Source organism: Sphingomonas sp. S-NIH.Pt3_0716 (assembly GCF_003950715.1).
In the GTDB taxonomy this organism is placed as follows: domain Bacteria; phylum Pseudomonadota; class Alphaproteobacteria; order Sphingomonadales; family Sphingomonadaceae; genus Sphingobium; species Sphingobium yanoikuyae_A.
On the sequence record NZ_QLJK01000018.1, the window covers coordinates 1 to 54777 of the forward strand.

Annotated in this window: 58 protein-coding genes and 1 pseudogene (1 of these 59 only partly in view); 25 read left to right on the forward strand and 34 right to left on the reverse strand. The window is 65.5% G+C overall.

Going from position 1 to position 54777, the window contains the following annotated elements; translation table 11 throughout:
• The 4 genes from BRX37_RS15180 to BRX37_RS15195 all read right to left on the reverse strand — a co-directional run.
• Window positions 1–834, reverse strand: an 834-nt coding sequence (locus BRX37_RS15180; RefSeq protein ID WP_125987993.1) for a metalloendopeptidase, incomplete at its 3' end; no start/stop codon positions are given.
• A 57-nt stretch (window positions 835–891) separates the two neighbouring features.
• On the reverse strand, window positions 892–1314 hold the full coding sequence (locus tag BRX37_RS15185) for a 23S rRNA (pseudouridine(1915)-N(3))-methyltransferase RlmH (protein WP_004209840.1): 423 nt from the start codon (window positions 1312–1314) through the stop codon (window positions 892–894).
• Window positions 1315–1461: 147 nt separating this feature from the next.
• A complete protein-coding gene (gene rsfS / locus BRX37_RS15190) occupies window positions 1462–1851 on the reverse strand; it encodes a ribosome silencing factor (protein ID WP_004209841.1) in 390 nt (129 codons plus the stop codon).
• 12 nt (window positions 1852–1863) lie between these two features.
• A complete protein-coding gene (locus BRX37_RS15195) occupies window positions 1864–2493 on the reverse strand; it encodes a nicotinate-nucleotide adenylyltransferase (RefSeq protein WP_037507245.1) in 630 nt (209 codons plus the stop codon).
• Window positions 2494–2567: 74 nt separating this feature from the next.
• Here BRX37_RS15195 and BRX37_RS15200 point away from each other — a divergent pair, with 74 nt between their 5' ends.
• Window positions 2568–3545 (forward strand): acyltransferase family protein, encoded by a 978-nt coding sequence (locus BRX37_RS15200; protein WP_164522471.1) that lies wholly within the window; start codon window positions 2568–2570, stop codon window positions 3543–3545.
• 12 nt (window positions 3546–3557) lie between these two features.
• On the opposite strand, the gene BRX37_RS15205 is transcribed toward BRX37_RS15200, so the two are convergent.
• On the reverse strand, window positions 3558–5039 hold the full coding sequence (locus tag BRX37_RS15205; protein ID WP_125987997.1) for a DNA recombination protein RmuC: 1482 nt from the start codon (window positions 5037–5039) through the stop codon (window positions 3558–3560).
• A gap of 77 nt (window positions 5040–5116) precedes the next feature.
• Window positions 5117–6100: a GlxA family transcriptional regulator gene (locus BRX37_RS15210; protein ID WP_125987999.1), complete on the reverse strand. Its 984-nt coding sequence runs from the start codon at window positions 6098–6100 to the stop codon at window positions 5117–5119.
• Between the two features lie 131 nt (window positions 6101–6231).
• Here BRX37_RS15210 and BRX37_RS15215 point away from each other — a divergent pair, with 131 nt between their 5' ends.
• From BRX37_RS15215 to BRX37_RS15225, 3 genes are all read left to right on the forward strand, one after another.
• Window positions 6232–7062, forward strand: a complete 831-nt coding sequence (locus BRX37_RS15215; protein ID WP_125988001.1) for an alpha/beta fold hydrolase — start codon at window positions 6232–6234, stop codon at window positions 7060–7062.
• Between the two features lie 133 nt (window positions 7063–7195).
• Entirely contained in the window at window positions 7196–7981 is a 786-nt protein-coding gene (locus BRX37_RS15220; protein WP_125988003.1) for an SDR family NAD(P)-dependent oxidoreductase, read from the forward strand.
• A 120-nt stretch (window positions 7982–8101) separates the two neighbouring features.
• Window positions 8102–8614: a hypothetical protein gene (locus BRX37_RS15225; RefSeq protein ID WP_125988005.1), complete on the forward strand. Its 513-nt coding sequence runs from the start codon at window positions 8102–8104 to the stop codon at window positions 8612–8614.
• Here the strand turns inward: BRX37_RS15225 and BRX37_RS15230 are convergent.
• Window positions 8569–9753, reverse strand: a complete 1185-nt coding sequence (locus tag BRX37_RS15230) for an aminotransferase (protein WP_125988007.1) — start codon at window positions 9751–9753, stop codon at window positions 8569–8571. The genes BRX37_RS15225 and BRX37_RS15230 overlap by 46 nt on opposite strands.
• A gap of 96 nt (window positions 9754–9849) precedes the next feature.
• Here BRX37_RS15230 and BRX37_RS15235 point away from each other — a divergent pair, with 96 nt between their 5' ends.
• Window positions 9850–10626, forward strand: a complete 777-nt coding sequence (locus BRX37_RS15235; RefSeq protein ID WP_125988009.1) for a carbonic anhydrase — start codon at window positions 9850–9852, stop codon at window positions 10624–10626.
• A gap of 4 nt (window positions 10627–10630) precedes the next feature.
• On the opposite strand, the gene BRX37_RS15240 is transcribed toward BRX37_RS15235, so the two are convergent.
• Window positions 10631–12091, reverse strand: coding sequence for an amidohydrolase family protein (locus tag BRX37_RS15240; protein ID WP_125988011.1), 1461 nt, complete (start codon window positions 12089–12091; stop codon window positions 10631–10633).
• A 102-nt stretch (window positions 12092–12193) separates the two neighbouring features.
• On the opposite strand from BRX37_RS15240, the gene BRX37_RS15245 reads away from it, so the two are divergent.
• Complete coding sequence (locus BRX37_RS15245) at window positions 12194–13030, forward strand: LysR family transcriptional regulator (RefSeq protein ID WP_037507255.1); 837 nt, start codon at window positions 12194–12196, stop codon at window positions 13028–13030.
• 111 nt (window positions 13031–13141) lie between these two features.
• Here BRX37_RS15245 and guaA read toward each other — a convergent pair whose 3' ends face one another.
• Both guaA and BRX37_RS15255 read right to left on the reverse strand, forming a co-directional pair.
• On the reverse strand, window positions 13142–14713 hold the full coding sequence (guaA, locus tag BRX37_RS15250) for a glutamine-hydrolyzing GMP synthase (protein WP_010336491.1): 1572 nt from the start codon (window positions 14711–14713) through the stop codon (window positions 13142–13144).
• A 182-nt stretch (window positions 14714–14895) separates the two neighbouring features.
• The gene (locus BRX37_RS15255) at window positions 14896–16131 is read right to left on the reverse strand and encodes a TCR/Tet family MFS transporter (protein WP_125988013.1); all 1236 of its coding nucleotides are present in this window, start codon (window positions 16129–16131) and stop codon (window positions 14896–14898) included.
• A gap of 485 nt (window positions 16132–16616) precedes the next feature.
• On the opposite strand from BRX37_RS15255, the gene BRX37_RS15260 reads away from it, so the two are divergent.
• Window positions 16617–17528 (forward strand): dienelactone hydrolase family protein, encoded by a 912-nt coding sequence (locus BRX37_RS15260; RefSeq protein ID WP_125988015.1) that lies wholly within the window; start codon window positions 16617–16619, stop codon window positions 17526–17528.
• 26 nt (window positions 17529–17554) lie between these two features.
• Here the strand turns inward: BRX37_RS15260 and BRX37_RS15265 are convergent, their stop codons facing one another.
• Together BRX37_RS15265 and BRX37_RS15270 are read right to left on the reverse strand one after the other, a co-directional pair.
• Window positions 17555–18088: a peroxiredoxin gene (locus tag BRX37_RS15265; protein ID WP_004209859.1), complete on the reverse strand. Its 534-nt coding sequence runs from the start codon at window positions 18086–18088 to the stop codon at window positions 17555–17557.
• A gap of 21 nt (window positions 18089–18109) precedes the next feature.
• A complete protein-coding gene (locus BRX37_RS15270; protein ID WP_037507261.1) occupies window positions 18110–18502 on the reverse strand; it encodes a VOC family protein in 393 nt (130 codons plus the stop codon).
• Window positions 18503–18603: 101 nt separating this feature from the next.
• On the opposite strand from BRX37_RS15270, the gene BRX37_RS15275 reads away from it, so the two are divergent.
• The 4 genes from BRX37_RS15275 to BRX37_RS15290 all read left to right on the forward strand — a co-directional run bounded on the left by BRX37_RS15275 (window position 18604) and on the right by BRX37_RS15290 (window position 21701).
• Entirely contained in the window at window positions 18604–19110 is a 507-nt protein-coding gene (locus BRX37_RS15275) for a hypothetical protein (RefSeq protein WP_318276704.1), read from the forward strand.
• Between the two features lie 40 nt (window positions 19111–19150).
• Window positions 19151–20224 (forward strand): DNA replication/repair protein RecF, encoded by a 1074-nt coding sequence (gene recF / locus BRX37_RS15280; RefSeq protein WP_125988017.1) that lies wholly within the window; start codon window positions 19151–19153, stop codon window positions 20222–20224.
• A gap of 107 nt (window positions 20225–20331) precedes the next feature.
• Window positions 20332–20865 (forward strand): CHAP domain-containing protein, encoded by a 534-nt coding sequence (locus BRX37_RS15285; protein WP_004209865.1) that lies wholly within the window; start codon window positions 20332–20334, stop codon window positions 20863–20865.
• 80 nt (window positions 20866–20945) lie between these two features.
• Window positions 20946–21701: a CHAP domain-containing protein gene (locus BRX37_RS15290; protein ID WP_069337448.1), complete on the forward strand. Its 756-nt coding sequence runs from the start codon at window positions 20946–20948 to the stop codon at window positions 21699–21701.
• Window positions 21702–21739: 38 nt separating this feature from the next.
• Here the strand turns inward: BRX37_RS15290 and BRX37_RS15295 are convergent, their stop codons facing one another.
• From BRX37_RS15295 to BRX37_RS15325, 7 genes are all read right to left on the reverse strand, one after another.
• Window positions 21740–22018, reverse strand: a complete 279-nt coding sequence (locus BRX37_RS15295) for a DUF3297 family protein (protein WP_017499161.1) — start codon at window positions 22016–22018, stop codon at window positions 21740–21742.
• A gap of 56 nt (window positions 22019–22074) precedes the next feature.
• The gene (locus tag BRX37_RS15300) at window positions 22075–22905 is read right to left on the reverse strand and encodes a S1 family peptidase (protein ID WP_004209868.1); all 831 of its coding nucleotides are present in this window, start codon (window positions 22903–22905) and stop codon (window positions 22075–22077) included.
• Between the two features lie 4 nt (window positions 22906–22909).
• Window positions 22910–23332, reverse strand: a complete 423-nt coding sequence (locus tag BRX37_RS15305; RefSeq protein WP_004209870.1) for a DUF350 domain-containing protein — start codon at window positions 23330–23332, stop codon at window positions 22910–22912.
• Window positions 23333–23405: 73 nt separating this feature from the next.
• The gene (locus BRX37_RS15310) at window positions 23406–23714 is read right to left on the reverse strand and encodes a hypothetical protein (protein WP_125988019.1); all 309 of its coding nucleotides are present in this window, start codon (window positions 23712–23714) and stop codon (window positions 23406–23408) included.
• A 163-nt stretch (window positions 23715–23877) separates the two neighbouring features.
• Window positions 23878–25119 (reverse strand): SAM-dependent methyltransferase, encoded by a 1242-nt coding sequence (locus tag BRX37_RS15315; protein ID WP_004209872.1) that lies wholly within the window; start codon window positions 25117–25119, stop codon window positions 23878–23880.
• A gap of 32 nt (window positions 25120–25151) precedes the next feature.
• Window positions 25152–25898, reverse strand: coding sequence for a molybdopterin-binding protein (locus BRX37_RS15320; RefSeq protein ID WP_125988021.1), 747 nt, complete (start codon window positions 25896–25898; stop codon window positions 25152–25154).
• On the reverse strand, window positions 25895–26584 hold the full coding sequence (locus BRX37_RS15325; protein WP_318276705.1) for a cytochrome b/b6 domain-containing protein: 690 nt from the start codon (window positions 26582–26584) through the stop codon (window positions 25895–25897). Before BRX37_RS15325 ends, BRX37_RS15320 begins: the two co-directional genes overlap by 4 nt.
• Window positions 26585–26874: 290 nt before the next feature.
• Between BRX37_RS15325 and BRX37_RS15330 the strand changes: the two genes are divergently transcribed.
• Entirely contained in the window at window positions 26875–27435 is a 561-nt protein-coding gene (locus tag BRX37_RS15330; protein ID WP_037507272.1) for an outer membrane protein, read from the forward strand.
• A 326-nt stretch (window positions 27436–27761) separates the two neighbouring features.
• Window positions 27762–28271, forward strand: coding sequence for an outer membrane protein (locus tag BRX37_RS15335; RefSeq protein ID WP_004209879.1), 510 nt, complete (start codon window positions 27762–27764; stop codon window positions 28269–28271).
• Between the two features lie 52 nt (window positions 28272–28323).
• Here the strand turns inward: BRX37_RS15335 and BRX37_RS15340 are convergent, their stop codons facing one another.
• From BRX37_RS15340 to BRX37_RS15350, 3 genes are all read right to left on the reverse strand, one after another.
• Window positions 28324–28746, reverse strand: a complete 423-nt coding sequence (locus BRX37_RS15340; protein ID WP_125988025.1) for a hypothetical protein — start codon at window positions 28744–28746, stop codon at window positions 28324–28326.
• Between the two features lie 83 nt (window positions 28747–28829).
• The gene (gene rlmN, locus BRX37_RS15345; RefSeq protein WP_004209881.1) at window positions 28830–30089 is read right to left on the reverse strand and encodes a dual-specificity RNA methyltransferase RlmN; all 1260 of its coding nucleotides are present in this window, start codon (window positions 30087–30089) and stop codon (window positions 28830–28832) included.
• A gap of 48 nt (window positions 30090–30137) precedes the next feature.
• Window positions 30138–30641 carry a hypothetical protein gene (locus tag BRX37_RS15350; protein ID WP_170978346.1) on the reverse strand — a complete coding sequence of 168 codons (504 nt, stop codon included), beginning with the start codon at window positions 30639–30641 and terminating at the stop codon, window positions 30138–30140.
• Between the two features lie 171 nt (window positions 30642–30812).
• Between BRX37_RS15350 and dnaN the strand changes: the two genes are divergently transcribed.
• Together dnaN and BRX37_RS15360 are read left to right on the forward strand one after the other, a co-directional pair.
• Window positions 30813–31925: a DNA polymerase III subunit beta gene (gene dnaN / locus BRX37_RS15355; RefSeq protein WP_004209883.1), complete on the forward strand. Its 1113-nt coding sequence runs from the start codon at window positions 30813–30815 to the stop codon at window positions 31923–31925.
• A gap of 90 nt (window positions 31926–32015) precedes the next feature.
• Window positions 32016–34613: an EAL domain-containing protein gene (locus BRX37_RS15360; protein ID WP_125988027.1), complete on the forward strand. Its 2598-nt coding sequence runs from the start codon at window positions 32016–32018 to the stop codon at window positions 34611–34613.
• A 43-nt stretch (window positions 34614–34656) separates the two neighbouring features.
• Here BRX37_RS15360 and BRX37_RS15365 read toward each other — a convergent pair whose 3' ends face one another.
• Window positions 34657–37530 carry a TonB-dependent receptor gene (locus tag BRX37_RS15365; protein ID WP_125988029.1) on the reverse strand — a complete coding sequence of 958 codons (2874 nt, stop codon included), beginning with the start codon at window positions 37528–37530 and terminating at the stop codon, window positions 34657–34659.
• Between the two features lie 223 nt (window positions 37531–37753).
• On the opposite strand from BRX37_RS15365, the gene BRX37_RS15370 reads away from it, so the two are divergent.
• Complete coding sequence (locus tag BRX37_RS15370; RefSeq protein WP_125988031.1) at window positions 37754–39358, forward strand: M20/M25/M40 family metallo-hydrolase; 1605 nt, start codon at window positions 37754–37756, stop codon at window positions 39356–39358.
• A 35-nt stretch (window positions 39359–39393) separates the two neighbouring features.
• Here BRX37_RS15370 and BRX37_RS15375 read toward each other — a convergent pair whose 3' ends face one another.
• Both BRX37_RS15375 and BRX37_RS15380 read right to left on the reverse strand, forming a co-directional pair.
• Entirely contained in the window at window positions 39394–40101 is a 708-nt protein-coding gene (locus tag BRX37_RS15375; protein WP_125988033.1) for a 2OG-Fe(II) oxygenase, read from the reverse strand.
• A gap of 28 nt (window positions 40102–40129) precedes the next feature.
• Window positions 40130–40885 carry a class I SAM-dependent methyltransferase gene (locus BRX37_RS15380; RefSeq protein ID WP_125988035.1) on the reverse strand — a complete coding sequence of 252 codons (756 nt, stop codon included), beginning with the start codon at window positions 40883–40885 and terminating at the stop codon, window positions 40130–40132.
• 255 nt (window positions 40886–41140) lie between these two features.
• Here BRX37_RS15380 and BRX37_RS15385 point away from each other — a divergent pair, with 255 nt between their 5' ends.
• The 3 genes and pseudogenes from BRX37_RS15385 (at window position 41141) to BRX37_RS27335 (ending at window position 42602) form a co-directional block, all read left to right on the forward strand.
• Window positions 41141–41407 (forward strand): hypothetical protein, encoded by a 267-nt coding sequence (locus BRX37_RS15385; RefSeq protein ID WP_010336512.1) that lies wholly within the window; start codon window positions 41141–41143, stop codon window positions 41405–41407.
• Between the two features lie 116 nt (window positions 41408–41523).
• Window positions 41524–42198 carry a hypothetical protein gene (locus BRX37_RS15390; RefSeq protein ID WP_125988037.1) on the forward strand — a complete coding sequence of 225 codons (675 nt, stop codon included), beginning with the start codon at window positions 41524–41526 and terminating at the stop codon, window positions 42196–42198.
• A 16-nt stretch (window positions 42199–42214) separates the two neighbouring features.
• Window positions 42215–42602, forward strand: a pseudogene (locus BRX37_RS27335) (Rap1a/Tai family immunity protein).
• Between the two features lie 3 nt (window positions 42603–42605).
• On the opposite strand, the gene BRX37_RS15400 reads toward BRX37_RS27335, so the two are convergent.
• Complete coding sequence (locus BRX37_RS15400; RefSeq protein ID WP_251007540.1) at window positions 42606–43733, reverse strand: nucleoside hydrolase; 1128 nt, start codon at window positions 43731–43733, stop codon at window positions 42606–42608.
• Between the two features lie 59 nt (window positions 43734–43792).
• Between BRX37_RS15400 and pip the strand changes: the two genes are divergently transcribed.
• Together pip and BRX37_RS15410 are read left to right on the forward strand one after the other, a co-directional pair.
• A complete protein-coding gene (pip, locus tag BRX37_RS15405) occupies window positions 43793–44734 on the forward strand; it encodes a prolyl aminopeptidase (protein ID WP_125988041.1) in 942 nt (313 codons plus the stop codon).
• 23 nt (window positions 44735–44757) lie between these two features.
• Window positions 44758–45072 (forward strand): hypothetical protein, encoded by a 315-nt coding sequence (locus tag BRX37_RS15410; protein WP_037490849.1) that lies wholly within the window; start codon window positions 44758–44760, stop codon window positions 45070–45072.
• 12 nt (window positions 45073–45084) lie between these two features.
• On the opposite strand, the gene BRX37_RS15415 is transcribed toward BRX37_RS15410, so the two are convergent.
• From BRX37_RS15415 to BRX37_RS15435, 5 genes are all read right to left on the reverse strand, one after another.
• Window positions 45085–45405 carry a HigA family addiction module antitoxin gene (locus BRX37_RS15415; RefSeq protein ID WP_206434164.1) on the reverse strand — a complete coding sequence of 107 codons (321 nt, stop codon included), beginning with the start codon at window positions 45403–45405 and terminating at the stop codon, window positions 45085–45087.
• Complete coding sequence (locus BRX37_RS15420; RefSeq protein ID WP_125988043.1) at window positions 45377–45661, reverse strand: type II toxin-antitoxin system RelE/ParE family toxin; 285 nt, start codon at window positions 45659–45661, stop codon at window positions 45377–45379. Before BRX37_RS15420 ends, BRX37_RS15415 begins: the two co-directional genes overlap by 29 nt.
• Window positions 45662–45778: 117 nt before the next feature.
• Complete coding sequence (gene uvrB, locus BRX37_RS15425) at window positions 45779–47962, reverse strand: excinuclease ABC subunit UvrB (RefSeq protein WP_125988045.1); 2184 nt, start codon at window positions 47960–47962, stop codon at window positions 45779–45781.
• A 50-nt stretch (window positions 47963–48012) separates the two neighbouring features.
• Window positions 48013–48441 carry a hypothetical protein gene (locus BRX37_RS15430; RefSeq protein ID WP_010336523.1) on the reverse strand — a complete coding sequence of 143 codons (429 nt, stop codon included), beginning with the start codon at window positions 48439–48441 and terminating at the stop codon, window positions 48013–48015.
• Window positions 48428–49441: a LysM peptidoglycan-binding domain-containing protein gene (locus BRX37_RS15435; RefSeq protein WP_125988110.1), complete on the reverse strand. Its 1014-nt coding sequence runs from the start codon at window positions 49439–49441 to the stop codon at window positions 48428–48430. The genes BRX37_RS15430 and BRX37_RS15435 overlap by 14 nt, the downstream gene beginning before the upstream one ends.
• Window positions 49442–49654: 213 nt before the next feature.
• Between BRX37_RS15435 and BRX37_RS15440 the strand changes: the two genes are divergently transcribed.
• The 4 genes from BRX37_RS15440 (at window position 49655) to BRX37_RS15455 (ending at window position 52021) form a co-directional block, all read left to right on the forward strand.
• Window positions 49655–50221 carry a DUF3617 domain-containing protein gene (locus tag BRX37_RS15440; protein WP_125988047.1) on the forward strand — a complete coding sequence of 189 codons (567 nt, stop codon included), beginning with the start codon at window positions 49655–49657 and terminating at the stop codon, window positions 50219–50221.
• Window positions 50218–51153 carry a hypothetical protein gene (locus BRX37_RS15445; protein WP_125988049.1) on the forward strand — a complete coding sequence of 312 codons (936 nt, stop codon included), beginning with the start codon at window positions 50218–50220 and terminating at the stop codon, window positions 51151–51153. Before BRX37_RS15440 ends, BRX37_RS15445 begins: the two co-directional genes overlap by 4 nt.
• Complete coding sequence (locus BRX37_RS15450; protein WP_318276711.1) at window positions 51150–51434, forward strand: HNH endonuclease; 285 nt, start codon at window positions 51150–51152, stop codon at window positions 51432–51434. Before BRX37_RS15445 ends, BRX37_RS15450 begins: the two co-directional genes overlap by 4 nt.
• A gap of 80 nt (window positions 51435–51514) precedes the next feature.
• The gene (locus BRX37_RS15455) at window positions 51515–52021 is read left to right on the forward strand and encodes a DUF3617 domain-containing protein (RefSeq protein ID WP_004209910.1); all 507 of its coding nucleotides are present in this window, start codon (window positions 51515–51517) and stop codon (window positions 52019–52021) included.
• 25 nt (window positions 52022–52046) lie between these two features.
• On the opposite strand, the gene BRX37_RS15460 is transcribed toward BRX37_RS15455, so the two are convergent.
• From BRX37_RS15460 to BRX37_RS15470, 3 genes are all read right to left on the reverse strand, one after another.
• Window positions 52047–52727 carry an HPP family protein gene (locus BRX37_RS15460; RefSeq protein ID WP_125988051.1) on the reverse strand — a complete coding sequence of 227 codons (681 nt, stop codon included), beginning with the start codon at window positions 52725–52727 and terminating at the stop codon, window positions 52047–52049.
• Window positions 52728–52812: 85 nt separating this feature from the next.
• Window positions 52813–54066 (reverse strand): glycosyltransferase family 39 protein, encoded by a 1254-nt coding sequence (locus BRX37_RS15465; protein WP_125988053.1) that lies wholly within the window; start codon window positions 54064–54066, stop codon window positions 52813–52815.
• Window positions 54067–54120: 54 nt separating this feature from the next.
• A protein-coding gene (locus tag BRX37_RS15470) for an MBL fold metallo-hydrolase (RefSeq protein WP_125988112.1) crosses the window boundary here: on the reverse strand, window positions 54121–54777 show its 3' portion. The gene runs 561 nt beyond the window's last position; the window shows 657 of its 1218 coding nt (coding positions 562–1218); its start codon lies beyond the right edge, outside the window; the stop codon is at window positions 54121–54123.

Consider the following 54777-nt stretch of genomic DNA (forward strand, 5'->3'; position numbering starts at 1 on the left):
GTCGGGGCGGGCGGGGCGCAGCACCGGACCGGACAGTTGCGCCAGGCGATCGCGCAGGTCGCTTGCCACCTCCAGCTGGTCCATCAGGTCGACAATGTCACGCGCCTTCTCGCCCAGCGCCAGCGCGCGTTCGCTCTCCAGCCCGGCATTGGCGCGATAGTCGCGGGCGGCGACGCGCTTTTGCGTTTCGAGCTGGCGCAGGGCGGCCTGGCGATCGGTGAGGTCGCGGCGGCTCTTTGTCAGGGCGTCGGCGGCCTGCTGCGCGGTGGCGCGGATCGCGCGGCTGCGGTCCAGTTCGGCGCGCAGGCCCGCTGTGCGCTGCTCGATCACCGGCAGCACCTGTCCCAGCACCGCGCGCATATGGACGGCGTCGCTGATCGATCCGGGCTGGACGAGGGCAAGGACGAGCGGGCGGCGGCTCATCATCTGCAGCGCAGCGGTCAGGCGCACCACCGGTTCCTGCCTGGCGGCGAGGCGCGCGGCCTGGGCGCGCTGCATGCGGGCGATGATGGCGATGCGGGCCTGGGCGGCCTGCACATCGGCCTCGGCCTGCTGGATGCGGGCGGCCATGGCGGCGGCGCGGCGGCCGGCCTGTTCGGCCTCGTCACGGGCCATGCCGGCCTGGCGCTCCAGCCGGACAGATCGGTCGGCGGCCTCCACCGACTGGCGGCGGGCGTCGCGCAGCGCCTTCTGTTCCTGTGCTAGCGTGGTGCCGGCGGTGCCAGGCAGGATGATCGCGGCATCGTCCGCGGCGGGCAGGCGCGTGGCGACAAGGGCCAGGATGCCGGCCAGTGCGATGCCCGTGATGCTGTTGCTGATGATGCTGCGCTTCAACCGCTTGTCCCGCCCGATAGGGCTTTGACTAGGCGCAAGCCGCGGGCATGTCGAGCCTCAGCCTTCGCGGTGATAGGGGTGGTTGGCGAGGATCGAGCAGGCGCGCCACAGCTGTTCGGCCAGCATGGCGCGGGCGATCATGTGCGGCCAGGTCATAGCGCCGAAGGCGATCAGCAGGTCGGCATTGGTCCGTTCGGCATCGTCGAAGCCGTCGGCCGCGCCGATCAGGAAGCGGATCTCGCGCGTGCCGGTGTCACGCCAGCCCTCGATCCGCCGGGCAAAGTCCATCGAGGAAAGCTGCTTGCCCTTCTCGTCGAGCATGACCGTCACCGTGCCGGGGCCGACGGGCGGCAGCTTGCCGCCCCGGTCGGGCATTTCGGTGATCTTGTGCGGCATGGTCAGCCGCTTGACATAGCGGTCGACCAGATCGGCTTCGGGCGAGCGCCCGATCTTGCCGCGCGCGATGATGTGGAGGAGCATCTACAAATTCCGTTCGCTTCGAGCGCAGGTTCGAGCTTGTCGAGAACCGAAGTCGAGAAGGGTTCTCGACGGGCGCATCTCGACCCTTCGACAGTGCTCAGGACAGGCTTTGCTCGATGCTGCTCGAACTGAACGGTCAGTGGGCTGTCAGGCGTTACCCGCGACCGGTGCGTCGACGAAGCCCCACATCCGTTCCAGATTGTAGAAGCTGCGCACTTCCGGCTTGAACAGATGGACGATCACGTCGCCGGCATCGATCAGCACCCAGTCGGCGACCGGCAGGCCTTCGACCCGCGCGGAGCGGCCGGTGGCCTTCTTGATCCGTTCGGCCAGATGCTGGGCGATCGCCGCGACCTGACGCGACGAACGGCCGCTCGCGATCACCATATGATCGGCGATGCTGCTCTTGCCTTCGAGGGGGATGGAGATGGTTTCCTGCGCCTGGTCGTCGTCGAGCGACTGCATGACAAGGGCGTGCAGGGCGGCCACGCTATCGGCGGCAGGCGCCGTATCGTTGGCAGGGGCGAGGTTAGTCAATTAAACTCCAATCTAGACGATCATCCGGCGCGTGAGCGGATCGCGCACACACGTTGCTTCATATTCGCGATGCCAGAGGGGGTCCGCCTGCCGTAGCAGGGTTGCCGATCTTGGATCAGGGCGAAAGCGCAATAGCACGAGCGCCGGTGGTCTCCAATTCGTCCAGTCTGCACTCTGGCGCGCGGACCGGACGAAGCGCCGCAGCCAGCTCATGGCCGTAGAGCCACGGGCAGCGTCATCATAGCCCGGACGGGCGATGACGGCAATGGGCATCTGTCGCGCTATGCCGCGCCAGTCGCGCCATTGGCCAAATTGCGCCAGATTGTCGGCGCCCATCAGCCAGACGAAGCGGTTGCGGGGGTAGCGCTGGCGGAGCGCGCGCAGCGAGTCGACGGTGTAGCGGGTGCCCAATTGCCGCTCGATCGCACTGGCGCGAATCGGCGCGCGGCGGGCGATTTTCTGCGCATGGGCAAGGCGGACCGGCAGCGGCGCCATGCCCCTGGCGGGCTTCAACGGATTGCCGGGCGACACCAGCCACCAGATTTCGTCGAGACCCAGGGCGTCCCTGGCGAACAGCGAGATGGCGCGATGCCCGCCATGCGCCGGATTGAAGGAGCCGCCAAGCAGGCCGATCTTTTTCATGGGGGCAGCCATGCCAGCGCCGGGGCGGGGCGGCAATGGGCAGATTCTTAAGGCTTGCCCACTATAGCCGCGCCATGCAGGGGCGGCTGATCGGATTCGATGGATTGCGCGGGATCGCCGCGCTCAGCGTCCTGCTGTTCCATGCGCTGACCTGGACCACGGGCGACGCGCGGGGCAACGGCTATCTGGCGGTCGACTTCTTCTTCATGCTGAGCGGCTATGTGATGGCGCGCACTTATGAAGCGCGATTGGGGCAGGGGCTGTCGACCATCTACTTTGTTCGTGCGCGATATCGACGCTTCCTGCCAGTGATGGCCATAGCCGGGCTGATCGCGCTGCCCGGCTTCCTCCTCACCAATGAGATGTCGCTCTGGCCGGTGGCCCTTGCCAATCTGCTGCTGATTCCCAGCCTCTTCACCGGGCGTCTCTATCCGTTGAACGGGCCGGCCTGGTCGATCCTCCTGGAACTGATCGCCAACATGGCCCACGGCCTTGTCCTGCGCCGCTTGTCGACCAGGATATTGGTGCATGTCGTGCTGCTGAGCGCGACCCTGTTCGCGGTTGTCGCCAGTCGTGTGGGGATGGACGTGGGGGCGCAGCCTGCCAGCTTCTTCTTCGGCCTGCCGCGGGTGATGTGCGCCTATGGCATGGGGGTCATATTGTGGCGCTGGTGGCGCGACAGGCCGACCATTGCCGTTCCGCCGCTGGCGGCCCTGGTCGCGATGCCGCTCTATTTCGGCATCGGCACGGTGATCGACGCGGATGGCTGGATCAGTGGCATGGTCTTCATCCTGCTGGTCTGTCCGCTGATGCTGGCGGGCGGGCTGCGCTGGCAGCGACAATCGCGGTGGATGACGGCGGCGGGGGCACTTTCCTTTCCGCTTTATGCCGTTCATGCCCCGGTCTGCATGACGGGGCTGATGCTGGGCGTGCCCGTGGCCGGCGGCGTTGCCGCCAGCCTGGCGGTTGCGGGGCTGATTGCCTGGATGCAGGCGCGGCCGCGTCGTCCGGGATCCGCGACGCTTCCGTCCGCGCCTTTGGCGGCAAGCTAGCCCGAGACGATCCTATTCCGCCGCTGGCAGCGCGCGCGCCTCTTCGGCCTGGGCGTCGCGGGCGAGGACGTCGAGCGGTTCCATCGCCTCGATCTCCTTGCCGCCGGTCTCGATGTCGAGATCGCGGAACTTGCGGCCGGTGGAGAGGACACGCGTCTCGAAGCTGCCGATGAAGCTGTTATAGTTGGAGACCGCACTGTTGAGGCCGGAGCCGAGGCGCTTGAGGTGGGTCGCGGCGACGGACAGGCGCTCATAGAGTTCCTTGCCAAGCTGGCCGACTTGCTGCGCCTGCTCCTGCATCTTGGCCTGGCGCCAATGGCCCGCCAGCGTGCGGGCGAGCGGCAGGAAGGTGGCCGGGCCGCAGATGATGACGCGATTCTTGGCGGCGCGCTCCCAAAGCTCCATGTCCGCCTCCAGCGCGGCGGTGACGAAATTGTCGCCCGGCACATACATGATGACGAAGTCGGGGGCCTTGTCGAACTGTTCCCAATAGGCCTTGCGCCCCAGCGCGTCGGCATGGGTGCGCATCGCGCGGGCATGGTCGAGCATATGGGCGTCGCGCAGCGCCGGATCGACCTGATCGACCGCGTTCAGATAGGCGACCAGCGAGCATTTGACGTCGACCACCATCTGCTGGTCGCCGGGCAGGTTGATGACGAAGTCCGGGCGCAGGCGGCCGTCCTCGACTGCGACCGACACTTCCTCCTTGAAGTCGACGAAGGGAGAAAGGCCGGCGGTTTCGATGAGATTCTTGAACTGCTGTTCGCCCCAGCGGCCGCGCGTCTTGGGTGCGGCGCGCAGGGCATTGACCAGCTTGGCGGTTTCCTCGCGCACCTGGCCCTGGCCCAGATGAACCTGCTGCACCGCTTCGCGCAGTTCGGCATAGCTGCCGACCCGATCCTTCTCGACGCGGGCGAGGCCTTCCTCATAGCGCTTGAGCGTGGTTTCGACCGGGTTGAGCAGCGTCTTCAACTGCGCCTCGCTCTTCTCGCTCGCCTGGGCAAAGCGCTGGTCGGCGCGGGTCAGGAACTGGGTCTGGGCGGATTCGAGCAATTTGCCGCCGATTTCGCTGAACTGGGCAGAGAGCTGTTCCTTGGCGTCCTTGAGCGCCGCAATCTGCTGCTCGAACGCCTGGGTGCGGGCATGGATGTCGGACTGGAGCGCGGCGAGGTCACGCAGCGCGGCTTCGCGCTCGGTCTGGATCGCTTCGATGCGCTGGCTGGCGGCGGCCTGCAGCGCCTCGATTCGCTGTTCGGACGCGGCCTGCGCGGATTCGAGCCGGGCGAGCTGACTCATGCTCTGCGCGACCCGCTCCTTCTCCACCGCCAATTCGGCGATCGCGCCGTTGCGCTGGGCAGCGGCGATGTCGAGCTTGCCGGCCAGATCGGCCTTTTCGGCGGTCAGCGGCGCCAGCGCCTTGCCCTTGAGCAGCCAGCCGACGGCGATGCCGATCAGCAGCGCGACGGGAATGAGAAGGGCGGCGAGGCTGTCCATAACTATCCTTTTTGGGAACGAAACGGGAACTTAGCGGGCCGCGTCGAAGGTCGCAAGAACCTTCCTTGTTTGTGCCGTCATGCCGCCTGTGCGCTGGGCGCGGCAAAGCGGGCGCGATAGTCGCCCGGCGACAGGCCGACCAGGCGATGGAACAGCTTGCGGAAGGCGGCGGCATCCTCATAGCCGACGCTCCAGGCAATCTGGTCGATCGTGCGCCGGGTAAATTCCAGATGCTCGCGCGCCCGCGCCACGCGCAGATGCTGGACATATTCGATCGGGGTCATGGCGGTCGCCGCCTTGAACCGGCGCTGGAAGGTGCGTTCCTCCAGCGCGGCCTGCGCCGCCATCTCGGTGACGCTGACAGCCTTCGCTTCCCGCGCGGCGAGCCAGTGCTGCACCTTCAGGATCGGCTCGTCGCCATGGGTCAGGCGCGGCAGGAAGCGGGCGAAATGCTTCTGCTCGCGCCCGGCCGTGTCGATCAGCAGGAATTTGGCGGTGTCGAGCATCACCGTCGGGCCGAGCAGCCGGTCGACCAGGCGCATGCCAAGGTCGGTCCAGGCCATCAGCCCGCCGGCGGTGATGATGTCGCCATCGTCGATGACGATGCGGTCGCAATCGAGCTTCACGGCGGGGAAGCGGGCGCGGAAGGCGTCGGCGAACCACCAGTGGGTGGTGGCCGGGCGGCCGTCGAGCAGGCCGGTCGCCGCCAGCAGGAAGGCGCCGCCGCAATTGGAGGCAAGGGTGGCGCCGGCGGCATGGCGATCGAGCAGCCAGCGGGCATAGGGCGCGGCTTCCTCCGCCTCGGGCACGCCGGTCAGGCGGCCGGGGACCAGCCAGATGTCGGGCGTGCCGCTCAATCCTTCATGCGTGTCATGGCTGCGGGCAAAGCAGCCGTCATCGCCCATCCGCCAATGGCTGACGCGCACTACCGGGCCGCCATGCTGGACCGAAAACTGCCCGGCAATGTCGATCAGGTCGGTCATGCCATGGACCATCGCCTGCTGACAGCCCGGATAGAGCAATATGCCTACTTCGGCGCGCGGAAGGCTGGTGTCGGCCATATGCTGGTCCTTTGTCGGAATTGGCCCGCTTAATGTCGGAACCGCCAATCCCGATCCTCCGCCATTGCCAGTAATTCTGCAAGCACAGGGCGTGAAGGACGCCCTTCTGGAACAGAAGAAGGGAATTTCACATGAGCAACTATGTCACCACCAAGGACGGCACCCGCATCTTCTACAAGGATTGGGGACCGCGCGACGGCCAGCCGATCCTCTTCTCCCATGGCTGGCCGCTCAGCGCCGACGCCTGGGACGCGCAGATGGTCTATTTCGCCAATCAGGGCTTCCGCACCATCGCCCATGACCGCCGCAGCCATGGCCGGTCGGACCAGGTGTGGGACAATAATAATATGGACCAATATGCCGACGATCTGGCCGATCTGATCGCGGCGCTGGACCTGTCTGACATCATCCTGGTCGGTCATTCGACCGGCGGCGGCGAAGTCACCCGCTACATCGGCCGCCATGGCACCAGCCGGGTTGCCAAGCTGGCGCTGATCGGCGCGGTCCCGCCGCTGATGCTGAAGACCGAAGCCAATCCCGGCGGTCTGCCGATCGACGTGTTCGACGGCATCCGCAAGGGCACGTTCGACAATCGCAGCCAGTTCTTCAGGGATCTGACCATCTCCTTCTACGGCTATAACCGGGACGGCGCGGTCATCTCCGAAGGCATTGTGCAAGAATTCTGGCGGCAGGGGATGATGGGCGGCCTGAAGGGGCAACTCGACTCGATCCGCGCCTTTTCCGAAAGCGATTTCCATGCCGACCTGGCGAAGGTCGATGTGCCTACCCTGGTCCTGCATGGCGATGACGACCAGATCGTGCCGATCGGTGCAGCCGCCCTATCGACGGTGAAGATCGTTACGGATGCGGTGCTGATCGTGTATGAAGGCGCCGACCATGGGCTGACGCAGACTCACCAGGACCGGTTCAACGCCGACCTGCTCGATTTCATCAACGGCTGACACAAATACCGTTCGCCCTGAGCGAAGTCGAAGGGGTCCACCGAGCGGAGCGAGGTGCCTTCGCTTCGCTCAGGCAAGGGCTTCGACTTCGCTCAGCCCGAACGGGAAAATAGTCTTTCCAAGGAGACATCCCATGACCAAAGACACCATCCTCATCACCGGCGCGTCGGACGGTATCGGCGCCGTCTATGCCGATCGCTTTGCCAGGCGCGGCGCCAATCTGATCCTGGTCGCCCGTCGCGCCGAGAAGCTGGAGGCGCTGGCCGTCCGTCTGCGCGCCGACAGTGGCATCAGCGTGGAAGTGATCGCCGCCGATCTGGCCAAGGCTGACGATCTGGCACGGGTCGAGGCGCGGCTGCGCGACGATGACGCGATCACCGGCCTCGTCAACAATGCCGGCATCGCCGGGGAGCAGGCTTTTGTCGAGACCGACCCGGCCTATCTCACCGGCCTCATCGACCTCAACATCCTGGCGGTGACGCGGCTGTCCCGCGCCATTGCGCCGCGGCTGGCCGCGAAGGGCGCAGGCACGCTGATCAACATCACGTCGGTCACCGCGCTGATGCCGGACGGCTTCACTGCCGTCTATCCCGCGACCAAGGCCTATGTGCTGGCCTTCACCGAAGCGTTGCAGGTCGAACTGGGCGGCAAGGGCGTGAAGGTGCAGGCGGTGCTGCCCGGCATCACCCGCACCGCCATCTGGACGGCGGAACAGATTGCCGGCCTGCCGCCGCACATGGTGATGGATGTCGAGGTGATGGTCGACGCGGCGCTGGCCGGGCTCGACATGGGCGAGGCGATCACCATTCCGGCCCTGCCGGACAATGCCGATCTCGACGCCTATCTCGCCGCGCGGGCCGCGCTTCGGCCCAACCTGTCGCTCAAGGATGCGGCGCCCCGTTATCGGGTGACCGCCTGACCTCTTTCGTCATTCCCGCGAAGGCGGGAATCCATCTCCTGACCTTGCGTCTGGATGCATCGTTGGGAGATGGACCCCCGCTTTCGCGGGGGTGACGGGAATTTTCCAGGGAGAAAAATCATGATCCTCGGTCTTTCCATTCCCGCCTTCATCGCGCTGCATGTAGCGATCAGCCTGATCGGCATTGTCAGCGGCCTTGTCGCCCTGCCGGCCATGGCCAGGGGGCATGTCCTGCCAAAAATGCAGGGCCTGTTCCTGGTGACGACCCTGCTCACCAGCCTGACCGGCTTCCTCTTTCCCTTTCGCGGCTTCACCCCGGCGATCGGCGTCGGTATCCTCTCGACGCTGATATTGATCGTCGCCTTCGCTGCCTTTTACGGCCTTGGCCTGCGGGGCCGGGCGCGGGGCGTTTATGCGGTGACCGCGACCATCGCTTTGTGGCTCAACCTGTTCGTGCTGGTCGTGCAGGGTTTCCTCAAGGTGCCGGCGCTCAACCGGCTGGCGCCGACCGGCACCGAGCCGCCCTTCCTCGCCGCGCAGGGCCTTCTGCTGATCGTCATGCTGATCCTGGGCGCGGCGATCCTGCGTCAGCCAAGGCTCGCGCGGAAGGCGGCGAGCCGCTCGATCGCCTGATCCAGCGTCGCGTCCGACTTGGAGAAGCAGAGGCGGACCAGATGGGTGACCGGATCGTCGGGGTAGAAGGCGGAGATAGGGATCGCCGCCACCCCGGCTTCGTCGATGATCCGGTTGCAGAAGGTCACATCGTCCATCGCGATGCCCGACGCGGGCAGGTCGATAGACAGGAACCAGGTGGCGCCGCTCGGCTGCACGACATAGCCCGCCTTGATCAGCCCCGCCGCCAGCCGATCGCGCGACGCCTGATAGGCGGCGCGCTGATCGTTCAGCCAATCTTCGGGCCAGCCCAGCCCCTGCGCCACCGCCCATTGCAGGTTGGGCGGGGTGGTGAAGGTCAGGAACTGGTGGGCGCGGGCGAGCAGGGTGGCGATCGGCGGCGCGGCGCACATCCAGCCGACCTTCCAGCCGGTGACGGAAAAGACCTTGCCCGCCGACCCGATCTTGACCGTGCGCTCGCGCATGCCGGGAAAACCGATCAGCGGGCGATGCGGCAGCCCGTCATAGACGGTTTCCTCCCATACCTCGTCGCAGAGCGCGATCAGGTCATGGCTGACGCAGAGGTCGGCCAGCAGCGCCAGTTCCGCCTCACGCAGCACGATGCCGGTCGGATTGACCGGATTGTTCATCAGCAGGATGCGGGTCCGGGGCGTGATCGCCGCCTCCAGCGCGGCGCGGGTGACGCGCCAGTCCGGTGGCGTCAGCTTCACCACCCTGGCCACGCCGCCGACCCGCTCGACCAGCGGCAGATAGGCGTCATAGAGCGGCGCCAGCATCAGCACCTCGTCCCCCGGCCGCACCAGCGCCAGCAGGCTGGCGGCAATCGCCTCGGTCGCGCCCGATGTGACGATGATGTCCTGCGGGCCAAGATCCAGCCCCTGATGCCGGGCATAATGATCGGCCAGCGCCGTTCGCAGTTCGATCAGGCCGGGCATCGGCGGATATTGGCTGGAGCGGGTCAGCAGCGCATCCGCCGCCGCTTGCAGCACTTCCTGTGGTCCCGGCCCTTCGGGAAAGCCCTGCCCCAGATTGATCGCGCCGGTTTCGCGTGCGCGCGCCGACATATGCTCGAAGATGGTGGTCGGCATGTCGCGATAGACGGGATGGCCAAGTCGGGTGTCGGGCAAGCGGGGCTCCATCGGATCGGCGGCGATGCCAGCGGTCTAGGTCTTTCCATTGCCTCGCGCAAACCGGTCCGGCATCATGGCGCCTCCTCATCACAGGGAGACAGACCCATGTGTTCGGACGTCGATGGCATGCATGACCAGCCGCACGGGACGCAGGAGGAGGATGGCGCCGCGCCCTCCCGCCGCGCCTTTCTGACAGCGATGACGATGGCGGGCGGGGTGGCCATGGTCGCCCTGCCGTCCGTGCCGGCGATGGCGGCGCCCGCCGCCGACGGCCCGGATGCGTCGATGACGCCCGACGCCGCCCTGGCCGAGATCATGGCCGGCAACGCCCGCTTCGTCGCCGGCAAGCCGACCGCCCATCTGCAGGACCTGTCGATCATCAAGTCGCGCGCGGCCGAGGGACAATGGCCGGTGGTCGGAGTCCTCTCCTGCGCCGACTCGCGCGTGCCGGTGGAGATGGTATTCGACGAATATATCGGCCGGCTGTTCGTCACCCGCATCGCCGGCAACATCACCACGCCCGAAATCGTCGCCAGCCTGGAATATGGCGTGGCGGTGCTGGGGCTGAAGGCACTGGTCGTCATGGGCCACAGCAATTGCGGCGCGGTGAAGGCGGCGATCGACAATCCCGAGGTACCGGGCCAGATCAGCGCGCTCTTCCCCGCGATCCTGCCCGCCCTCTATCTCGCCCGCAGCAAGGATGCGACCATCGTCACCCGCACCAATGCGCTGGTGCAGGCGGCGACTCTGGTCAACGCCTCGCCGGTGATCGAGGAGAAGGTGAAGGCCGGCACGCTGAAGGTGGTCGCCGCCGTCTATGATGTGGCGACCGGCAAGGTCGACATGCTGCCGGTGCCGGCCGACATGCTGATGCGCGGCTGATCCGTCAGGGCCGGGTTGCCGCCGCATTCCAGGCGGCGACCTTCGCCTTCGTCTCTGCCAGCAGCGCGTCGAGCTTGGCCCGGTCCTGCAATGTGCCGCGCAGGATCACCGCGTCGATCGCCTTGGTGGCGTGGATATCCTCCAGCGGATTGGCGGTCAGCAGGACCATATCCGCCTGCTTGCCTTCCGCCACCGCCCCATAGCGGTCGAGCAGGCCGAACCAGGCCGGGCCGGCGCGGGTGGCGCTGGCCAGCGCCTGGGCCGGGGTCAGGCCGCGATCGACATAGAGCGCCAGTTCCTGGTGCAGGGCAAAGCCGGGATAGTCGAAGCTGTTGAGGAAGCCGGCATCGGTGCCGGCCATGATGGTGACGCCGGCCTGCTGCAACAGCGGCAGGGTCGCGGCATTATGCTCGTAGATGGCGTGGCGCTGGGCGATCTGATCGGGTGTCGCCTTGGCCGCGCGCTCGATCCGCCAGTCATAGGTCTTGCGCAGGCGCGGGCCGATATAGGCCAGTTCGGGATCGGCGCTGTGATCGTTCTGGTCGAGATAGGCGACGGTGCGCGAGATGCTGAGCGTCGGCGTCACGAACACGCCGCGTGCAGCCATGTCGCGATAGGCGGCCATGGCGGTGGGCTCGTCAAAGCCGGCATCCAGTTGCGCGCTCGCCTGCGCCCGGTCGATCTTGCCGGCGGCGAAATCGGCGGTGATCCGCGCCTCATCCTTCACGCCCGCTTTGTGGGCATAGTCGATATGCTCGATCGAGCTGATCCCGGCCTCGATTGCCTGGCCGACGGTCAGTGCCATCGGAATATGGCCCGACGCACGCAGCCCGGCAGCGCGCGCCTGGCGCACGGCATAGAGGAACAGATCGGGCTTCAGGGTGCTGTCGGTGATCTTGACGAAATTGACGTTCAGTTCTTTCAGCTTGGCGATCGCCTGGTCGACATCGGCCTGCGACCCGGTTTCCAGCGTGCCCTTCCACACCGGCTTGATCCCCTCGATCTTGGGGCCGGAACTCAGCAGGGTCGGGCCGAACAGCCGCCCGTCGGCAATTTCGCTACGCCAGCGCAGCACATCATAGGGCAGGTCGCCCGATGCATCGCGCACGGTGGTGATGCCGTTGGCGATATAGAGCGGCAGCAGCGCCTTATTCTCTTCGATCAGCTCCGGCCCGCCGCCGAAATGCACATGCATGTCCCACAGGCCGGGGATCAGATAGCGGCCCTTGGCCTCGACATTCTTGCCCGCGCGCCAGGCGGCGGCAATCGTGCCGTCGTTGCCGACCGCGACGATCTGGTCGCCTTTGGTCGCGACCGCCTGGTTGGGGACCAGCCGGCCATGCTCGACATCGACCAGCGTCGCATGGCGGATCAACAGGTCGGCGCGGGCCGGCGCGGCCTTCGCTGCGGTGGGCATGGGCAACAGGGCAGTGGCGGCCAGCAGCGCGGCGAGAAGCGTCTTCATGAAAATCCCCGGTTCTTGTGCGGCGCGCAGGATAGGCAGGGGCTGCATCATCGACAAACAACATATATGAATGGCAATCATTCATAATCCAAATGGGATGCCATGCTCGATCCGCGCCTGCTCCGTGCCTTTGTCGCGATCGCCGACAGCGGCAGCTTCACCATCGCGGCGCAGCGGCTGCACATGACCCAGTCTACCATCAGCCAGCAGCTCGGTCGGCTGGAGCAGGCGGTGGGGCATATGCTGGTCGATCGGGCGGCACGGCCGGTGCGGCCGACGGCGGCGGGCGAGCGGCTGCTGGGCCATGCAAGGCGCATCCTGTCGCTGCAGCAGGAGGCGGAAAGCCTGCTTGCCGATCCGGCCGGCAGCGCGTCGATCCGCATCGGCCTGCCCGACGACATTGCCAGTCGCGCCATGATGCGGGTATTTGCGCGTTTTTCCGAGCAATATCGGGCAGTGCGGCTGGACGTCACCACCGGCCTCAGCCGCGATCTCACGCGCCGATACCGCGCGGGCGAGTTTGACATCATCGCTGTCAAGGAACCGACGCCGAGCGCCGATTGCCGCGCCAGTTTCGCCGAACCGATCGGCTGGCATGAAAGCGCGGACCGACTGGGCGACTGGCCCGATCCGCTGCCGCTGGTCGCCTTTCCGGCGGGCGGTCTCTACCGCGATGCGATGTTCGACCGGATCGGGCGGGAAAGGCGGCGCTGCCATGTCGCCTTCACCGGCAGCGACCTCACCAGCGTGCTGACCGCGGTGGAGGCGGGCATGGGCCTGTCGCTGGTGCCGATGCGCGCGGCGGCCGGGCGGGCGGTGCGACCCTATGCGCCGTTCGGGGCGGAGGCTGCCATGCGCGTGTCGCTCTATGCCTGGGACGATGCCGGGCCGACCGCCGAACTGGTCGCGCAGATGGCGGCGGTGCTGGCGGAGCGGTAAGCGGCAAGGGTTGCGGCGGCTTGCGCCGCCGCAACTGGGTCTAAGTGGTGCGGCACCTTGCGGCGCCGAATAAACCGGATGACCGTCCCCCGGACGGTCATTTAATCCGGTTTATTCCCATTCGATCGTGCCGGGGGGCTTCGAGGTGTAGTCGTAGACCACGCGGTTGATGCCCTTGACCTCGTTGATGATGCGGGTCGCGACGCGGCTGAGGAAAGCGGCGTCGAAGGGATAGATGTCGGCGGTCATGCCGTCGGTCGAGGTGACCGCGCGCACGGCGCAGACGCTGTCATAGGTGCGGTAATCGCCCATCACGCCGACGGTGCGGACCGGCAGCAGCACGGCAAAGGCCTGCCAGATCGCGTCGTAGAGGCCCGCGTTGCGGATTTCCTCCAGATAGATGAAGTCGGCCTTGCGCAATATGTCGCAACGTTCCTTGGTGACTTCGCCGGGGATGCGGATGGCCAGGCCCGGCCCCGGGAAGGGATGGCGGCCGACGAAGATGTCAGGCAGGCCCAGTTCCTTGCCCAGCACGCGCACTTCGTCCTTGAACAATTCACGCAGCGGCTCGACCAGCTTCATGTTCATGCGTTCGGGCAGGCCACCGACATTATGGTGCGACTTGATCGTCACGGAAGGCCCGCCGGTGAAGCTGACCGATTCGATCACGTCGGGATAGAGGGTGCCCTGCGCCAGGAAATCGGCGCCGCCGATCTTGGCGGCTTCCTCCTCGAACACGGCGATGAATTCGCCGCCGATGAACTTGCGCTTCTTTTCCGGGTCGGTGAGGCCGGCGAGGCCGCCCAGGAAGCGTTCCTCGGCATTCACATGCACGAGCTTGATGCCATAATGTTCGCGGAACAGGCTGACCACCTGCTCGGCTTCGCCCAGGCGCATCAGGCCATGGTCGACGAACACACAGGTCAGCTGGTCGCCGATCGCTTCATGGATGAGCACGGCGGCCACCGCGCTGTCGACGCCGCCCGACAGGCCGCAGATGACCCGGCCATTGCCGACCTGTTCGCGGATCTCGGCGATCTTGACCTGGCGGAACTCGGCCATGGTCCAGTCGCCGGCGAGGCCGCAGACATGGCGGACGAAATTGGCGATCAGCTTGCCACCGTCGGGCGTATGCACGACTTCGGGGTGGAACTGCGTGCCGTAGAATTTCCGTTCCTCGTCGGCGATCACCGCGAAGGGGGCGCCGTCCGACACGGCCACGATCTTGAAGCCGGGCGCGAATTTCGTGACCTTGTCACCATGGCTCATCCACACCTGATGCCGTTCACCGACTTCCCACAGCCCGTCGAACAGGGCGCAGGGTTCGGTCACGGTCAGGAAGGCGCGGCCAAATTCGCCGCCTTCGCCGGTCTCGTGACCGGGGCGCACTTCGCCGCCCAACTGATGGCTCATCACCTGCTGGCCGTAGCAGATGCCCAGGATCGGCACGCCGGCGTCGAACAGGGCCTGCGGCGCACGCGGGCTGCCTTCTTCCGGCACGCCGGCGGGCGAACCGGACAGGATGATGCCCTTGGGCTTCATGCGGTCGAACGCGGCCTGGGCCTGGGTGAAGGGGGCGATCTCGGAATAGACGCCGGCTTCGCGCACGCGCCGGGCGATGAGCTGAGTCACCTGGCTGCCGAAGTCCACGATAAGGATGGAATCCTGAAGGGGCAGCGTCATCGAATCGCCTTTATGTCGAGCGGTGGAAGGGATTCGCGCCCGGTTAGTCGCACCGCCCCGATATGTCCAGTTTTCCCGGTTCAGAGCATCATCCGATTAGGGTAAATCGGATGATGCTCTGATTTTCTTTTGTTTACCGCATTCTGCGAGTCGTCGGCTGTTCCAGCCGACTTCAGAATGCTCTAGGCCGGCGCAGGACCATCCTGTTTGCGTCCTGCCGCGTGGCCGAGCAAGGCGGCGCCGGCCAGCACCAGCGCCGCGATCAGGAAGGCGCTGCCGATGAAGGGCAGGATCGGGCGGGTGCCGACCGAGGCGGAATAGACCGCACCGAAGAAGAGCGGGGAGACGATGCCGGCGATCGCGCCGACGCTGTTGTTGGCGCCCTGCAACTGGCCCTGTTCGCTTTCGGAGACGCGCTGCGTCATCAGCGACTGGATGGTCGGCATGGCGAGGCCCCAGAGCGCGTTGGGGAACATGGCGGCGACGAACAGCCAGCCGGTGGGCGCCAGGCCCATGGCGGCGATGCCGACCGCGCCGAAGCCGAGGCCCACGACCATCGTCGTGCGATCGCCCAGTCGCTTCACCACCGGACCGACCAGCAGGCCCTGCACCGCCATGTCGAGCAGGCCGACCATCGCCAGCAGGGTGCCGACCTGCCAGGCGCCCCAGCCATAGCGGTCGCCGGCATAGAGGACGAACACGGCCGAGAAGAGATGATGGGCGAAATAGAGGAGGAAGTTGACGATCGCGAGGCTGGACAATTCGGGGTGCGAGCGCAGCAATTGCAGCGCGCCGAAAGGATTGGCGCGGCGCCAGCTGAAGGCCATGCGCTTTTCCGGGGCGAGCGATTCCGGTAGCACGATGAGGCCATAGAGAAAGGCGAGGCCGGACAGGCCGGCCGCCGCCCAGAAGGGCGCACGGTGCGAGATTTCACCCAGCACCCCGCCCAGCAGCGGCCCGGCGACGAAGCCCGCGCTGAAGGCCGCGCCGATCAGGCCATAGCCCCGCGCCCGCCCCTCGGGCGGGGTGATGTCGGCCATATAGGCGAAGGTGGAGGTGAAGCTGGACGAGGTGATGCCGGCAAGGATGCGGCCCAGCGCCAGCCACCAGAGATTGGGCGCCACCGCCATCAGCACATAGTCGAGCGCCAGCCCCGCGACCGAGATCAGGATCACCGGCCGGCGCCCGAAGCGATCGGACAGCGAACCGATCACCGGCGAGCAGAGAAATTGCATGGCCGCCCAGAGCGCGACGAACAGGCCATTCCACAGGCCCGCGCTGCTGCTGGAGCCGGACAATGTCTCGATCAGCTGCGGCAGCACCGGAATGACGATGCCCATCGACATGACGTCGAGCAGGGCCGTCACCAGGATGAAGGCGATGGCGGCGGCGCGGCGCGGATGGGCGGGGGCAGTCATGGCGCAGGCGCTATCCTGCCGGAGTGGCGATGCCAAGCGCGATGGCGCGATGTTCAGGCATGGGGCGCCGTTTCAGCATGTCTGACGCCCCCCAAAAAAAGGGCCGCCCCGGCGGGACGGCCCCAGCTCATGCTATGGGATGCATGAAGGGATCAGCGCTGCTCGCGATCCTGATTGTCGCGGCGTTCCTGCTGGCCGCCGCCCTGCTGACCGGGATTCTGGTTCTGGTTTGCCATCTCACACTCTCCTAACGGGCATCGTAACCCGCCTGCGCTCAACTTGGGCCGGCGCAGCGATGTTCCGAAAAATCATGCTGATCGAAATCAAGTCCGCCACAAGCTGCGGACAAGCTGCCATATTTCCTGCCTCTCGCCCAAAATCGGATCGGAACGCTGATGCGACGATGGCGTCATGAGACTGTCCTGTCGGCTTGCGCGGCGGTGGGCTTGGGCTAGTCTGCGCCCGTCCACAGCAGGAGAGCGCCGATGACCACCGATCGCGATGATGTGCCGTCCCCCGTCGAGCGGCTGGCGGAGGATCGCAACTGGATCGCCTCGACCGGGCTCAGCCGGCGTCACATCCTGGCCGGCGGCGCCTTCGCCGCCGGTTTTGCCGCCGCCTGCCAGCCGGTCGCGGCCAGCACCATCCAGACCCCGGCCGACGGGCTGGTGGAGGACGCCGTCTCGATCCCGACCAGCGACGGTTTCGCCATGCCCGGCTTCGTCGCCCGGCCGGCGGGCAAGAAGAAGGCGCCGGTGATCGTCGTCGTGCATGAGATTTTCGGCGTCCATGAATGGGTGCGCGACATGTGCCGGCGTTTCGCGAAAGCCGGCTATCATGCGGTCGCGCCGGATCTGTTCGCCCGCCATGGCGACGCGACCAAGGTCAGCGACTTCAAGCAGTTGGTGGCGGAGATCGTGAGCAAGGCGCCCGACGCGCAGGTCCTGTCCGACATCGATGCCACCTATGCCTTTGCCGGCGCCCATGGCGGCGATGCTGTGCGACGCGGCATTACCGGCTTCTGCTGGGGTGGCCGGGTGGTCTGGCTCTATGCCGCGCACAGCGCCGCGCTCGACGCCGGCGTCGCCTTCTATGGCCGGCTTGTGACCCAGAAGAACGACCTCCAGACCCTGTCTGTGATCGAGGAGGTGGGGCAGCTCAAGGCGCCGGTGCTCGGCCAATATGGCGAGCTGGACAAGGGCATACCCCAGGCCGATGTCGAGGCGATGCGCGCCGCGCTCAAGGCGGCGGGCAAGTCGCCGCCCGATGCGATCACCGTCCATGCCGGCGCCGACCATGGTTTCATGGCCGATTATCGGCCCAGCTATAATGGGGCCGCAGCGAAGGCCGCCTGGGCCGAAACGATCGGCTGGTTCGACAAATATGTGAAGGGGTGATCGCATCACCCCTTCGCTGTTGCGCCTTATTTCTGTTTCATCGCCTCGACCGCAGCCAGCGTGCTCTTCACATGGCCGGCATAGCTCATCTCGCTATGGACGAAGGCGATGCGGCCGCTGGGCGCGATCACATAGGAGGTGCGGTCGGTCATGCCCGGCCGCATCTTGAGCGCGACATCATAGCCCGACACGATGTTCGGCCCGGCCGAGGCGACCGCGAACTTGCCGGCGCATTCCTTGGTGGAGAAGGCGACCAGATCATCGACCGGATCGGCCGACATGCCGATCACGGTGGCGCCGGCCGCCTTGAACTTGTCGATATTCTCCGCGAACTCGCGCGCCTCGGCCGAACAGCCCGGCGTGAAGGCCTTGGGGAAGAAATAGAGGACCACCGGCCCGCGCTTCAACTGGTGCGACAGGGTGACGGTGAAGGTCTTGCCGGCCAGCGCGCCGCGGGTGGTGAATTCCGGCGCCTTGGCGCCCACCGCCAGTGCCGCCATGCTGCCCTGCGTGCCCAGGGCTGCGGCCGCCAGGGCCAGGATGATCTTCGCGCTCTTCATAATCTAGCTCCCATGGGTCGGTCAGGCGGCGGGGGTGGGCGGTTCCCACAATTCGATGGCATTGCCCTCGGGATCATGGATGCGGGCAAAGCGCCCGACATCGGGATGATCCCATTCGGGCTTGGTGATGGCCTCAACGTCCGCCGCGCGCAAGTCCGCCAGCAGCCCGTCGAGATCGGACACGCGCAGATTGATCATGAAGCTCTTGTCGGCGGCGAAATAGTCGCTGTCCTGCTTGAACGGCGAAAAGACCATCGGCCCGCCCAGCGTCTGCCAGACATATTCGTTGACCGCCGGAATGTCGGGATCGGCGCTGCATCCGCCGCCGACGCCCAGATGGGTGCGATACCAGGCGGACAGCGCAGCCGGATCGCGTGCGCGAAAGAAAAGTCCGCCCATTCCCAGGACCGGCATGGCATCCCTCCTCGATTGTCTCTGTGGTGATAGCATGGCTGCGATGGCCGGTCACGCGGGGGTTGGGGGAACCCGATGCCGCCCTGCCGGGTTGGCATCGCATGCGTAACCATTTCCTCCTCGCCCTTCCGCTGCTGCTGCTCGCCGGTTGCGGCAGCAAGGAGCAGAATCAGTCCGGCATGGTCACCAACATCCTGGACCAGGCCTTGCCCAGCACGCGCGATGTCCCGCCCGGCGCCAATGCCATCACCCCGGTAGAGCCTGCGCCCGACCTGCCGGTGGCCAAGGGCGATGCGCTCCACGCCAATGCGATCCCGATCGCGCTGCAGGGGCGCTGGACCGGCACCAAGGAACGCTGCGGCGACAAGGCGGCGGCCCAGGCGCTGGAACTGACGGCGGCCAGCCTGATCTTCCATGAAAGCGTCGGCACGGTGCAGCGCGTCACGCGCGAGGGGGAGGGGCGGCTGGCGGTCGTCGCCAATTTCACGGGGGAGGGCGAAAGCTGGACCCGGACATTGATGCTGCGTCCCTCGACCGATGGGCAGCAGCTTACCATCACCAATGACGGCACGGCGATCGTGCGCAAGCGCTGCACCCCGGCGGCCTGAACCGCTTCCCCCGGCGCGCAGTCCTCGCTACAGCGGCGCGATGATCGGCCGCCTCACCCTGAGTGATTTCCGCAACCATGCGGACGCGCTGATCGTGCCCGACCAGCCATTCGTCCTGCTGACCGGCGACAATGGCGCGGGCAAGACCAACATATTGGAAGCGGTATCGATGCTGGCGCCCGGCCGCGGGCTGCGCGGCGCGGCGCTGCGGGCGATGGCGCGGCAGGATGGTGGCGGCAGCTTCGGCATCGCGGCGGAGGTGGATGGCGTGGTGCTGGGCACCGGCGTCAGCGCGGATGCGCCCGACCGGCGGCAGGTGCGGATCGGCGGGGTCGCCTCGTCCGCCAATGCGCTGGCCGACCATCTCTCGATCGTCTGGCTGACGCCGGCGATGGACCGGCTGTTCCTCGACAGCCCTGGCGGTCGCCGGCGCTTCCTCGATCGCCTCACCCTGGCGCTCCATCCCGGCCATGCCGCGCACAGCGCCCGTTATGAAGCGGCGATGCGGGCGCGCAACCGGCTGCTGACCGATCTGCGCCGGGCGGACCCGGCGTGGATCGGCGCGCTGGAGGCGCAGATGGACGAGCATGGCACGGCGCTCGCGGCCGCCCGCGCCGATCTGGTCGCGCGCCTCAACCGGCAACTGGTCGATCAGCCCGACGAGCCCTTCGCCCGGCCCCTCATCCGAATCGCGCGGGAGGACGGCGCCAGTGACGAACCGCTCGGCCAGCGGCTTGCCCGCGAGCGGCGACGCGATGCCGCGGCCGGCCGCACCCTTTCTGGCCCGCATCGTCATGATCTGGATGTCATCCACATCGCCAAGAATCAGGCGGCGGCGCTCTGTTCGACCGGCGAGCAGAAGGCGCTGCTGCTTTCGATCCTGCTGGCGCATGCGGCTCTGGTGTCGGCCGATCGCGGCCAGCCGCCGGTGCTTCTGCTCGACGAAGTGGCGGCGCATCTCGACCCGTCGCGACGAGCTGCGCTGTTCGACCGATTGCGTGAAACCGGCGGCCAGGTCTGGATGACCGGAACGGAAGATAGTCTTTTCAACGAGTTGAACGGTGCGACCCGGCTCCATGTAACGGCCGGACATGTTTTTCGTTCCGCAGCATGACGCATCGCAGCAACGACTCATCGCTCGGCGGTTTTCAAGACGAACGGCGTCTGCCCTAAGGAGGTCGTCGGGGATTATACCTACCTACAAGTCGGGGGTCGCAAGGAATGATCGGTGGTTTTCGCGCGCTGTTCGCAGCCGCCATGCTTGCGCTCGGTGCCTTCTCTGCCGTTCCCGCCACCGCCGGTGTCCTGCAATGTGCCCCCTTCGCCCGCGAAGTTTCGGGCATCGAGATTTTCGGCAATGCCAACACCTGGTGGAACCAGGCCGCCGGTCGTTACGACCGTGGTCATGAGCCCCGCGTCGGCGCCGTCCTCTCTTTCGCTTCCAGCCGCGCCATGCCGGTCGGCCATGTCGCCATGGTCAGCAAGATCGTCAATGATCGCGAAGTGCTGCTGACCCACGCCAACTGGTCCTATCGTGGTGGTGTCGAGCGCAATGTCCGCGCCATCGACGTGTCGCCCAACAATGACTGGACCGACGTGCGCGTATGGTATGGCCCGATCGGCGACGTTGGCCTGCGTTCGAACCCGACCAACGGCTTCATCTATGCCGACAAGCCGGAAATCGATCAGCCTGTCCAGATCGCCCTGGCCGATCGCGCCACCGCCGGCACCGACAGCGCCAAGGGTGCTTTCTGAGCCGTTAACCCAATCCTTACGGATGGGGCTCTAGGGTCGATCGCGGTGGGGCGATACTCGACGCTTAGAGGTCGCATTAAATGTTTCGATATGTCCGCTGGATGGCTTTGCTGTCCGGCCTGACGGCGGCGCCCGTGCTGGGCGCCACGGCGCTGCAGTGCGTTCCTTATGCGCGCATCGTGTCGGGCGTGGAAATCTATGGTGATGCGCTGACCTGGTGGGACCAGGCACAGGATCATTACAAGCGCGGCAGCATCCCCAAAAAGGGCGCGGTGCTCGCCTTCCGGCCCGTTGGGCCGATGACCCTGGGCCATGTCGCCGTGGTCAGCCGGATATTGGATGATCGCCGCGTGCTGATCCGCCACGCCAACTGGTCGTCGCCCGGCGCGATCGAGGAGGATGTGCTGGCGATCGACGTGTCGGACGCGGGCGACTGGAGCCAGGTGCGTGTCTGGCACAGCCCGACCGGGCAGATGGGTGCCCGCATCAACCCGACCTTCGGCTTCATCTATCCGGCCAAGGCGAAACTGCATCCCTTCACGCCCGATCCGGCGCTGGGCAGCAGCCTTCGCTATGCCAGCGCCGCGGCCGACACAGGCGATGGTGAGGACGGTGCGGAGCTTGCGCCGCTGCCCAGGGCGGCGACACGGATGGCGTCGGTCCAGACGCATGCGATGGTGGCGGCGGTTTCGCCCAAGCCTGCTGCGCCCCGGCGCAAGGCGGCGCCCCGTATCGAGGCGGACCCGTTCATCATCGAATATGCGGACAACAGCCCGTCGGATCGCTCGCTGGGCGACGTCATCGCCGACGTGAAGCGCGAATCCCTGATGAACTGACCGGCCCCCGCGATCGAGCGGGGACCGGCCTTATCTGCTTATTCCGCGTCGGCGGCCTTGTCGCTCTCGGCGCCTTCGGCCGGGTTTTCGAACCAGGCCTCGACTTCACCCGACAGCTTGATGGTCAGCGGGTTGCCGTGACGGTCGCGGGTCTTGCCGGCGGCGACGCGAATCCAGCCCTCGGAAATCGAATATTCTTCCACATCCTTGCGCTCGCGGCCCTTGAAACGGATGCCGATGCCGCGCTGCAGCACCTCCATGTCGAAATGGGGGCTGCGCGGGTTGGTGGACAGATGGTCGGGGGGCGTGTCGCTCATGATCTCAATTTCCCTGAAAATGCTGCGCAGCGCCTACTCTTTCCTGCCCGCAGGCGTCAACCGCCGCGCCCGTCATCGACATCGCAGAAGATGCGGCGGATGACGCCATCGTCCAGCCAGTTGGCGAAACGTTCCTGCGCGTCGGTAAGGCCGGCAAAGGGGTAGGCGACCGGCTGGTCGCCAACGGCACGGCTGGCGGCGGTCAGGCGCATCATCGCGTCGGGCGCCACGGTCAGGATGCGGCCGCGCCGGTCGGTCGATGCGCTGTTGATGCCGACCACCCGGCCATCGGTGGAGAAGACCGGCCCGCCGCTGATCCCCGACAGGGTGCCGTCGCCCTCGGGCAGGCGGCCACGCTCGGCCCAGACCAGCACCGGCTGGTCGATGCCGCTGCTGCCGCGCCGGGCTTCGGCCCGGCCGATCAGTTCGGACAGGACCAATGTCGGTTCACCGGCGGGAAAGCCCATATGATAGCCGGTGGAGCCGGGCGAGGGCGCCCCGCTGCGCAGCGGCAGGGCGGCGGGGCTGCGGGGGCCGCGTGGGATGATCGCGGCATCCGATTCCCGGCTTTCGATGACGCGCGGCACCTCCAGCGCGCGGCCGCGCTGTTCCAGCCCGACGCGCGAACAGCCATGGGTGACATGTTCGGCGGTCATCCACACGCCGCTGCGATCGACGGCAAAGGCCGTGCCCATGGCGTCCGCCGGGCCGCCGGGCCGATCCTCGATAATATATTGTTCCTCGCCCCCGCGCGGCAGCGGGCGGCGGGGCGAGCGGGGATCATATTGTTCGACCTGCAAGGACGGTGCCTGCATCTCGCCCAGCCAGGCGAGCAGCAGGATCAGGCCCAGCAGCCAGGGCAGGCAGCCACAGCCCCCACGCCCCATCGCGTCAGCCCGCCACGGCCGCAGCCGTCAGGCAGGCGACCGCAGCCTTCATCATCGCCAGGAAGATCGCGGCGGAGCGCTCATTCGCCTCGATCCGGCCTGACAGCGATCCCAGCAACAGGTCGACCAGGCGAAAGGCGATGAGTTGCAGCACCAGCGTGACGCTGCCCCAGATGACGACATCCCAGACATTGACCGATCCGGCGAGGCAGAAGGCCAGTGGCACGGCGAGGCCGACGGAGGCGCCGCCCAGCGAAATGGCGGCCGCCTCATTGCCGGCGCGGATCAGCTTGAACTCGTCGTGCGGGGTTATCCACATATATACCGCCATGGCGGCCGCCCAGACCAGGGTGGCGCAGGCGAGGTGGAGAAGCAGGATCGGCAGGCCCGACAACAGGCTCTGGATGACGGGTGTAGGATCGCTCATGGGCACAGAAATGCCGCAACCCGCCCTCGGGTTCAATCGGGGCGGGCCGCGATGGATATTTGCTCAGGCGGGATCAGCGACAGACACGCACCCGGACCCGACGGTCGCGATAGGCATTATAACGCCATTCGTCCCAGCAGCGCTGGCGATAGGCGGAGCGATGGTAGCCGCGTCGCCCGTCATAATAGCGCCTGTCGCCGCGCCAGCGACGGCGGTCGTCCCAGCGGCGATTGTCCCAATGGCGCCGGCCGTCCCAGCGGCCATCGCGATCGCCGCGCCAGCCGTCGCTGCGATAATGCTGCGCCTGGGCAGGCGCGCTGGTGGCGGCGATGCCGGCCATGGCCAGGCCCAGCATCGCAGCGCTTTTCCACAGGAATTTCATCTAGCTTCTCCTCTGTCCGGCCCGGCTGCCGGGGCAGCGCGGGGACGTGGGGAGGAGAATGGAGTCCGGTCACTGAACCGTCCGGGAACAGGGCTGACAGGCTTTGTTCAGCCCGCCCGGACGGTCGCAATTCTGCCTCGCATCATCGGTGCGCGGCGGTGTTTCAGCGCCCGCGCAGCGCGGTCTCTGCCTCGATCATATAGTCGCGGGTGATCGGTAGCGCGCGGCGGTCGCGCACATATTGGACCTGGAAATTGACCATCGACCCATGTTCGAACACGGTCGCCGCGCCCGCCAGATAGAAGGTCCACAGGCGGAAGAAGCGCTCGTCATAGAGGGCGACGATATCCGCCTTGTGCGCCATGGTCCGCTTGTACCAGTCGCGGATGGTCAGGCCATAATGGATGCGCAGCACCTCCACATCGGTGATCATCAGCCGCGTGCCTTCGCTGCCCGCCACCATTTCCGACAAAGCGGGGATATAGCCGCCGGGGAAGATATATTTGGTGGTGAAGGTATCGGTGATGCCGGGGCCATCGACCCGGCCGATCGTGTGGATCAGCATCACGCCGTCCGGCGTCAGCAGGTCGCGGCACTTGTTGTAGAAGACGCGATAGTCGGCGGTGCCGACATGTTCGAACATGCCGACCGACACGATCCGGTCGAACGGCCCTTCGATGTCGCGATAATCGATCAGTTCGAACCGCACATGGTCGGCCACGCCGGCGTCGATCGCCCTCTGGCGCGCAACCTTCAACTGCTCTTCCGACAGGGTGATGCCGGTGACGTCGACACCGAAATGCTTGTGCAGGTACAGCGCCATGCCGCCCCAGCCGCAGCCAATGTCCAGCACCTTCATGCCCGGCTTCAGGTAGAGCTTGGCGGCGATATGCGCCTTCTTGTCTTCCTGTGCCTGCTCCAGGCTGATCCCAGCCTCATTCTCCGCATCGGGGAAATAGGCGCAGCTATATTGCCGGTCACGGTCGAGGAAGAGGGCGTAGAGCGCGCCCGACAGGTCATAATGATGGGCGACATTGGCCTTGGACCGGCTGCGATGATTGGCCTTCCACAGCTTGCGGCGCACCGTCTTCAGCGCGCGCTGCACCGGCCCCTTGGCGTCGATCGACTTGCCATTTTCCCAGGCGTTGTTCTGGCGGATCATGGACACGAACTCCATGATGCCGCCGCCCTCGATCGCCACCCGGCCATCGATATAGGCCTCGGCCATGCCCAGGCGCGGATCCTTGACGATGTCGAGGGGCACGCGCTTGTCGAGGAAGCGCAGCGCCAGCGGGGGCAGGTCGGGATCGGGCGAACCGACGGTAACGCTACGGCCATCGGCATAGAAAACGGTCAACTGACCCTTGGTGACAAGACGTCTCAGAACGCGGTCGAAAATCTTCATGGAGCAGGCTGGTCCTTCTCGTTACGCGGCCGTCAAATACCTGCATACCAATCATAATTGGCGCGGTCTTCCCAAAAACCGCCCTTGCCCCGACCGATGGACAATAGGCTCTCGACCGCCTCGATCCGCATCAGATATTTGGCCTGTTTATAACCAAGCTGTCGCTCCACCCGCAGTCGTAGCGGCGCGCCATTGGCGACGCTGAGCGGCCGGCCGTTGAGCGCGAAGGCGAGGATGGTCTGGGGATGGAAGGCATCGATCAGGTCGATACTCTCATAATAAGCGGTGCCACCGCCCATGTCGTCGGCGCAGTGGAACACGATATAGCGCGCGCGATCGCGCAGCCCCGCGCCGTCGAGCAGCAGCTTCAATGGCACGCCGCGCCATTTGCCGATCGCGCTCCACCCCTCGACACAGTCATGGCGGGTGATCTGCTCGCGATGGGGCAGGGCGTGCAATTGCGACAGCGAAAGCGACAGGGGCCGGGCGACCAGTCCGTCGACGCGCAACCGCCAGTCGGCAAAGCCGCTGCGCCACAGCGCCTTGTAGGCCGGGGTGTTGGGATTGGCGGTGCCGTTCGCGCGGAAGAAGGGCGAAATCTGCTCGGGCCGGAATTCCTGCGCCAGTGCGTCGCGCGCCATGATTGTGCGCTGCGCCCATGAATGGAAATTGTCGGCGGAAAAGAGGATGTCGCGGGCCAGCGGCTGGCGCGCGATCCGGTCGCATCCCGCCAGCGTCGCGGTCGCGCCCAGCAGCAGGGTGCGGCGGGTCAGGATCATGGCCGGTCCTTAGGCAGGCGATAGCGGCCGGTGATCATCGATCCTATCTCGTTCACCGGGCCGGCCAGCAGCACCATCAGCATATGGACCAGGAAGAAGGCGACCAGCGCGAAAGCGGTCAGGAAATGGATCGACCGCGCCGACTGGCGCCCGCCGAACAGGTCGACCAGCCAGGGCCAGGCGGCGTTCATGCCGGGCGACATGGTAAGGCCGGTCAGGATCAGCAGCGGCAGGGCGATGAAGAGGACGGCGATATAGCTCGCCTTCTGCAGCACATTGTAGCGCAGCGCCGCGGCGCCGGTGGGGAAGCGCAGCCGGGCATGGTCCCTTATGTCCTGCCAGACATGGCGCGGCGCCAGTTCGCCCCGACGAAAGGCGAGGTCGCGGGCGATATGGCCGCCCGCCAGACCCCAGAGCATGTAGAAGAGCAGCGCGAAGGCGAAGATCGGCGCGGCGGTCAGGTGCCAGTGGCGCGACAGCGCCAGATTATAGAGGGCGGGCAGGGTGATCCAGCCGGGGAACCGGTCCAGCTCCAGCCAGGCATGATCGAAATTGGCGCCATAGTGCCCCCAATAAAGGCGGGGATGGGCGTTGAAGATGCCAAGGCCGGAGGTGAAGAGGATATAGAGCAGCAGCGCGTTCAGCCAGTGCCACAGCCGGGTGATCAGGCGGTGGCGGCGGACCATGTCCCCTGGGGCGTAAGGCGGCTCCATGGGCATGACCCTATTGTCTTCCGTCGAAATATCCAGCCGCATCGCGGTCGTTCGCATGTCCAGGCCTGTCGTTGGTCGAATGGCCATGGTGCGCGCCGTGCGATTGCGATCAACGGCTGGCCCTGCAAGGGACTGATGAAGTCGACTTCAAAGAATTTTCGTACAGAAATTTGAATTGATAAAATTCCTCCACGAAATGGGAGTATAAATAAGGTCGCCTGTCACGATTTTCGGCGCTTCGACGCAGATATTGGATGGGTAATATGAAGAGTATCACGTTTTTCATCGCTTCGGCTGTTCTATGTTTTGTTTCGGCGCCTGCCTTTGCGCAGGATTATGCCCCTTTCACGGGTGCCCATGCCGAAATCATCACCGGCTATGATGTGGTCGATGCCAAGGGCGTCAAATCGGCCGACGGCCTGCTCTATGGCCTCAATGCCGGCTATGATTTTGCCCTGGGCGGCCTGATCCTGGGCATCGAGGGCGAGATTTCCGATTCCACCACCCGTCTGCATGTCGCCGGCGGCAAGAGCGAGACCGATCGCGACCTGTATGTCGGCGGGCGGATCGGTGTGCCGCTTGGCAGCAAGGCGCTCGCCTATGTGAAGGCGGGCTACAGCAATGCCCGGATGGAATATGAAGCCAGTGACGGCGAAGGCGGCCTGATCCGCGGCGGCGACAATGGCGACGGGTTGCGGCTGGGCGCGGGTCTGGAATATCGGATCGCCGAAAAGCTCTTCCTCAAGGGCGAATATCGCTATTCCGATTATGAGGCAGGCGTGTCGCGCCACCAGTTGGTGACGGGCATCGGCCTGCGCTTCTGATCGCCCGGAAACCGGGGCTTTCGCGAAGGGGGCGGCGGTCGGGCCGTCCCCTTTTTGCGGCCGGTCGTGCTGCAGTCGCGTTGTCACACTTTTGCAACACAAGCCCTGAAATTGATTGAAATAAAGGCCTTGCCCCTTTGCAAGTGAGTTTGGCGATCCTAGATGGCCACTGCGCTCTCATGATGCAGAGGGGGCGGTTCCTCTCCGAAGTGTCGGAGAAGAATAAGCAGGAGGAAGTGTGACTCTATTTCATATTTTCCTAGCATCAAACCTGAACGCTAGATGAACAATTAAGTCGTAGCGTCATAATAAATATCGAGGACTTTATGAAGACTGTGATTTTCGCAGCGATTGCTGCTGCCGCCGCTGTTTCGGCCCCCGCTTTCGCTCAGGATGCTGCGCCGTTCACCGGTCCGCGCGCTGGCGTCACCATGGGCTTTGACAAGGCGCAGGGCGAAGACGGTTTCAGCTACGGCGTGACCGCCGGCTACGACCTCGCCGTTGCCAACCGCGTGACCTTCGGTCCGGAAGTGTCGTTCGGTGACTCGACCGTCGACGGCCAGGGCTTCGACGCCAGCCGCGACCTCGCCGCTTCGGTCCGTCTCGGCTATGTCGTGACCCCGCAGATCCTGGCGTTCGGCAAGGTCGGCTACGCTTCGAGCCGCATCGAAGCCGCTGGCGCCCACACCTCGCTGGAAGGCGTGCGTTACGGCGGTGGCCTGGAATATTCGGTGACCCCGAACACCTACATCTCGGCCGAATATCAGCGCACCGAGTATGAAGATAATTTCGGTGGCCGTGACGCTGGCGTCGTCGGCATCGGCTTCCGTTTCTGATCCCTCTCGATCGGAATATGGGGAAGGGCGGTCCGTTCGGGCCGCCCTTTTTTTATGTCGGCAGCGGCGTCCGATCGGGCGCGAGCCAGGCCCGGCGCGCGGCCGGGCTCATCAGCGTCTCGCGCGTCCAGTAGGTGAAGAGCCAGTCCTTGTCGCCCAGCGGCGACGCCATCAGCGTGGCATAGGCTGCGGCCGGCGTCACATCGGCGGGCAGGCCGGCCAGCAACTGCCGGGCCATGTGCAGCGAGGCCTGGGTGATGGTCTCATGATAGCCGCTCGTGTCGCTGTTCAGCCCGCCGACGCTTTCATTGTAGCGGCGGATCATGCCGGGCATGTCAATTTCGGCGTCAACATCGGGTCGGCGCAGGATCAGCCACAGCGCGGTCGCGAAATGGGCGCCGTGGGTCCAGTGCGCCTTGGGCAAAGTGCAGGCGCAAAAGCCTGTGCCCAGCATATCGATCTCGTCATCGGTCATCCTCATTCCCCCAAAAGAAAAGCCCCGCCGGTATGGGCGGGGCTTGTCGTCGCGCGGCATGCGCGCAGCCAGTCGTCCCCGGATTATCCGAGTGCGGCTTGCTTCTCTTCGGCCAGGCGCTTGAGTTCCGCCTTGCTCTTCTTCTCGCTCGCCGACTTGAGCTGGCCACAGGCGGCCATGATGTCGCGGCCGCGCGGCGTGCGCACCGGCGCGGAAATGCCGCCCTCGAACACGATCGTGCTGAACGCGCGGATCCGTTCGGGACTCGAGCATTCATAGTCGGTGCCCGGCCAGGGGTTGAACGGGATCAGGTTGACCTTGGCCGGCAGCTTATATTTGCGGATCAGGCGGACCAACTCATGCGCGTCGGCATCGCTGTCATTCTTGTCCTTGATCATCACATATTCGAACGTGATGCGCCGGGCATTGTTCGCCTTGGGATAATCGGCACAGGCCTGGAGCAGTTCCTCGATGCCATATTTGCGGTTGAGCGGCACCAGCTCGTCGCGCACTTCCTTGGTCACGGCATGGAGCGAGACCGCCAGGTTCACGCCAATCTCTTCCGCCGCGCGCGCCATCATCGGCACGACGCCGCTGGTCGACAGGGTGATGCGCCGCTTCGACAGGGCCAGGCCATCGCCGTCCATCACCAGCTTGAGCGCGTCGCGGACATGATCGAAATTATAGAGCGGCTCGCCCATGCCCATCATCACGATGTTGGTGAGCATGCGGCCGTCCGCCGTATATTGCGAATCCTCGTCCGTCTCGTCGTCATTGGCGCTGGCCATGCTGCCCTTGGGCCATTCGCCCAGCGCGTCGCGCGCCAGCATGACCTGGCCGACAATCTCGCCCGGCGTCAGGTTGCGCACCAGTCGCATCGTGCCGGTGTGGCAGAAGCTGCAATTGAGCGTGCAGCCGACCTGGCTCGACACGCACAAGGTGCCGCGATCCGCATCGGGGATGAAGACCATTTCATAATCCTGGCCATCGTCCGAGCGGAGCAGCCATTTGCGGGTGCCGTCGTTCGACACCTGCGCCTCCACCACCTGCGGCCGGCCGACGATGAAGCGTTCCGCCATCCACAGCCGCATCGGCTTGGCCAGGTCGGTCATCTTCTCGAAATCGGTTTCGCCGCGATGATAAAGCCAATGGAACAGTTGCTTGGACCGCAGCTTGGCGGCCTTCTGGTCGAGTCCTGCTTCTTCCAGCACGCCCTTCATCTGGGCGCGGGTCAGGCCCAGCATGTCGACGCGCCCGTCCTCACGGGGCGTCACCGCGCGGGGCACGGGCACAGGGTCGATAAGGCCGGGAATCGGCATGATGGGATTGGCGGCGGAATGCATGGTCGCGCACATAGTCGATTTTGCCGGATTTTTAAAGTGGCGTTGCAATCAGCGTAAACGGGCGCACCCCAGCGCTGCCGCGTCGATCGCCGTGGCCGCGCCGCGCAGCGCATAGCTGTCGGCAAAGGCGCCGCCCTTGGCCGATGTCGATTGCACGCTCATGCTGCTCGCGGAGCGCATTGCGGCGATGATCGCGGCATCGTCCTGCGGATTGGCGGCCCAGGCATCGGCCTGGCCCGCAACCAGCGCGAAACGGCGGTCGCCGACGCTGAGGGAAACCCGCGCATTGGCGGCGCGCGGCCGGCTGAGGCGGAAATGGACCTGGCCCCGGACATGCTGGCGTGGCCAGGTGCCGACGGCAGCAAAACCCTTGGGCGCATCGCCCGCGCGGCGCGGCACCGGCATGGCGATGGCGTAGCAGCGCGGGCCGTTCTGGCCGGCGCCGGGATCGCGAAACGCCCCCCAGCTTTCGAAAATGCCGAGCGAATCGCGCGCCATGGCCGGGCTGGCGAGCAGGACGAGCGGGATCAGCAGGGCGGGCAGGCGGCGCATGGTCCGGGCAAAGCGCAAGCCATCGCCATTTGCAAGCCCGGCTTCGTTTCGAAAGCGCGTCGAGGTGCTTGCCGCCGCCGACATAGCGGTTATGAAGGACCATCCATCATTGCCGCCGGGATTCGACCGAATCCTCGCCATCGACGCAAAAAGAACGGACAGAACAGGGACATGAAGGCCACCATCGAACGCGCAACGCTCCTCAAGAGCCTCAGCCACGTCCAGTCGGTGGTCGAGCGGCGCAACACGATTCCGATCCTGTCCAACGTGCTGATCGAGGCATCGGCGGATGGCGCGATCAAGCTGATGGCGACCGATCTCGACCTGCAGGTCGTGGAAAGCGTGTCGGCCCAGGTCGAACAGGCCGGCGCCACCACCATTTCCGCCCACACGCTGTTCGACATCGCCCGCAAGCTGCCCGAAGGCAGCCAGGTGTCGCTGCAGGCGGCCGACGGCAAGATGCTGATCCAGGCCGGCCGCGCCCGCTTCAACCTGTCGACCCTGCCGCGTGACGACTTCCCGGTGATTGCCGAGGGCGACCTGCCGACCAGCTTCGAACTGCCGGCCGAAACGCTCAAGCAGATCATCGACAAGACGCGCTTCGCCATCTCGACCGAAGAGACGCGCTATTATCTGAACGGCATCTATTTCCACGTCTCGGACGAAGGCTCGCCGGTGCTCAAGGCCGCCGCGACCGACGGCCACCGTCTGGCCCGCGTCACCGTCCCGCGTCCCGACGGCGCCGATGGCATGCCGGGCATCATCATCCCCCGCAAGTGCATCGCCGAACTGCGCAAGCTGCTCGACGAGGTCGAGGGTTCGGTGCAGGTCAGCCTGTCGGCCAGCAAGATCCGCTTTGGCCTGGGCAGCGCGATCCTGACCAGCAAGCTGATCGACGGCACCTTCCCCGATTATAGCCGCGTCATTCCGACCGCGAACGACAAGCTGCTCAAGATCGATCCGCGCAGCTTCGAGGAAGGCGTGGACCGCGTTGCGACCATCGCCACCGAAAAGACCCGCGCGGTCAAGATGAGCCTCGACAAGGACAAGATCACCCTCTCGGTCACCAGCCCGGAAAATGGCACGGCGGCCGAAGAAGTGCCCGGCGCGTTCCAGGGCGAAGGCTTCGATATCGGCTTCAACGCCCGTTATCTGCTCGACATCCTTGGCCAGATCGACACCGACATCGTCGAACTGCACCTGGCCGATGCGGCCGCGCCGACGCTGATCCGCGAAAATGATCGCAGCCCGGCGCTTTACGTTCTGATGCCGATGCGCGTCTGACCGGTCTTGCCGGGAGATCGCTGAATATCAGGGAATCTCCCGGACCCGGCGGGTAATCGCTTCTCAAGCTTTGTCGGTTAGACGATCGGCATGGCTATTGTCCGCAAAACAGATACTGATGCGCCGGCCAGGACCGCGAGCCTGCTGGTTTCGCTGGGTCTGGCCGAAAGCGGCACGGAAGTCGCCGCCAACTGGCTGTCGCGCAGCTTCACCCATGTCGCCGCCCTCTGGCCGCTGATGCTGCTGGCCAAGCTGTGCGTTGCAGCGCTGCTCGGCATGCTTTCCTTCACCCGGCCGGAACATGGCGCCCTGCTGTGCGGCGTGGTGCTGATCGACGGCTTGCTGATGCTGGTGCCGCGCCGGGCGCTGTTCCGCAATCTGCGACCCCATGTGCAGAACTGGCTGATGCTGCCCGCGCTCTTCTGTTCGGGACTGATCTTCAGCCTGTGGCTGGCGCAGGGCAATGGCGTGGCGATGCCGTCCGCCGTGCCGGAAATGGCGATCGCGCTGCTGGCGGTCTGCATCGTCGGCGACCGGCGCCTGCTGGGGCTCAGCTATTTCATGGGGGCGCTGCTGGTGGCCGGCATCGCCCATGCGGGCATGGTGCATCTGGGGCTGCTGGCCAGCTGCCTGGCGGTGATGGCGATCGCCACCCTGCGGCAGGCGGCGGCGGATCGCGAGCGCGCGATCGAACAGCATCGGCAGGATCTCAAGGCGCAGCGTTCCGACCGGCTGCTGGAGGAATATGAACAGTCCGGCCGCGGCTGGTTCTGGGAAACCGATCGCCACGGCCACATCACCTATATCTCCGCCACCCTGGCCGAACCGCTGGGCGTGGAAGCGGGCAGCCTGATCGGCCGGTCGCTGACCGACATCATCCAGCAGGGTGACCGGCAACAGGGCGATGGCGAGCGGACGCTCGGCTTCCACCTCTCGGCCCGGACCGGTTTTGCCGACATTGCGGTGCGGGCTGCGATCGCGCGCGAGGAACGCTGGTGGTCGATCTCGGGCGAACCGGTTTTCAACGAATATGGCCAGTTCCACGGTTTCCGTGGATCGGGCACCGACCTGACCGAAATGCGCCGCAGCCAGGCGGAAGTGACGCGCCTGGCCCAATATGATTCGCTGACCGGCCTCGCCAACCGCGTGCAGATGCTGCAGGCGCTGGAGCAGGCGGTGCTCGGCTCGCGCGGCAAGCAGGGCGAATGCGCGCTGATGATGCTCGACCTCGACCGGTTCAAGAGCGTCAACGACACGCTAGGCCATCCGGCCGGCGATGCGCTGCTGCGCCAGGTCAGCCAGCGGCTCCAGCGCGTGGTCGGCAATCAGGGGCTGGTCGGTCGCCAGGGCGGCGACGAGTTCAAGGTGCTGGTGCATGGTCGCCATGATCGTAACCGGCTCGGCCTGCTGGCACAGGCGATCATCAGCGCCCTGTCGCAACCCTATTCGATCGAGGGCACGGGCGTGGTGATCGGCGTGTCGATCGGCATTTCCTTCTGCCCCGAGGATGGCGTCACCGCCGATGCCCTGATCCGCAATGCCGACCTCGCCCTCTACAAGGCGAAGGGCGACGGACGCGGTGTCTATCGCTTCTATTCGGCCGACATGCACGCCGATGCGGAGGATCGCCGCCAGCTCGAACAGGATCTGCGCCATGCGCTGACGGCGGACGGCCTGCACCTCGTTTATCAGCCGATCGTCAGTTCGACGACCGAGCGCATCACCGGCTATGAGGCGCTGCTGCGCTGGGATCATCCGGTGCGCGGCGCCATCTCGCCCGCCTTGTTCGTCCCCATTGCGGAGGATAGCGGCCTGATCGCGCCGATCGGCGAATGGGTGATGCGCACCGCCTGTCGTGACGCGGCGCAGTGGGATGCTGGCATCCGCGTTGCGGTCAATGTCTCGGCGATGCAATTCGCCAATCCCGGTTTCCCGACCACCGTGATGCAGGCCCTGGCCAGCGCGCAGCTGGCGCCCGAACGGCTGGAGCTGGAAATCACCGAAAGCGTGTTCCTGAACGACAATGACGGCACCGACGCCATGTTCACCCGGCTCAAGGGGCTGGGCGTGCGGCTGGCGCTCGACGATTTCGGCACCGGCTATTCGTCGCTCGGCTATCTCAAGAAGGCGCCGTTCGACAAGATCAAGATCGACCAGAGCTTCGTGCGCGGCGCCGCGATCCGGGGCAGCCGCAACAGCGCGATCATCAAGGCGATCGTCAGCCTGGCCGAGGCGCTGGGCATGGATACCACGGCCGAAGGCGCCGAGACGCGCGACGAGCTGGACCTGATCCGGCAACTGGGGTGCAGCCATATCCAGGGCTATATCTATGGCCGGCCGATGCCCGCCGCCCAGGTGCTGGAAGGGCAGCGCGCCAATGGCGTCTCCGCCCGGTCGGAAGGTTTCCAGTCGAGCCGGCCGGAGCGCAAGGCGATGCTGCGCACGGTCGCCGTCCATCATGACGGCCATGTCTATAATGGCCGCATCCGCAACATCTCCGCCACCGGCGCGATGATCGAGGGGCTGTGGAATGTGCCGGAAGGCACGCAGTTTGCGATCGACCTGTCGGAGGGGCAGAGCGTCGACGCGACCACCCGCTGGTCGCGCGAGGACCGCATGGGGGTGGAATTCGCCGCCCCGATCGACCTTGCCCTGCTTCGCCCGCAAGCGCGCGCACTGGCCGGATAGCGACACAGACGATCGGCCGGGCATTACCCAGCCGGCCGACCTTTCAGAAGAACAGCTTGCGGAAGCTGACCGACACGGTCCGGCCGAGCGGGTCGAGATAGCCCGGCTGATAGCGGACCGGGGTTGCTCCGGTCGCGTCGGTGACGTCGCGGCGGGTGTTGAAGATATTGTCGATGCCGATCGACACGCGCGCGCCGCGCAGGAAGGGATGGGCCTTCACCAGGCTGGGCATCTGGCCGAAATTGGCGAACAGCCGCAGATTGGCGGTCGCCAGGCTGGCAAAGTCCAGCCGCGAACTGCCGCCCAAGGCACCATCGACATGGGTGCCGCTTTCCCAGTCGACGCCCAGCCGGCCGCCAATGCCATTGTTCACATAGCCGACCCGCGCCTTCAGTTCGTGGCGGGGCTGCCCGCCCGACGAGCCGACCGCATCGCCGTCGAGCAGGTTGAGTTCGGGCACGCCCGGCGCGATCAGGATGCTCTCGGTCAGGTGCCAGGTATGATAGAGGCTGAAGGTCAGCCGCCCGCCGGCCTGGCCGGCGCCGGGACCACGGAAACCGCCCGGCCCACCAAAGCCGCCGCCCGGACCACCGGGGCCACCCGGCCCGCGCGGACCATCGCCACCGCCCTGCGCATTATCACCACCCTGGCCGCCATTCTGGCCACCGGGGCCATCATTGCCGCGCTGGTTGTTGTCGCCGTCGCCGCGGGGCGCGCTGTCATTGCCCTCGCCGCGCGGCGGACCGCCCTCGCGATTGCCCTCCGCGCCGTCGCGCGGGCCACGATTGCCGAAGGCGGCGCGCATGTCCTGCAATTCCTTGGGCCGATCCTCGGGCTTGGCGCCGGCCGCGCGCCACGCCTCGATCACCTTCTGGATGTGCGACTTCAATGAGATGGACAGGTCGAAGCCCCAGCGCAGTTGCTCGCTTTGCGAACGCAGATAGTTGATCGGCCGGCCGTCGATGCTCAGCAACTGGCCATCCTCGTCGCGCATGAAGCGCTGCGGGAAGGCATTCTCGATCGCCGGCGTCGGCGTCGGGAAGGCGGAAATGGGGTTGCTGGTCCGGCTGTTGAGATAGGTTGCCGTCAGCGTCAGGTTCGGTTTTTCGAACGGCTTGATCCGCGCGTTGATGCGGAACTGGTCGCGCGTGCTGGATCGCAGGTCCGGGTTGCCGCCGGAAAATTGCGTGACGAACACGGTCTGGCCGGTGGCATAGTCGAACACCGACACGTTGGGCGTCGAAATCACCGGATCGTTGATCTGCGTGCCGGTCGGCGCCGACTTGTCCTGATTGGCCGACACCAGCAACTGCACCGCCGGCACCGGCCGCCAGCGCAGGCCATAGCCCAGCGTCGACAGCGTGCCGAAATCCGACAGATGCTGCGCCCCGGCGTTCATGTTGACGCCGACATCGCCGATCGCGCCCAGGAACCCCTTGGACCGGCTGGTCAGCGGTATGTCGAAACTGACCTGTCCGCTCGCAATCTCGCGATTATAGTCGAGGCCGCGCTCCACGCCCGACCGCACCGAATGGCTTTCAAAGCCATTGGCCGATCCCCCGACCCGCACCGACGTCATGACATTGCCGGCCGGCAAGGTCAGCAGCGATCCGCTGACCAGCAGGTCGCCGCCGATCGCGCGCGATTGCGACCGGGCGCGGTCGGTCAGGCGCGATTGCAGCAGGTCGGCGGTGAAGGCGCCATAGGGATTGACGCTGGCCGATCCGGCATCGAGCGCGGCCTGGATGCCGCCCGTGTCGACGCCGCGATCGGTGCGGGTGCGGGTGTCGGAAATGTCGCCATTGCCGGTGAAGGACCATTGCCAGGTGCCGCCTAGCCGGCCGTTCAGCGTGACGCCGATGTGCCCGGTGGTGCCGCGGATCTTCTGCCCCAGCGCGCCGGCCTGCTCCAGATAGCGATAGAGGCGGACATCGTCGCCAAAGGCGGAGAAGGGATTGCCGCCGGGCAGGGTGAGGGCGGCCGCCGACAGGCCCTGCAGCGAATCATTGTCGGACAGTTCCAGCCGGCCGTTGATCGTCGCCGATATGCCGCCCAGCGCGCGCGCCAAGGTCGCGTTGGCCGAGAAATTCTCGGTCGCGGGGCTGAGCGTGCGATATTTGCTGAGATTGCTGACGCTGGTCTGGTTCGCGCCGGCAACGAAATCATTGAGGCCGGGGGCGCCGTTGGCGGCGCTGCCGGGCACGCTGGCGACCGTCACGGTCTGGCCGGCGGCGGCCGACAGGGCCGGGTCGATCTCTGCTCCGCGGTCGATCGCGGTGATATTGCCGGCCAGCGAATAGGGCATGCTGGGCGCCGCGGCATTGATGCCGCGCTCGCTCTCCAGCAGATCGTCGGCCCGGCTATATTTGACGTTGAGCGTCAGCCGATTGTCGCCCCGGATGCGCAGCACGCCGACTTCGCCCTGGCCATTTTCGCGTCCGCCATCGGTGGTCGTGCCACCGCGCAGGTCGACCGTGGTCGCGCGGAAACGCTGACGCAGGACGATGTTCACCACCTTCTGCGTCGGCGCATAGCCATAGGACAGGGCCACTTCCTCTGGCAGGATGTCGACCCGCGACACCGCTTCGGACGGCAGGTCGGAAATTTCCGAGAAGCTGGAAATACGCTTGCCGTTCAGCAGGATGACCGGCGTGCCATTGGTCTGTGGCGACAATTCGGTGATGATTTCGGAAATCGACGTGACGCCCAGCGCCCGGACATCGGCGGGCGACAATTGCTGTTCGGGCTTGATGTCGCCGGGCACCGCGCCGCGCTGGACCGCGCCGGTGACGACGATCTCGTCGCCCTCGTCCATCTGGGCCGGCGGCCCCTTCTGCTCGGCCTCCTGCGCCATCAGCGCGCCGGGCGCCGCGCTCAGCATCAGTGAAAACAGCAGCAGCGACGTCGTCTGGCGCACGGAAATTTACCCCTAATCTGGACCCTGACAGGATCTCGTTTAGGCCGCACTTGTCGCAAAAATCTGGCAAGGCAAAGACAGTTTTGTCGCAAAGTGTAACGGCGCGTCACATGGTGCAACAAATGCGTGTTCGGGCGTGACCGGCCTCACTTGCGATCCCGCGTCAGTCGGGCATAGACGGGCTTTCGCGGCCGCGCCTGACGGCCGGACGAAGGGGGATTATATGCGCCATTCCATCATCCTGCTGCCCTTGCTGTGCCTGGCCGCACCGGTCGCCGCGCAGCAGCCTGACGATCTCAACCGCGTCATCGACGAAGGGCTGAACCACAGCCAGGTGATGCAGATCGCCCAGCATCTGACCGACGATATTGGCGGGCGCATGACCAATTCGCCGCAGATGCGTACAGCCGAGGCCTGGACTGCCGACCAGTTTCGCCAATGGGGCCTGTCCAATGTCCGCAAGCAGGGCTTTCGCTTCGGTCGCGGCTGGTGGATTGCCGCCTCCTCGGTAAGGATGATCAGTCCGCGCCCGATCCAGCTTACCGCCATCCCCGTCGCCTGGACGCCGCCGACCAATGGCGTGCTGAGTGCGCCGATCATCGTCGCGCCGATGAAGAAGGAGCGCGATTTCGACGCCTGGCGCGGCAAGCTCGCCGGCAAGATCGTGCTGGTGTCGCTGCCGGGCACCGGCGACGAGCCGAACGAGGCTGCCTTCCAACGGCTGAAGGGCGAGGATATCGAGAAGCTCGACAGGTTCGAGCAGCCGAAAAATGATCCCGCGTCGCTGGAGCGGCTGATGAAGCGCCTCAGCTTCACCCGCAAGCTGGAGGCGTTCCTGAAGGCCGAGGGGGCGGTCGGATGGGCGCGGCAATCCTATCGCGACGGCAAGCTGCTCCATGGCGAGGGCTATGATTTCGGCGTCAGCGACACGCCCGCGCTGCCCGGCGTCGAGATCGCGGCGGAGGATTATCGCCGTCTCGCCCGCCTCGCCAAGACCGGCCCGGCGCCGGTGCTGGAAATCAACAGCGACGTCCGTTTCGACGACAGCGACGTCAACGCCTACAACATCCTGGCCGATATTCCCGGCAGCGATCCCAAGGCCGGCTATGTCATGGCCGGCGCGCATCTCGACAGCTGGGTCGCGGGCGATGGCGCGGCGGACAATGGCGCGGGCAGCGCCATGATCATGGAGGCTGCGCGCATCCTGAAATCGCTCGGCATCAAGCCCAAGCGCACGATCCGCTTCGCGCTATGGTCGGGCGAGGAACAGGGGCTGTTCGGCTCGATGGCCTATGTCGACGAATATCTCGCCACCCGCGCACCGGGGCCGAAGGAGGAACAGGGGCGGGAGGAAATGTATTTCCGCTACAAGACTCGTTTCCCGATCACGCCCAAGCCCGGCTATGCGGACCTCAAGGCCTATTTCAACATCGACAATGGCTCGGGCAAGCTGCGCGGCCTCTATGCCGAACGCAATGTCGCCGCCGTCTCGCTGTTGCGCGAATGGCTCAGTCCCTTTGCCAGCATGGGCGCGGGCAATGTCGTGTCGCAGCCGACCGGCGGCACCGATCATGAATATATGCAGGCGATCGGCGTGCCGGGCTATCAGTTCATCCAGGATCCGCTCGACTATGAAAGCCGGGTCCATCACAGCGGCATCGATACCTTCGATCATCTGAAGGCGGAGGATATGCGCCAGGGCGCGGTCGTTCTCGCCGGCATGCTGTTGCAGGCCGCGAACAGCGACAAGACGCTGCCACGCATGCCGCTGCCGACCCAGCCGACGGTCAGCGATCCGTTCAAATATGAGGATCCGGCGCTGGATTGAACGTAACGGGCGGGGCGGCGGCGTCGCCGCTCCGCCTAGCTCTGGGCGTCGTGGAAGATGATGCCCAGCGTATGGCGCATGCCGGACAGGAGCCGGCTGACGCCATGGCGCATCTGCACCCGGTGGACGCCGCGCGTGCCCATCACCGGCCGCTCGCGCACCGGGAAGATCACGGCATCGCCCTTGCGCAGCGGCACCATCTCGGGGCGCGACTGCATGCGCGGGCGTTGCTCGGTCAGGATGAAGGCGCCGCCGGTGAAGTCCGCCTCCGGCTCCGACAACAATATCGCGGCCTGCAACGGGAAGATGGTCGCGCCATAGACATCCTGATGCAGCGCATTCCAGTCGCCCGCCTCATAGCGCAGCAGCAAGGGCGTCGCCTTGTCCTGGCCACCGAGCGCGCACTGGTTGAGGAAATCTGCGTGACGGGCGGGGTAGAGCGCATCGCTCCCCAGCATCGCTGCCCAGCGATTGGCGACCTGCGCCAGCGGCGGATAAAGTGCCTCGCGTAGCGCGGCGACCGGCTCGGGCAGCGGGTAAGTGAAATAGCGATAGCGCCCCCGGCCATAGCCATGGCGCGCCATCACCACCTCCTTGCGGAAGGCGCGGGGCTGGTTCCATAGCGCGATGATCGCGTCGCACTGGTCCGGGGAAAGCAGGGCAGGCAGGCGCGCGGCGCCATGAAGGTCGAGGTCGGTCAGGTCCATGGCGCGCAGCATGGGCGGCGCGGGGCGCTGCGTCATCCCGCGCCTTGCGCTCAAATCTTGCGGATTATTTGGGCTTGCGGAAGCGGTAGAGGAAACGGTCCGTCTTGCCGCGAATGGCGGGATCGAACACCAGCTTTCTATGATCGTCGGCGGGGTTGGCGAGCAGCGGGCTTTGCGCCTCCAGCACGAATCCGGCGCGCAGGAAATCGGCCTTGACCACCGCCGGATCGATCCGGTGCAGTTTGTCCACGACGGCGCGGGTGTCGCCCGCCGGGCCGACATGATCGATGATGCCGACGATCCCGCCCGGTTTGGTCGCGGTATAGAGCGTCTTCACGAAGGCATCGGGGTCGGTGCGCGGAATGCCGAACTTGTCCGACTGCCAGTAGAGATCATGGTAGCTCAGATTGATGATGCTGAAGTCGAAACTGTCGGGCGCCGCCGCGAAGGTCTCGAACGGATAGCGCACCCAGTCGACCTCCGGCCGGCGCGCGACCAGTGCCGCCCATTTGGGCTTCTCTTCCTCGCTGGCGTAGAATTGGCTGGGCTCGAACCCGGTGACCTTGCCCTTGGCGCCGACCGCATCGGCCATGATCTCCGCCCAATAGCCCGATCCGGTCATGATGTCGGCTGCCTTCATGCCGGGCTTGAGACCAAGGAAGGCCAGCGTCTCGGCCGGCTTGCGGCTTTCGTCCAGCGCCCGTGCGTCGGCGGGCCGCTTTGGGTCGGCCACGGCCGCGGCAAGATCGGTCTTGGCAAGGGCGATGATCGGCGTGGACAGGGCAAGGCCGCTCAGGGCCAGGGCAAGCATCAGGCGCATGGATTGTCCCCTCATGGAAGGCGGGCCAGCATGCGCCCGATCGCGCGTCCGTTCAACGATCCGCGCCGATGCCGGTCGATCGATTCCGGTCGTTGGTCGAAGGGCGAGGCAGGCCTGACGCGTCCACTCGGCTCTCCACATGCACGTTCAGGCCCAATCATATTGTCATGGTTAACGGGCTCGGCTTGGGACGGCGCGGGGGCAGATGATAAGGAGAAAATGATGTCGCACCCGATGAAATTAGCCCCCATTGCCATGGTGTTGGTGGGCTCGCTGGGGCTGGGTGGCTGTGCCACGAAATCCTTCGTGCGCGAACAGGTGGCGACCGTGAACCAGCGCGTCGATGCGCTCGACGCCAAGCTGCAGACCACCGACGGCACGGCGCAGCAGGCTCTGGCCCAGGCCCAGTCGGCCGCCGGTCAGGCCCAGAATAACGGTCAGCGCCTCGATCAGTTGAACGCCCGCGTCGACGGTGTCGAGCAGCAGATGCGCGAAGCCAAGACCAAGCGCGCCAGAAACTGATCGCGCAACTGATCACGTAGCCGATCAAGCTACCGATCCGGTCGGGCTGGTCCCGATCCCGTGCCGGCGCCCCCGCTTCATGGGGGCGCCGGCCCCATTCCCGGATAGGCTCCTCCATGCACAAATTCCCATGGGCGCTGGCGATGCTGGCGCTGTTCGGTGCCTCTCCCGCGCTGGCGGCCGCGCCAGAAGCGGCCGCGTCCGAGAAGCCCGCGCCTGAAACCCCACGATCGCCCGATGCGCGCCGGGTGATCGACTGGATTGCCGCGACCGGCGACAATCATGGCCTGCCTTATGCTATCGTCGACAAGCAGGCGGCTCATGTCTTCCTGTTCGATGCCAGGGGCAAGGCGCTGGCCGATGCGCCGGTGCTGATCGGCATCGCGCCCGGAGACGATGCCACGCCAGGCGTCGGCAAGAAGAGCCTGGCGGAGATCGGCCCGGCGGAAAAAACCACGCCGGCCGGGCGTTTTCTCGCCAAATTCGGCCTGGCGGCGGGCAAGCAGCGCGTGCTGTGGGTCGATTATGCGACCTCGGTCGCGATGCACACCATCCCCAAGGGCAATCCCAAGGAAAAGCGGCGCGAGCGCATGCTGTCGCCGACGATCGAGGATAATCGCATCACCTTTGGCTGCATCAACGTGCCGATCGCCTTCTATAATCGCGGCCTGCGCCCGCAATTTCTGAAAAAGGGCGGCTATGTCTATGTGCTGCCGGACACAAAGCCGCTCGAAGCGGTTTTCCCTCCCCTGCATGTCCAGTCTTACCGGAAGGCGGACGCATCCTCATAAGGCGGGAGCCACGCGCATGACGATCCGGAGGGCAAGCGGCCTGATACTGGTTGCGGCGGCGGGGTTGTCGCCGGGCAGCGCGCAAGCCGGCTTCTATTCGGGCGAAGCGCTGCTGGAAAGCTGCACCGCCGACCGCAATGCCAAGGATTTTTTCGAGAAAAGCTATGAATGCGTCGGCTATGTCGCCGGCGCGGTCGATGCGTTCAACACCACGCGCGAAGTGAACGGCCTCAAAAGCTGCATCCCCGCCGATGTGACTGAAGGGCGCCACCGTCGACTATCTGCGCGCCAATCCAGACAAGCGCGCCCAGTCCGCCTCCGCCCTGGTCTTCACCGCCACGCGCCAGGCCTGGCCCTGCCCCAAGGCAAAGGCCAGGCCCAGCGTGAAAAAGAAACGGAAATAGCGCTTATTTCGCGGCTTTGCCGACGGGCCGCATATAGAGGCGCGCCATTGCCGCCTCCATCTTCGCCCGATCGACCGACAGGATCACGCGCTGCGCCTGCTCGCCCAGATGCGGGCGATAGGATTCCGTCCAGGACAGGGTGTCGCCATAAGCCGCCGTCTGGCTCGTCTCGAAATCGACCCACAAAGTCTCGTCCTTCGTCACGATCTCCGGATTGAGCCAGGCCATGGCGACGATCTCGTCCCACATCGGATAGCCCGGTTCCAGCCCGGTCTGGAACAGCTCGCTCAGCGGGGTATGGGCGGGCTTCAGCCCGTCGAGGAAGGCGCGGGTCCATTGCGTGCCGGTGGACGGATCGACCGGGATCATCGTGATCTTCTTCCACGGCGCATGGGCAAAGATCTTCGCCGCTTCGGGATCCCAGCGGATGTTGAACTCGCGGCGCGGCGAATTGACGAATTCGCGGGCGAACTGCTCGGCCGACGGCCCTTCCAGCACCTGATGCGGGGCCAGGCTGCCGCCCATATAGAGGATTTCCTTCACATTGGCGGCAAAGCTGGGGTCCAGGCTCTGGGCGATGGCGATATTGGTCATCGGCCCGGTCGCGAACAGGGTGATCTCGCCCGGATGCGCCTTCACCATCCGCACCAGGAAGGCGGCGGCAATCTCGGCGCTGGGCTTCGTCCTGGGGTTGCCGATCGGCAGGTCGGGCACCTTGGTCGGATCGGTCGATCCGGGATGCTCCTGGATCGTGTCGCCCGGCCAGTAATCGGTCCATGGCCCCTTGAACACCAGCCGGCCATATTGGCCTTCCCAGCGCTTGGTCGCCTCGGCGCTGTTGAGCAGCGGGAAGGTCGCGCCGGGCACCACCGGCACGTCGGTCCGGCCCAATATCTCCAGCGTGCGCAGCGCATAGGCGGTCGCCGTGTCGCGCCACACCGATCCGCTGGTGGTGGTGATGCCCAGCACCTCGACATCTGGGCTTTGCAGCAACAGCAGCGGCACGCCGTTGAGGCCGATCATGTCGTCGTCGACGATCACCAGCCGCTTGGGGCTTGCCGGCGCGGCGGGCTTCGCATTCGCGCCCTGCACGCCCAGCATCAGCGCCAGCGCGCCCAGCATGATCTTCATCGTCCGCATTGCGTCAAACCCCCATTTCGCTTCGTCCCGCCGCCTGTTAGGACGGTGTCATGCGCAGCCTCTATCCGCCGATTGAACCCTACGCCACTGGTCATCTTGACGTAGGCGATGGCCACAGCCTCTATTGGGAACGGTCCGGCACGCCCGGCGCCAAGCCCGCAGTCTTCCTGCATGGCGGGCCGGGCGGCGGCATATCGCCCGATCATCGCCGCCTGTTCGACCCCACCCGTTATGACGTGCTGCTGTTCGACCAGCGCGGCTGCGGTCGATCGACCCCGCATGCCCATCTCGACGCCAACACCACCTGGCATCTGGTCGCCGATATCGAGCGCTTGCGCGAGATGATGGGCGTCGACCAGTGGCTGGTCTTCGGCGGCAGCTGGGGATCGACCCTGGCACTGGCCTATGCGCAGGCGCATGTCGCGCGCGTCACCGAACTGGTGCTGCGCGGCATCTTCACCATCCGCCAGTCAGAGATCGACTGGTATTATCAGCAGGGCGCCAGCCGCATCTATCCCGACAAGTGGGAACGCTTCGTCGCGCCGATCCCGGAAGGCGAGCGCGACGACATGGTCGGCGCCTATCGCCGCATCCTGACCGGTGACGATCGCGCCGCGCAGGTCGCCGCCGCCAAGGCCTGGAGCGTCTGGGAAGGCGAAACCATTCGCCTGCTGCCCGACGACGCGCTGTCCGCCACCCATGAGGGCGATGATTTCGCGCTCGCCTTTGCCCGGATCGAAAATCATTATTTCGTCCATCGCGGCTGGCTGGAGGACGGCCAGCTGATCCGCGAGGCAGGCAAGCTGGCGGGCATTCCCGGCGTCATCGTCCAGGGCCGCTACGACATGGCCTGCCCGGCCGAAACCGCCTGGGCGCTGCACCGCGCCTGGCCGCAGGCGCACTTCGAAATGATCGAAGGCGCCGGTCATGCGTTCAACGAACCGGGTATATTGGATGCGCTGATCCGCGCGACCGACGGATTTGCGGCATGATGGAAGGAAAAGACGTGCGGACTATGATGTTGCTGGCGACGGCGCTGTTTCTCGCCTCCTGTGGCGGCGGCGATGAGGTGACGGCGGTCGAGAACCGGAACATGCCCGAAACCGGCGCAGCGGCTGAAGTCGCCAAGCTCGACCCCGACCTGCGCAACGGCGTTCTGGAAAAGGCGATCAAGGCATCGGGCGTCGCCTGCCCCTCGGTCACCGGCTCGGAACGCGCCGAAATCCGGCCGGGCGTCAAGGGCTGGAAGGCCCAGTGCGACAACCAGACCGCGCATCTGATCGAAATCCTGCCCGACGGCACCGCCAAGGTGACCAGCCGGACCCATTAAGCGGGAAAGGCGTCAAGCGGCGCGCGGGACGATGCGATCCAGTTCGCCGTTCAGCGCTCGCTTGGCTTCCAGCAGTTCATAGTCGATCTGGAGGCCCAGGAAAAAACCTTCCGACATACGGAAATAGCGGGCCAATCGAAGGTCGAGTTCACCGTCCATTGGGTGGTCGCCGTCAATCACGGCTTGCACTCGATCCACCGGCAAACCGATCGCGGTTGCCAATTCCGCCACGGTCATATTCAGCGGTTCCATGAACTCCAGCCACAGCATTTCGCCGGCATGCGCATTATGCAGCCAGTCAGGGTTATCGGTAGTGGTTGGTGATTTCGACATTATGCGCGTGTCCGTCTTTCCAGACAAAGCATATACGCCATTGCATGTTGATGGAAATTGAATGTTGCCCGGCCCGATCGTCGCTCAGCGCATGAAGGCGATTGCTGGGTGGGTTACGCAGGTCGTCCAGGTTGCGGGCGCGGTTGAGCAGCTTCAGCTTAGAAAGCGCGCGGTCTTGTATAACCGAAGGCCGCTTGCTGCTGCGCTCACCATTCCAGATTTTTTCGGTCTCGGGATTGGCGAAGGAGCGGATCATGGCGGTATATTCCCACAGGACGACAATTTAATCTGGCGCAACCTGCATCAGATTTGAATCGACGTTTACCGTCGTGGGGCCTTTTACGTCTAAGGCATAGGCCGGTAGCAGCCAGTCCTACCGCCCGAACTTCCGCGTCGTCTTCCCGAACCGTCCTTTCCGTGTGCCCGGCTTGCCCTCGGTCGCGCGGCCGCGTGGCGCCGCCACCTGCTGGTCCGCTGGCAGGCCCAGTTCTTCCGCCTCCAGCTTGCGGATCTCGTCACGGATGCGGCCGGCTTCCTCGAACTCCAGGTCCGCCGCCGCCGCGCGCATCTTCTTCTCCAGATCCTCGATATAGGCGCGCAGATTATGGCCGACCAGATGCGGGCGATCCTCCAGGCCCGTCTCCACCGTGACCTGATCCTTGGACGCGACATGGGCGATGATGTCGCCGATATTCTTCTTCACGGTGAAGGGCGTGATGCCATGCGCATCATTATAGGCCTGCTGCTTTTCGCGGCGGCGGGAGGTCTCGTTGAGCGCGCGTTCCATGCTGCCCGTCACCCGGTCGGCATAGAGGATGACGCGGCCGTCGACATTGCGGGCGGCGCGGCCGATCGTCTGGATCAGCGATGTCTCGCTACGCAAAAAGCCTTCCTTGTCCGCGTCGAGGATCGCGACCAGCCCGCATTCGGGAATGTCGAGCCCCTCGCGCAGCAGGTTGATGCCGATCAGCACGTCATAGACGCCCAGGCGAAGATCACGGATCAGCTCGATACGCTCCAGCGTCTCGACGTCGCTATGCATGTAGCGGACCTTGATCCCCGCTTCATGCATGAACTCGGTCAGATCCTCGGCCATCCGCTTGGTCAGCGTGGTGACGAGCGTGCGGTACCCCTGGGCCGCGACCTTGCGGCATTCGTTGATCAGGTCGTCGACCTGGTCCTCGACCGGCTTGATCTCGACCGGCGGGTCGATCAGGCCAGTAGGGCGGATCACCTGTTCGCTGAACACGCCGCCGGTCTGCTCCATCTCCCATGGACCGGGCGTCGCCGAGACGCTGACCGTCTGCGGCCGCATCGCATCCCATTCGTTGAAGCGCAGCGGCCGGTTGTCGATGCAACTCGGCAGGCGGAAGCCATATTCGGCGAGGGTAATCTTGCGCCGATGGTCGCCCCGCGCCATCGCGCCGATCTGCGGCACGGTCTGGTGGCTTTCATCCACGAACAGCACGGCATTTTCGGGCAGATATTCAAACAGCGTCGGCGGCGGTTCGCCGGGCAGGCGACCGGTCAGGAAGCGGCTGTAATTCTCGATCCCCGCGCAACTGCCGGTCGCCGCGATCATCTCCAGGTCGAAATTGGTGCGCTGTTCCAGCCGCTGCGCCTCCAGCAGCTTGCCTTCGCCCTCCAGCTCCTTCAGCCGCTCGGTCAGCTCGAAGCGGATCGCCTCCATCGCCTGCTTCAAGGTCGGGCCGGGGGTCACATGGTGGCTGTTGGGAAAGACCTTCACATAATCGAGGCTGGCGACCTTCCTGCCGGACAGCGGATCGAACTCGACAATCTCCTCAATCTCGTCGCCAAAGAAGCTGATGCGCCAGGCCGTATCCTCATAATGGGACGGGAAGATTTCCAGATTGTCGCCCTTCACGCGGAAATTGCCGCGCGCGAAACCGGCATCGTTGCGCTTATACTGCAGCGCCACCAGCTTGCGGATGATCTCGCGCTGGTCCTCGATCCCGCCCTTCTTCATGGAGAAGGTCATGGCCGAATAGGTTTCGACCGACCCGATGCCGTACAGGCAGGAGACGGACGCGACGATGATGACATCGTCTCGCTCCAGCAGCGCACGGGTGGCCGAATGGCGCATCCGGTCGATGCTTTCGTTTACCGAGCTTTCCTTCTCGATATAGGTGTCCGACCGCGCGACATAGGCTTCGGGCTGATAATAGTCGTAATAGCTGACGAAATATTCGACCGCATTGTCGGGGAAGAAGCTCTTGAACTCGCCATAGAGCTGAGCCGCCAATATCTTGTTGGGCGCCAGGATCAGCGCTGGCCGCTGCAACGCCTCGATCGTCTTGGCCATGGTGAAGGTCTTGCCCGAACCGGTGACGCCCAGCAGCACCTGGTCCTTCTCGCCCTGCTCCGCCGCCGCCACCAGTTCGGCGATCGCGGTCGGCTGGTCGCCCGACGGTTCATAGTCGCTGACCAGGGTGAAGGGCCGTCCGCCCTCGCTCTTCTCCGGGCGCGCGGGCCGGTGCGGCACGAAGTCCTGGCCGGTTTCGGGTTCGTCAAGGCTGGTGCGGATCTGAATCGACATGGGCGTAATATGGGGCCTTTGGACAAGGGCGCAATCCGCGCCCTGGCAAGTCAGGGCTGCAATTCGAACGCGCTCTTGGGCGGCGGCGGATAGATCACCGGCTTGTCACCGAACCGCGCGCGCAGGACAGTCTCGCGGCGCTCGTCATCGACAATCTCGACATTCACTTCTTCAGGATATTTCAGGCTGACATGAAATTTCCTGTCTCTGACCTCATATTCCAACACTGACCAGCGCATGTTGGGGTCGTCGGGTTCCAGATACCAGGCTTCCCATAGAAGGTCGGCCAAATTCGTTCGTTGCGAATCGTACCAACGCACAATTTTGCCTTCATCCTTGAAAATGCTGATGTCGACCCATCCTTCACCGATTTCGACATAGAGAAACACGCCATTAGGATCGCCTCCCACAGTTTCAGCAAGCTCTTGCCCGATCTCGTTCATGAGCGGCCCCAGCTTCTCCAACTTATCGGATCCCATTGACCTCGCCTTTCGCCTCATTCGCGAACTCTCGGACGCGCTTCCTGCCATCAACATACCAGGTAACCGTAAGGTGGTAGGGGCGCTTAGAGGTTCCCTCATAAAGTGGCACAATGTCCGCGATGACCCTTTTTTCTGCGCGTAAAGCCTTGGCCCATCCATCTTCCATAGCGCGGTAGGCGCCTCGATTGAAATTCCGATCCTGGGCGAAATGGTTGAAGCTGTCGCCGGGACCGTTGAAACGGGCAGCAATGAAATGACCACCATCGTCACCGGGGCGACGATCCGGCTGACCTGCTTGAGCTTGCGCTTGGCGGGAGCGCTTGGCGATCGGCCCATCCGTAAGTTCGGCAATAATTTCTCTTGGGCGAGCGATGACGTCGATATCGAACGCATAGCCATTTCTCACTTCCCGCTGCCAGTTCGAGTTCAGTAGCTGGCTTTCCAGCGACGGTGGATCAGCCGGATCGGGCGGCAAGTCCCCGCCATGCGTATCCATATAATGGGCAAGGGCGACGACCTTGTTCTTGGCTGCCCGACCCGCATCCAGATAGGTCTGATGTGGCAGCTTCAGCCGTTGTCCGATCTGCAAGGGTTGATCGAGCGGCATGTTGTTCAGCCAGGCGAGGTCCGCAGCCGTCAGCCCCTGGCGCTGGGCGGCGATATGGCTGAGCGTGTCGCCCTGCTTGACCATGTAGAGCGAATGATTGGCGGGGTGATCGGCGCGAAAGCGATCGCGATCGGGAGCACCATTTCGTCTTGTCGCCGACGGTGGCCGTGCGACGCCGGTGCCACCGGGACGGGACGAAGGCGCATTTGCGTTGCCACCCGTGGCGCCGAAATAGCGGCCCTGTCCACGGAAGGTGAAGCGACCGTTTTCCTCGTCATGCCAGGGATTGAATTTCACCTCGATCGCGTCCGGCCCGATACGCCGACCGGTGCGGAGATAAAGACTGAATGCGGTTTCGCGATTGGATCGAATAGACTCCCTCTCGGTCATCGACACGCGCCCCCCCCCCCAATAATGAAAGGATCGCCTATCACAATTCAAAGAACAAATCAAGAACGAATGATCGGGGAGCGCACCTCAGCACCTTGCCACGCCCCGCCGCCCCGGATCGCAATAATCCCGATATCCAGACCCGCCGCCGCTTGCTAAGTCTGGGCCAGATAAAGGGTCGCTTCTACCAAGATATGCCAGGGGAAGCCGGTGATGACCAAAGCCTTGACCAACGGCCTGCTGGCCTGCGCGCTCGCGGCGCTGGCCGGATGCAACAAGCCGCCCGCCAGCCAGGACACACAGATCGCCGCGACCGACGCGATGAGCCATGACGCCGCCGTCACGCAGATCGAAAAGGTGCAGCTAAAGCCTGGCCAGTGGGAAGGGCGCTTCGTGATGGAGCGGATCGACCTGAGCGGCGGGGAGGCGATGCCCGCGGCGGCGCGCCAGCAGATGCAGCAGGCGATGAACCGCACCCTGCGTTATTGCGTCACGCCCGAGCAGGCCGCCCATCCCGACGGCCGCGCCTTTTCCGGCGATCCGGGCAAGGATTGCCGCTACAGCGACTTCGCCGTGCGCGGCGGCACGGTGAAGGGCAATGTCACCTGCCGGCGCGATAGCGGCACCAGCAGCATGACGATGGCCGGCATCTATGCGCCCGACAGCTATGCGGTGCAGATGGACATGCGACAGACCGGCTTGCCCAATGGCATGGAGATGGCGATGAAGGCACGGTCTGAGGGCCATTGGATCGGGCCGGATTGTGCGGAGGGGCAATGAAAGCATCCGGCAAGCGCGCGCTGGCTGTGGTCATGGCGTTGGCGGTCGTCACCGGCGCGAGGGCGCAGGCGCCAACCGTGCCATCAGACGATATCGTGGTGCAGGGGCAGCGACTTACCCGTCAGGAAGCGCTGACCCGCGCGCAGGGCTTCGTGCGAACGCTCGGGGTGGTCCAGGGGGATCGCAGCCTCGCTCGCTGGGTCGAGCCGATCTGCCCTAAGGTGATCGGTCTTTCGGCTGAGCATGGTCGCATCGTGATGGACCGGCTGCAGGCGACGATCAGGACGATAGGCGCGCCTCTGGCCAAGGGCACATGCGATACCAACCTGCTCGTAGCCTTCGTCAGCGACGGAAAGCAGATGGTCAACATCATCGACCAGAAGCAGAGCCGCCGTATGGCCCAGGTGCAGGGGCCGGAACGACGCGCCCTGCTGGAAAGCGATGCGCCGATCCGTTGGTGGTATATGATCGATTTGGGCTCGGGCGACGGCACGGGCCTAGGGTCGAACGCGCCGCCGGGCGTTGGCGGCAACAGCGATACCGGCGCGCCGATGTGGGATGGCATCCCGACCAGCCAATCCTATGGATCGAGCCTGATACGCAGCCCGGTCATCCGGATGATCTCAGCCGCGACAATATTGGTCGACGTCAATCGGGCGGAGGGGGTGCCGCTGACGGCGGTGGTCGATTATGCCGCCTTTGTCGGGCTGGCCGAGGTGCGCGCTCGGGCGCTGCCGCCGCTTCCGTCCATCCTCAATCTGTTCGGCGCGCAGCCTGAGGAAGCGAGCGGTCCGAACCATGTCCTGACCGACTGGGACCGGCGCTTCCTGGTTCGCCTCTACACGCTGCCGCTCAATCGCCTGACGTCGGCACAGCGAAACCGGCTGGTCAACGCCCTGCTGGATGAGGATGGGCCGGACACTGCCGACTGACGGATTGGATCTTCTGGCTCTGCGCCCGGCCGCTCGGCGCGCGGATCGAATGGCATCATCCCGTGCCCAAGAGCCGGGGCGGGCGACAGATGGTGCCAGTCCATCCTATCTGTCACCGCACTATCCATGCCACCCTGTCCAACGCGGAACTGGCCCGCACCTATGCCGATGCCATGGCCTTGCGCAGCCATCCCGCCATCGCCCGTTTCCTCGGCTGGATCGCCGACAAGCCGGCCGATTTCCATGCGCCCACCCTGTCCGCCGGGCGCCGGCGGCGATGAATCCGCGCGCGCAACATTTCTACTTGCGCCCGCGCGCGCATCGGTAGAGCGTGCCGCCGTGGAACGAACGGGGAGAGGATATGCGTGACATTCTGACGCTGGGCGGCTTGCTGGCCACCAGCCTGACCCTTGCCGCCTGCGGCAGCGAACCGGCCGCTCCGCCCGCGCAGGAGGAGGAAGCCGCGCCGGCGATGATGAAGAGCGGGCAATGGACGCTCAGCCGCAAGACCACCGGCTACAACACCCCCACCGTCACGGCGGAGGAATATCAGGCCGCGCTCAAGCAGGTGAGCGAGGACAAGATCTGCATCAAGGTCGATGCCGCCGGCGTGCCCGACGCCGATGCGCTGGCCGGGGCGGAAGGCAGCGACTGCAGCTACAAGGACAAGATGGTGCGCAAGGGCCGGCTGATCGCGACCCTTGCCTGCAAGGCCGGCGCCGGCACCTCCGAAATCGTGGTCGAGGGCAATTTTACCGAGGATACGCTGACTTTCGGCACCACCATGACCAAGACGCAGGGCGGCAAGCCGGTGCTGCGCACCACCCACGACCTGTCCGGCAAGCGCGACGGCGACTGCCCGGCCTGACCGGCGGGACCGATCCGGGTGGGCCTCAGTCCGCCCGGCGGGCCTGGGCGTGGATTTCCGCCCGCGACAGCAGCAGGTCGAGGTCGGCGCGGCTGATGTCGAAATTGTCGGGCAGTTCGGCCAGCGCCTGGTCGATATCCTCCAGATGAAAGCCCGCCTCCGCGCGCATCTTGTCGGCGATCACCGGCGGCGCGACCGGCTGGTGCGGATAGCTGTGGCCCGACAGGCGGTGGAAGAACAGGCCGAGGGACACCAGGGCGATCGAATTGATCCCGACCGGCGCAAAGGCGAAGGCATAGCCGGCATCATGAATGCCCTGGCTGCCGATCACCGCGGTCAGCGCCGCCGCGCCGCCGGGCGGATGCAGGCAGCGCAGCAGGCTCATCAATATTATCGCCAGGCCCACCGCCACGCCGGCCGCGACCATCATGTCGGGGATCAGCTGATAGGCGGCGACGCCGATCAGGCTGGACAGGATATTGCCGCCCACCACCGACCAGGGCTGGGCCAGCGGGCTCGCCGGCACGGCAAAGATCAGTACCGCCGACGCGCCCAGCGGCGCGACGATGATCGGCAGGTCGCCGGCATGCAACGGCAACTGGCTGCACACCAATATGGTGAGGCTGATGCCGATCGCCGCGCCCAGGCCCGCGATCATCCGGTCGATCGGGCGGGCACCGGCCAGCAGCGGCTTGAAAAGATTCATTGCGGATATTCCTTTGGCGCAGCCCCATGCGCCGCCAGGAGGCAAAAGACCACCCCAGTTTTTCTGCCGCGCGGACAAGAACGCCTTATCGTGGCGGGCCAAGGCCGGTTGATGCAGATCCCATGTCGCAGGACAGGGTGGCACAGCTCAAGCCGGCGAATTCCCGCGCCCGGTTTCGCGCGCTCATGGCCGACTGGATGGCAATCAGGCCGATCAGGCCAATGACCAGCATGCGTCGCCCCTGTGCCCAGGCCAGTGACCCCATTACCCCGCACAGGGCGCAGGCGATCGCCGCCAGCGGCAGGAACATGCGAGGCTTGGGATCGATCGCCAGCGCATAGACCAGCACTGCGAAATGAAAGGCGCCCGCCAGCATCAGCCAGCCGATCAGCCGCCCGCCGGCGGCCGCACTACCCAGATGCCGGCGCTGCAGCAGCAGCAATACCAGTGTCACCGGCAGGATGAAGGTAGCGCCATTGGCCATCAGGTTCAGCAGCGCATCGACCGTCCAGTGCAGTTCGATCCCCGATGCTGGCCGCCAATGATCGATGAAATCGACATTGAACAGAGGACTGCGATGAATGTCGACGCCCGGCGCCAGTTCGCCGGTCGGCACGCCACCATGCGCCAGCGACAACCGCCATGACCGCAGGGGATCGCCGGTCGCGCTCCAGTAGAACAGCGTCTCGACCAGCAGCGGACCAGCCAATCCGCTCAGCAGACGTCCCAGCCCCTGCCATCGCCCGATAGCCAACGCCGCCGCGACAAAGACCGGCACCATCGCCAGCGATGTCGGCCGGGTCATCACCGCAAAGGACAGGGCGGTGCCCGACAGGATGAACCAGATTGCGCCATCGCGTTCGCTCGCCCGTTGCAGCCCATGGACTGCCGCGAGCAGAAAGGTGAGTTCGATGATGTCGACGCCGAAATGGAGCATGCGCTCGGAAAAGACCGGCATCATCGCAAAACATAGCCCGCCGATCAGGCTGGCTCTGCGTCCGAAACGTCGTTCGACCGTGGCGGTGAACAGGGCGATGGCGCACAGGCTATAGGCCAGCGGCACGATCGCCAATATGATGCGGCTCTCGCCGAGCATCGCCAGCATCGCGCTCGCCGGAATGACCAGGGTGAAGCGGCGCGCCCAATGATCCCCCGGCAGGCAGTAGCCGTGCTGGCTCGCGCAGCGGGCGGCATCCAGATAATGCTGGTCGTCCCACCCATGCCCGACATAGCCGATCGGCGCGATCGCCATGATCAGCAGCGCCGCCATGATCGCGATCGCGACCGGAGGCAGGGAAAATCCGGTGGAAGCCCTATTCTTGGCAAGGGAGGTCGCCATGGGACTCCTTCATTCCGGCTGTAGAGATCCCATCCTAGACGCTAATGGTTAATGCTATTGCAGCGCGTCGATTGCCCGCTGGTCGCAATGTCTGGGGCCGCGCGGCACCGGGCTGACATTGGGCACCAGCAGCGACTGGCCGATCCGCACCGGGGCGAAGCGCTTTCGCTCTATCCCCTCGCAGCGCAGATATTGCTCCAGCATCCGCGGCGGCGTGTCGCGCTTCTCGTAGGAGAGGCGGAAGGTGCCCCAGTGGATCGGGATCGCGGTCGAAGCGCCCAGCCGCTCGAACAGTTCGACCGCGCGGCGCGGGCCGATATGCGCGTCCGATTCCATCTGCCCCGGCCAGAAGCGGAAGGCGCCGATCGGGATCAGCGCCAGCCGGATCGGCCCGAACCGCGTCGCATCGGCGGTCCAGCCCATGTCGCCCGCACCGGTGTCGCCGGCAAAATAGATATTGCCCGCCCGCGTCTCGATCAGGAAGCTCGACCAGAGCGCCCGGTTGCGGTCGGTGAACCAGCGGCTGCTCCAATGATGATTGCGCGTCGCATGGACCCGATAGTCCGGGCAATGCTCGTAATTCTCGCACTGGATCACCGCTTCGGGCACCAGTCCGTTCAACTGCGCGCCGGTCACCGACTGGCCCCAGTCGAGCGCCACCGATGGGATGCCGTTCGCCTTCAATATCGCGTCATTGCCCAGCGCCGTGAC

Coding starts and splice junctions, on each gene's coding strand:
- BRX37_RS15310 (WP_125988019.1), bottom strand. CDS start 23,714: ATGAAATTCCTGTGGAAAAGCGCTGCGATGCTGGGCCTGGCCATGGCC.
- BRX37_RS15390 (WP_125988037.1), top strand. CDS start 41,524: ATGCACAAATTCCCATGGGCGCTGGCGATGCTGGCGCTGTTCGGTGCC.
- BRX37_RS15195 (WP_037507245.1), bottom strand. CDS start 2,493: ATGAAAAAGATCGGCCTGCTTGGCGGCTCCTTCAATCCGGCGCATGGC.
- BRX37_RS15260 (WP_125988015.1), top strand. CDS start 16,617: ATGACCACCGATCGCGATGATGTGCCGTCCCCCGTCGAGCGGCTGGCG.
- BRX37_RS15270 (WP_037507261.1), bottom strand. CDS start 18,502: ATGCCGGTCCTGGGAATGGGCGGACTTTTCTTTCGCGCACGCGATCCG.
- BRX37_RS15380 (WP_125988035.1), bottom strand. CDS start 40,885: ATGCGCCTGATGCTTGCCCTGGCCCTGAGCGGCCTTGCCCTGTCCACG.
- BRX37_RS15220 (WP_125988003.1), top strand. CDS start 7,196: ATGACCAAAGACACCATCCTCATCACCGGCGCGTCGGACGGTATCGGC.
- BRX37_RS15235 (WP_125988009.1), top strand. CDS start 9,850: ATGTGTTCGGACGTCGATGGCATGCATGACCAGCCGCACGGGACGCAG.
- BRX37_RS15315 (WP_004209872.1), bottom strand. CDS start 25,119: ATGAAGATTTTCGACCGCGTTCTGAGACGTCTTGTCACCAAGGGTCAG.
- BRX37_RS15290 (WP_069337448.1), top strand. CDS start 20,946: ATGTTTCGATATGTCCGCTGGATGGCTTTGCTGTCCGGCCTGACGGCG.
- BRX37_RS15400 (WP_251007540.1), bottom strand. CDS start 43,733: ATGAAGATCATGCTGGGCGCGCTGGCGCTGATGCTGGGCGTGCAGGGC.
- BRX37_RS15370 (WP_125988031.1), top strand. CDS start 37,754: ATGCGCCATTCCATCATCCTGCTGCCCTTGCTGTGCCTGGCCGCACCG.
- BRX37_RS15420 (WP_125988043.1), bottom strand. CDS start 45,661: ATGATCCGCTCCTTCGCCAATCCCGAGACCGAAAAAATCTGGAATGGT.
- BRX37_RS15335 (WP_004209879.1), top strand. CDS start 27,762: ATGAAGACTGTGATTTTCGCAGCGATTGCTGCTGCCGCCGCTGTTTCG.
- BRX37_RS15460 (WP_125988051.1), bottom strand. CDS start 52,727: ATGAATCTTTTCAAGCCGCTGCTGGCCGGTGCCCGCCCGATCGACCGG.
- BRX37_RS15430 (WP_010336523.1), bottom strand. CDS start 48,441: ATGGGATCCGATAAGTTGGAGAAGCTGGGGCCGCTCATGAACGAGATC.
- BRX37_RS15275 (WP_318276704.1), top strand. CDS start 18,604: ATGCGTAACCATTTCCTCCTCGCCCTTCCGCTGCTGCTGCTCGCCGGT.
- BRX37_RS15465 (WP_125988053.1), bottom strand. CDS start 54,066: ATGGCGACCTCCCTTGCCAAGAATAGGGCTTCCACCGGATTTTCCCTG.
- guaA (WP_010336491.1), bottom strand. CDS start 14,713: ATGACGCTGCCCCTTCAGGATTCCATCCTTATCGTGGACTTCGGCAGC.
- BRX37_RS15435 (WP_125988110.1), bottom strand. CDS start 49,441: ATGACCGAGAGGGAGTCTATTCGATCCAATCGCGAAACCGCATTCAGT.
- BRX37_RS15375 (WP_125988033.1), bottom strand. CDS start 40,101: ATGACGCAGCGCCCCGCGCCGCCCATGCTGCGCGCCATGGACCTGACC.
- recF (WP_125988017.1), top strand. CDS start 19,151: ATGATCGGCCGCCTCACCCTGAGTGATTTCCGCAACCATGCGGACGCG.
- BRX37_RS15240 (WP_125988011.1), bottom strand. CDS start 12,091: ATGAAGACGCTTCTCGCCGCGCTGCTGGCCGCCACTGCCCTGTTGCCC.
- BRX37_RS15200 (WP_164522471.1), top strand. CDS start 2,568: ATGCAGGGGCGGCTGATCGGATTCGATGGATTGCGCGGGATCGCCGCG.
- BRX37_RS15330 (WP_037507272.1), top strand. CDS start 26,875: ATGAAGAGTATCACGTTTTTCATCGCTTCGGCTGTTCTATGTTTTGTT.
- uvrB (WP_125988045.1), bottom strand. CDS start 47,962: ATGTCGATTCAGATCCGCACCAGCCTTGACGAACCCGAAACCGGCCAG.
- BRX37_RS15210 (WP_125987999.1), bottom strand. CDS start 6,100: ATGGCCGACACCAGCCTTCCGCGCGCCGAAGTAGGCATATTGCTCTAT.
- BRX37_RS15455 (WP_004209910.1), top strand. CDS start 51,515: ATGCGTGACATTCTGACGCTGGGCGGCTTGCTGGCCACCAGCCTGACC.
- BRX37_RS15320 (WP_125988021.1), bottom strand. CDS start 25,898: ATGATCCTGACCCGCCGCACCCTGCTGCTGGGCGCGACCGCGACGCTG.
- BRX37_RS15225 (WP_125988005.1), top strand. CDS start 8,102: ATGATCCTCGGTCTTTCCATTCCCGCCTTCATCGCGCTGCATGTAGCG.
- BRX37_RS15230 (WP_125988007.1), bottom strand. CDS start 9,753: ATGGAGCCCCGCTTGCCCGACACCCGACTTGGCCATCCCGTCTATCGC.
- BRX37_RS15415 (WP_206434164.1), bottom strand. CDS start 45,405: ATGTCGAAATCACCAACCACTACCGATAACCCTGACTGGCTGCATAAT.
- BRX37_RS15185 (WP_004209840.1), bottom strand. CDS start 1,314: ATGCTCCTCCACATCATCGCGCGCGGCAAGATCGGGCGCTCGCCCGAA.
- BRX37_RS15445 (WP_125988049.1), top strand. CDS start 50,218: ATGAAAGCATCCGGCAAGCGCGCGCTGGCTGTGGTCATGGCGTTGGCG.
- BRX37_RS15410 (WP_037490849.1), top strand. CDS start 44,758: ATGATGTTGCTGGCGACGGCGCTGTTTCTCGCCTCCTGTGGCGGCGGC.
- BRX37_RS15350 (WP_170978346.1), bottom strand. CDS start 30,641: ATGCGCCGCCTGCCCGCCCTGCTGATCCCGCTCGTCCTGCTCGCCAGC.
- BRX37_RS15360 (WP_125988027.1), top strand. CDS start 32,016: ATGGCTATTGTCCGCAAAACAGATACTGATGCGCCGGCCAGGACCGCG.
- pip (WP_125988041.1), top strand. CDS start 43,793: ATGCGCAGCCTCTATCCGCCGATTGAACCCTACGCCACTGGTCATCTT.
- BRX37_RS15385 (WP_010336512.1), top strand. CDS start 41,141: ATGGTGTTGGTGGGCTCGCTGGGGCTGGGTGGCTGTGCCACGAAATCC.
- BRX37_RS15295 (WP_017499161.1), bottom strand. CDS start 22,018: ATGAGCGACACGCCCCCCGACCATCTGTCCACCAACCCGCGCAGCCCC.
- dnaN (WP_004209883.1), top strand. CDS start 30,813: ATGAAGGCCACCATCGAACGCGCAACGCTCCTCAAGAGCCTCAGCCAC.
- BRX37_RS15255 (WP_125988013.1), bottom strand. CDS start 16,131: ATGACTGCCCCCGCCCATCCGCGCCGCGCCGCCGCCATCGCCTTCATC.
- BRX37_RS15285 (WP_004209865.1), top strand. CDS start 20,332: ATGATCGGTGGTTTTCGCGCGCTGTTCGCAGCCGCCATGCTTGCGCTC.
- BRX37_RS15305 (WP_004209870.1), bottom strand. CDS start 23,332: ATGAGCGATCCTACACCCGTCATCCAGAGCCTGTTGTCGGGCCTGCCG.
- BRX37_RS15205 (WP_125987997.1), bottom strand. CDS start 5,039: ATGGACAGCCTCGCCGCCCTTCTCATTCCCGTCGCGCTGCTGATCGGC.
- BRX37_RS15215 (WP_125988001.1), top strand. CDS start 6,232: ATGAGCAACTATGTCACCACCAAGGACGGCACCCGCATCTTCTACAAG.
- rlmN (WP_004209881.1), bottom strand. CDS start 30,089: ATGCATTCCGCCGCCAATCCCATCATGCCGATTCCCGGCCTTATCGAC.
- BRX37_RS15245 (WP_037507255.1), top strand. CDS start 12,194: ATGCTCGATCCGCGCCTGCTCCGTGCCTTTGTCGCGATCGCCGACAGC.
- BRX37_RS15300 (WP_004209868.1), bottom strand. CDS start 22,905: ATGGGGCGTGGGGGCTGTGGCTGCCTGCCCTGGCTGCTGGGCCTGATC.
- BRX37_RS15265 (WP_004209859.1), bottom strand. CDS start 18,088: ATGAAGAGCGCGAAGATCATCCTGGCCCTGGCGGCCGCAGCCCTGGGC.
- BRX37_RS15340 (WP_125988025.1), bottom strand. CDS start 28,746: ATGACCGATGACGAGATCGATATGCTGGGCACAGGCTTTTGCGCCTGC.
- BRX37_RS15440 (WP_125988047.1), top strand. CDS start 49,655: ATGACCAAAGCCTTGACCAACGGCCTGCTGGCCTGCGCGCTCGCGGCG.
- BRX37_RS15325 (WP_318276705.1), bottom strand. CDS start 26,584: ATGGTCCGCCGCCACCGCCTGATCACCCGGCTGTGGCACTGGCTGAAC.